At 53.1% G+C, this 57,671-nt stretch carries 54 protein-coding genes and 1 riboswitch (1 of these 55 running past the window's edge); of the genes, 29 read left to right on the top strand and 25 right to left on the bottom strand.

Annotated elements, in window-relative coordinates:
* The 3 genes in view from rfaC to rfaD are tightly spaced (at most 17 nt apart) and all read right to left on the bottom strand, a layout consistent with a single transcriptional unit that may run on beyond the window.
* Positions 1 to 654, bottom strand: partial view of a lipopolysaccharide heptosyltransferase RfaC gene (rfaC, locus tag FBY13_RS21865; RefSeq protein WP_145395130.1) — the 5' portion only. The gene continues 315 nt to the left of window position 1, outside the view; the window shows 654 of its 969 coding nt (coding positions 1-654); it begins with the start codon at positions 652 to 654; the stop codon falls past the left edge of the window.
* Entirely contained in the window at positions 642 to 1,700 is a 1,059-nt protein-coding gene (rfaF, locus tag FBY13_RS21860) for an ADP-heptose--LPS heptosyltransferase RfaF (protein ID WP_145395129.1), read from the bottom strand. Before rfaF ends, rfaC begins: the two co-directional genes overlap by 13 nt.
* Positions 1,701 to 1,717: 17 nt before the next feature.
* Positions 1,718 to 2,650, bottom strand: a complete 933-nt coding sequence (gene rfaD / locus FBY13_RS21855; RefSeq protein ID WP_063877703.1) for an ADP-glyceromanno-heptose 6-epimerase — start codon at positions 2,648 to 2,650, stop codon at positions 1,718 to 1,720.
* Positions 2,651 to 2,878: 228 nt separating this feature from the next.
* On the opposite strand from rfaD, the gene FBY13_RS21850 reads away from it, so the two are divergent.
* The gene (locus FBY13_RS21850; RefSeq protein ID WP_063877702.1) at positions 2,879 to 4,075 is read left to right on the top strand and encodes a glycine C-acetyltransferase; all 1,197 of its coding nucleotides are present in this window, start codon (positions 2,879 to 2,881) and stop codon (positions 4,073 to 4,075) included.
* A gap of 9 nt (positions 4,076 to 4,084) precedes the next feature.
* A complete protein-coding gene (tdh, locus tag FBY13_RS21845) occupies positions 4,085 to 5,113 on the top strand; it encodes an L-threonine 3-dehydrogenase (protein ID WP_063877701.1) in 1,029 nt (342 codons plus the stop codon).
* 97 nt (positions 5,114 to 5,210) lie between these two features.
* Here the strand turns inward: tdh and FBY13_RS21840 are convergent, their stop codons facing one another.
* Together FBY13_RS21840 and envC are read right to left on the bottom strand one after the other, a co-directional pair.
* Entirely contained in the window at positions 5,211 to 6,122 is a 912-nt protein-coding gene (locus tag FBY13_RS21840) for a divergent polysaccharide deacetylase family protein (RefSeq protein WP_145395128.1), read from the bottom strand.
* Complete coding sequence (envC, locus tag FBY13_RS21835; RefSeq protein WP_096011137.1) at positions 6,123 to 7,424, bottom strand: murein hydrolase activator EnvC; 1,302 nt, start codon at positions 7,422 to 7,424, stop codon at positions 6,123 to 6,125. It lies immediately after the preceding gene.
* Positions 7,425 to 7,676: 252 nt separating this feature from the next.
* On the opposite strand from envC, the gene FBY13_RS21830 reads away from it, so the two are divergent.
* The 5 genes from FBY13_RS21830 to cysE all read left to right on the top strand — a co-directional run bounded on the left by FBY13_RS21830 (position 7,677) and on the right by cysE (position 10,793).
* Entirely contained in the window at positions 7,677 to 8,108 is a 432-nt protein-coding gene (locus tag FBY13_RS21830) for a rhodanese-like domain-containing protein (RefSeq protein WP_145395127.1), read from the top strand.
* 16 nt (positions 8,109 to 8,124) lie between these two features.
* The gene (grxC, locus tag FBY13_RS21825) at positions 8,125 to 8,379 is read left to right on the top strand and encodes a glutaredoxin 3 (RefSeq protein WP_063877698.1); all 255 of its coding nucleotides are present in this window, start codon (positions 8,125 to 8,127) and stop codon (positions 8,377 to 8,379) included.
* Between the two features lie 38 nt (positions 8,380 to 8,417).
* A complete protein-coding gene (secB, locus tag FBY13_RS21820; RefSeq protein WP_063877697.1) occupies positions 8,418 to 8,888 on the top strand; it encodes a protein-export chaperone SecB in 471 nt (156 codons plus the stop codon).
* The gene (gpsA, locus tag FBY13_RS21815) at positions 8,888 to 9,904 is read left to right on the top strand and encodes an NAD(P)H-dependent glycerol-3-phosphate dehydrogenase (protein WP_186440844.1); all 1,017 of its coding nucleotides are present in this window, start codon (positions 8,888 to 8,890) and stop codon (positions 9,902 to 9,904) included. Before secB ends, gpsA begins: the two co-directional genes overlap by 1 nt.
* A 67-nt stretch (positions 9,905 to 9,971) precedes the next feature.
* Positions 9,972 to 10,793, top strand: a complete 822-nt coding sequence (cysE, locus tag FBY13_RS21810; RefSeq protein ID WP_063877695.1) for a serine O-acetyltransferase — start codon at positions 9,972 to 9,974, stop codon at positions 10,791 to 10,793.
* On the opposite strand, the gene trmL is transcribed toward cysE, so the two are convergent.
* From trmL to cpxR, 3 genes are read right to left on the bottom strand one after another with little or no spacing between them, the layout of a single operon-like run.
* Complete coding sequence (trmL, locus tag FBY13_RS21805; protein ID WP_063877694.1) at positions 10,790 to 11,263, bottom strand: tRNA (uridine(34)/cytosine(34)/5-carboxymethylaminomethyluridine(34)-2'-O)-methyltransferase TrmL; 474 nt, start codon at positions 11,261 to 11,263, stop codon at positions 10,790 to 10,792. The genes cysE and trmL overlap by 4 nt on opposite strands.
* A gap of 35 nt (positions 11,264 to 11,298) precedes the next feature.
* On the bottom strand, positions 11,299 to 12,678 hold the full coding sequence (cpxA, locus tag FBY13_RS21800; RefSeq protein WP_063877693.1) for an envelope stress sensor histidine kinase CpxA: 1,380 nt from the start codon (positions 12,676 to 12,678) through the stop codon (positions 11,299 to 11,301).
* Positions 12,675 to 13,373, bottom strand: a complete 699-nt coding sequence (cpxR, locus tag FBY13_RS21795) for an envelope stress response regulator transcription factor CpxR (RefSeq protein ID WP_063877692.1) — start codon at positions 13,371 to 13,373, stop codon at positions 12,675 to 12,677. The genes cpxA and cpxR overlap by 4 nt, the downstream gene beginning before the upstream one ends.
* Before the next feature lie 148 nt (positions 13,374 to 13,521).
* Between cpxR and cpxP the strand changes: the two genes are divergently transcribed.
* The 6 genes from cpxP to FBY13_RS21765 all read left to right on the top strand — a co-directional run bounded on the left by cpxP (position 13,522) and on the right by FBY13_RS21765 (position 18,965).
* Positions 13,522 to 14,031: a cell-envelope stress modulator CpxP gene (gene cpxP / locus FBY13_RS21790; protein ID WP_145395125.1), complete on the top strand. Its 510-nt coding sequence runs from the start codon at positions 13,522 to 13,524 to the stop codon at positions 14,029 to 14,031.
* A 439-nt stretch (positions 14,032 to 14,470) separates the two neighbouring features.
* A complete protein-coding gene (locus tag FBY13_RS21785; RefSeq protein WP_028723167.1) occupies positions 14,471 to 14,635 on the top strand; it encodes a KGG domain-containing protein in 165 nt (54 codons plus the stop codon).
* A gap of 240 nt (positions 14,636 to 14,875) precedes the next feature.
* Entirely contained in the window at positions 14,876 to 15,778 is a 903-nt protein-coding gene (fieF, locus tag FBY13_RS21780; protein ID WP_063877690.1) for a CDF family cation-efflux transporter FieF, read from the top strand.
* A 206-nt stretch (positions 15,779 to 15,984) separates the two neighbouring features.
* Positions 15,985 to 16,947 (top strand): 6-phosphofructokinase, encoded by a 963-nt coding sequence (gene pfkA / locus FBY13_RS21775; protein ID WP_006121288.1) that lies wholly within the window; start codon positions 15,985 to 15,987, stop codon positions 16,945 to 16,947.
* A gap of 146 nt (positions 16,948 to 17,093) precedes the next feature.
* Positions 17,094 to 18,083 (top strand): sulfate ABC transporter substrate-binding protein, encoded by a 990-nt coding sequence (locus FBY13_RS21770; protein ID WP_145395124.1) that lies wholly within the window; start codon positions 17,094 to 17,096, stop codon positions 18,081 to 18,083.
* A 108-nt stretch (positions 18,084 to 18,191) separates the two neighbouring features.
* Complete coding sequence (locus FBY13_RS21765; protein WP_186440843.1) at positions 18,192 to 18,965, top strand: CDP-diacylglycerol diphosphatase; 774 nt, start codon at positions 18,192 to 18,194, stop codon at positions 18,963 to 18,965.
* A 31-nt stretch (positions 18,966 to 18,996) separates the two neighbouring features.
* Here the strand turns inward: FBY13_RS21765 and tpiA are convergent, their stop codons facing one another.
* Positions 18,997 to 19,764: a triose-phosphate isomerase gene (gene tpiA / locus FBY13_RS21760; RefSeq protein WP_063877688.1), complete on the bottom strand. Its 768-nt coding sequence runs from the start codon at positions 19,762 to 19,764 to the stop codon at positions 18,997 to 18,999.
* A gap of 120 nt (positions 19,765 to 19,884) precedes the next feature.
* The gene (locus tag FBY13_RS21755; protein WP_096011100.1) at positions 19,885 to 20,475 is read right to left on the bottom strand and encodes a DUF1454 family protein; all 591 of its coding nucleotides are present in this window, start codon (positions 20,473 to 20,475) and stop codon (positions 19,885 to 19,887) included.
* A 99-nt stretch (positions 20,476 to 20,574) separates the two neighbouring features.
* On the opposite strand from FBY13_RS21755, the gene FBY13_RS21750 reads away from it, so the two are divergent.
* A complete protein-coding gene (locus FBY13_RS21750) occupies positions 20,575 to 21,009 on the top strand; it encodes a DUF805 domain-containing protein (protein WP_145395122.1) in 435 nt (144 codons plus the stop codon).
* Here the strand turns inward: FBY13_RS21750 and fpr are convergent.
* Entirely contained in the window at positions 21,000 to 21,746 is a 747-nt protein-coding gene (fpr, locus tag FBY13_RS21745; protein ID WP_145395121.1) for a ferredoxin--NADP(+) reductase, read from the bottom strand. The two genes, FBY13_RS21750 and fpr, sit on opposite strands and share 10 nt — an antisense overlap.
* A gap of 271 nt (positions 21,747 to 22,017) precedes the next feature.
* Between fpr and emrD the strand changes: the two genes are divergently transcribed.
* A complete protein-coding gene (gene emrD / locus FBY13_RS21740; protein ID WP_145395120.1) occupies positions 22,018 to 23,211 on the top strand; it encodes a multidrug efflux MFS transporter EmrD in 1,194 nt (397 codons plus the stop codon).
* On the opposite strand, the gene glpX is transcribed toward emrD, so the two are convergent.
* The 3 genes from glpX to FBY13_RS21725 form a co-directional block, all read right to left on the bottom strand.
* Positions 23,201 to 24,211 carry a class II fructose-bisphosphatase gene (glpX, locus tag FBY13_RS21735; RefSeq protein WP_145395119.1) on the bottom strand — a complete coding sequence of 337 codons (1,011 nt, stop codon included), beginning with the start codon at positions 24,209 to 24,211 and terminating at the stop codon, positions 23,201 to 23,203. The two genes, emrD and glpX, sit on opposite strands and share 11 nt — an antisense overlap.
* Before the next feature lie 94 nt (positions 24,212 to 24,305).
* Entirely contained in the window at positions 24,306 to 25,817 is a 1,512-nt protein-coding gene (gene glpK / locus FBY13_RS21730) for a glycerol kinase GlpK (protein WP_063877682.1), read from the bottom strand.
* 30 nt (positions 25,818 to 25,847) lie between these two features.
* The gene (locus tag FBY13_RS21725; protein WP_063877681.1) at positions 25,848 to 26,696 is read right to left on the bottom strand and encodes an MIP/aquaporin family protein; all 849 of its coding nucleotides are present in this window, start codon (positions 26,694 to 26,696) and stop codon (positions 25,848 to 25,850) included.
* A gap of 417 nt (positions 26,697 to 27,113) precedes the next feature.
* Between FBY13_RS21725 and zapB the strand changes: the two genes are divergently transcribed.
* Positions 27,114 to 27,353 carry a cell division protein ZapB gene (zapB, locus tag FBY13_RS21720; protein ID WP_063877679.1) on the top strand — a complete coding sequence of 80 codons (240 nt, stop codon included), beginning with the start codon at positions 27,114 to 27,116 and terminating at the stop codon, positions 27,351 to 27,353.
* 53 nt (positions 27,354 to 27,406) lie between these two features.
* On the opposite strand, the gene rraA is transcribed toward zapB, so the two are convergent.
* From rraA to priA, 6 genes are all read right to left on the bottom strand, one after another.
* On the bottom strand, positions 27,407 to 27,892 hold the full coding sequence (gene rraA, locus FBY13_RS21715; RefSeq protein ID WP_063877678.1) for a ribonuclease E activity regulator RraA: 486 nt from the start codon (positions 27,890 to 27,892) through the stop codon (positions 27,407 to 27,409).
* 161 nt (positions 27,893 to 28,053) lie between these two features.
* Positions 28,054 to 29,391, bottom strand: coding sequence for an HslU--HslV peptidase ATPase subunit (gene hslU, locus FBY13_RS21710; RefSeq protein WP_063877677.1), 1,338 nt, complete (start codon positions 29,389 to 29,391; stop codon positions 28,054 to 28,056).
* A 10-nt stretch (positions 29,392 to 29,401) separates the two neighbouring features.
* Complete coding sequence (gene hslV, locus FBY13_RS21705) at positions 29,402 to 29,932, bottom strand: ATP-dependent protease subunit HslV (RefSeq protein WP_063877676.1); 531 nt, start codon at positions 29,930 to 29,932, stop codon at positions 29,402 to 29,404.
* Positions 29,933 to 30,020: 88 nt separating this feature from the next.
* Positions 30,021 to 30,959: a cell division protein FtsN gene (gene ftsN, locus FBY13_RS21700; RefSeq protein WP_145395118.1), complete on the bottom strand. Its 939-nt coding sequence runs from the start codon at positions 30,957 to 30,959 to the stop codon at positions 30,021 to 30,023.
* Positions 30,960 to 31,115: 156 nt separating this feature from the next.
* The gene (cytR, locus tag FBY13_RS21695; RefSeq protein WP_063877674.1) at positions 31,116 to 32,150 is read right to left on the bottom strand and encodes a DNA-binding transcriptional regulator CytR; all 1,035 of its coding nucleotides are present in this window, start codon (positions 32,148 to 32,150) and stop codon (positions 31,116 to 31,118) included.
* Between the two features lie 164 nt (positions 32,151 to 32,314).
* Positions 32,315 to 34,510, bottom strand: coding sequence for a primosomal protein N' (priA, locus tag FBY13_RS21690; RefSeq protein WP_145395117.1), 2,196 nt, complete (start codon positions 34,508 to 34,510; stop codon positions 32,315 to 32,317).
* Between the two features lie 225 nt (positions 34,511 to 34,735).
* Here priA and rpmE point away from each other — a divergent pair, with 225 nt between their 5' ends.
* Positions 34,736 to 34,951 (top strand): 50S ribosomal protein L31, encoded by a 216-nt coding sequence (rpmE, locus tag FBY13_RS21685; RefSeq protein ID WP_006121308.1) that lies wholly within the window; start codon positions 34,736 to 34,738, stop codon positions 34,949 to 34,951.
* A gap of 72 nt (positions 34,952 to 35,023) precedes the next feature.
* Here rpmE and metJ read toward each other — a convergent pair whose 3' ends face one another.
* A complete protein-coding gene (metJ, locus tag FBY13_RS21680) occupies positions 35,024 to 35,341 on the bottom strand; it encodes a met regulon transcriptional regulator MetJ (RefSeq protein ID WP_013027687.1) in 318 nt (105 codons plus the stop codon).
* Between the two features lie 271 nt (positions 35,342 to 35,612).
* On the opposite strand from metJ, the gene metB reads away from it, so the two are divergent.
* From metB to metF, 3 genes are all read left to right on the top strand, one after another.
* Complete coding sequence (gene metB / locus FBY13_RS21675) at positions 35,613 to 36,773, top strand: cystathionine gamma-synthase (protein ID WP_063877671.1); 1,161 nt, start codon at positions 35,613 to 35,615, stop codon at positions 36,771 to 36,773.
* A 2-nt stretch (positions 36,774 to 36,775) separates the two neighbouring features.
* Positions 36,776 to 39,211, top strand: coding sequence for a bifunctional aspartate kinase/homoserine dehydrogenase II (locus FBY13_RS21670; protein ID WP_063877670.1), 2,436 nt, complete (start codon positions 36,776 to 36,778; stop codon positions 39,209 to 39,211).
* A gap of 207 nt (positions 39,212 to 39,418) precedes the next feature.
* Positions 39,419 to 40,315: a methylenetetrahydrofolate reductase gene (metF, locus tag FBY13_RS21665; protein WP_145395116.1), complete on the top strand. Its 897-nt coding sequence runs from the start codon at positions 39,419 to 39,421 to the stop codon at positions 40,313 to 40,315.
* A 78-nt stretch (positions 40,316 to 40,393) separates the two neighbouring features.
* Here metF and ppc read toward each other — a convergent pair whose 3' ends face one another.
* Both ppc and argE read right to left on the bottom strand, forming a co-directional pair.
* A complete protein-coding gene (ppc, locus tag FBY13_RS21660; RefSeq protein WP_145395115.1) occupies positions 40,394 to 43,042 on the bottom strand; it encodes a phosphoenolpyruvate carboxylase in 2,649 nt (882 codons plus the stop codon).
* 350 nt (positions 43,043 to 43,392) lie between these two features.
* Entirely contained in the window at positions 43,393 to 44,541 is a 1,149-nt protein-coding gene (gene argE, locus FBY13_RS21655) for an acetylornithine deacetylase (RefSeq protein WP_145395114.1), read from the bottom strand.
* 168 nt (positions 44,542 to 44,709) lie between these two features.
* Between argE and argC the strand changes: the two genes are divergently transcribed.
* From argC to oxyR, 5 genes are all read left to right on the top strand, one after another.
* Entirely contained in the window at positions 44,710 to 45,714 is a 1,005-nt protein-coding gene (gene argC / locus FBY13_RS21650) for an N-acetyl-gamma-glutamyl-phosphate reductase (RefSeq protein WP_063877665.1), read from the top strand.
* Between the two features lie 14 nt (positions 45,715 to 45,728).
* Complete coding sequence (argB, locus tag FBY13_RS21645; protein WP_063877664.1) at positions 45,729 to 46,505, top strand: acetylglutamate kinase; 777 nt, start codon at positions 45,729 to 45,731, stop codon at positions 46,503 to 46,505.
* A gap of 24 nt (positions 46,506 to 46,529) precedes the next feature.
* A complete protein-coding gene (locus FBY13_RS21640) occupies positions 46,530 to 47,747 on the top strand; it encodes an argininosuccinate synthase (protein ID WP_063877663.1) in 1,218 nt (405 codons plus the stop codon).
* Between the two features lie 89 nt (positions 47,748 to 47,836).
* Entirely contained in the window at positions 47,837 to 49,210 is a 1,374-nt protein-coding gene (gene argH, locus FBY13_RS21635; RefSeq protein WP_063877662.1) for an argininosuccinate lyase, read from the top strand.
* A gap of 363 nt (positions 49,211 to 49,573) precedes the next feature.
* Positions 49,574 to 50,491: a DNA-binding transcriptional regulator OxyR gene (gene oxyR, locus FBY13_RS21630; RefSeq protein ID WP_063877661.1), complete on the top strand. Its 918-nt coding sequence runs from the start codon at positions 49,574 to 49,576 to the stop codon at positions 50,489 to 50,491.
* Here the strand turns inward: oxyR and sthA are convergent.
* Positions 50,474 to 51,874 carry a Si-specific NAD(P)(+) transhydrogenase gene (sthA, locus tag FBY13_RS21625; protein ID WP_096011088.1) on the bottom strand — a complete coding sequence of 467 codons (1,401 nt, stop codon included), beginning with the start codon at positions 51,872 to 51,874 and terminating at the stop codon, positions 50,474 to 50,476. The genes oxyR and sthA overlap by 18 nt on opposite strands.
* Positions 51,875 to 52,067: 193 nt before the next feature.
* Here sthA and fabR point away from each other — a divergent pair, with 193 nt between their 5' ends.
* Positions 52,068 to 52,715, top strand: a complete 648-nt coding sequence (gene fabR / locus FBY13_RS21620; RefSeq protein ID WP_063877659.1) for an HTH-type transcriptional repressor FabR — start codon at positions 52,068 to 52,070, stop codon at positions 52,713 to 52,715.
* Between the two features lie 14 nt (positions 52,716 to 52,729).
* On the top strand, positions 52,730 to 53,083 hold the full coding sequence (locus FBY13_RS21615) for a YijD family membrane protein (RefSeq protein ID WP_063877658.1): 354 nt from the start codon (positions 52,730 to 52,732) through the stop codon (positions 53,081 to 53,083).
* 34 nt (positions 53,084 to 53,117) lie between these two features.
* On the opposite strand, the gene trmA is transcribed toward FBY13_RS21615, so the two are convergent.
* Positions 53,118 to 54,221, bottom strand: a complete 1,104-nt coding sequence (gene trmA, locus FBY13_RS21610; RefSeq protein ID WP_096011087.1) for a tRNA (uridine(54)-C5)-methyltransferase TrmA — start codon at positions 54,219 to 54,221, stop codon at positions 53,118 to 53,120.
* Between the two features lie 121 nt (positions 54,222 to 54,342).
* Positions 54,343 to 54,526: riboswitch (cobalamin riboswitch) on the top strand.
* A gap of 65 nt (positions 54,527 to 54,591) precedes the next feature.
* On the opposite strand from trmA, the gene btuB reads away from it, so the two are divergent.
* The gene (gene btuB / locus FBY13_RS21605; protein WP_145395113.1) at positions 54,592 to 56,478 is read left to right on the top strand and encodes a TonB-dependent vitamin B12 receptor BtuB; all 1,887 of its coding nucleotides are present in this window, start codon (positions 54,592 to 54,594) and stop codon (positions 56,476 to 56,478) included.
* Positions 56,423 to 57,274, top strand: coding sequence for a glutamate racemase (murI, locus tag FBY13_RS21600; protein WP_063877655.1), 852 nt, complete (start codon positions 56,423 to 56,425; stop codon positions 57,272 to 57,274). Before btuB ends, murI begins: the two co-directional genes overlap by 56 nt.
* Positions 57,275 to 57,671 lie beyond the last annotated feature (397 nt).

Here is a 57,671-nt window from a genome sequence, read left to right as displayed (position 1 = left end):
ACCCCACGGCAACTTCACACGTAAACCTGTTGGCTGGATGCGTTCAATTAAGTCTCGCCAATGGGCTTCAGGCCAGTGTTTATTATCACGTGTCGTAGCATGAAGAAATACCAGATAAGGGTTTTCACGCGATGCTACGTGTTTCTGGAAATGTTCGGCAATCGCATAATCGCCCTGAGTGTGCGGTTTATCGTAACCCAGACTTTTTGCAAACAGCTCACGCGTTCTTTCAACCGCATGTTGCTTTTTGCTGACATCATGTTTTTTGTCATACCACCAACTGGCAAAAGGTTCACGTGCGCTGCGATTGTCCAGGCCGTGCTTAACGCCTTTAGCCAGTCGGGTGACGAGCGCGGCACTTTTAATCAGGCCCTGAGCATCGATCACCACATCATATTCACGAGACTGCAGCTCACGTTTAAACTGAACGCGTTCTTCACGCTGTTGGCTGCCAAACCAATGTTTACGCCAGCGACGGATGGCGACGGGCAGAACTTTTTCCACTGCCGGATGCCAGGACGGGATTTGCGCAAAGTTTTCTTCTACCACCCAATCAAAGCGTATGCCGGGTAGGGCATACATGGCATCGGTCAGTGCCGGAAGCGTATGCAGCACGTCGCCCATAGAAGAGGTTTTAACAATCAGGACGTGCATGTCCCCTCCTCGGCTTCACGCAATAGCGTGCTCAGTGTTTCATGGACCTGTGCGGGCTGAATATCGATAAGACTTTGATGGTAGCCTTGCTCGGCATCCCCTTTACGTACGCGGTGATAGCCGCTAATCAAACGGATAATCCGCGCCCGATCGGAGAGTGGTGGCGTGAAGTCAGGGCTGCTGGGGCCATATAAGGCGACCAGCGGTCGATTTAACGCTGCGGCGATGTGCATCAGGCCCGAATCATTACTGACGACTGCGCGGCACAGTGCCAGAAGAATAACGGCCTGCTCAAGCTGAGTTTCGCCGGCCAGATTACGGCAGTGTGCCCGGCTATCTTCGGGCAGAGAAGAGATGATATCTTCACCGGTCGGATGATCTTTCGCCGAACCGAATAGCAAGACCTGAAAACCTTCGCTGATTAACTGCTGCGCAAGGGCTGCATAATGAAAATGTGGCCAGCGCTTCGCCGGGCCAAACTCTGCACCGGGGCAAAAACCAATCGTCGGGCGCTCAGCAGCGAGCTGAAACTGCGTGGCAGTTTCTGTTTTTTCCTGTTCGCTAACCTGCAGTTGAGGCGTTAGCAAGGGCTGGGGCAGTTGCCGGGCTGAACGGACTGGCGCGTCATAAGCTAAAGCCACATACCGCTCGACCATCAGCGGAAACGCCTCTTTATCCAGCACCCGAAGATCGTTTAACAGGCCATAACGCATTTCTCCGCGCCAGCCGATACGGCGTTTAATCCCGGCAAAAAAGGGCACCAGCGAGGATTTGAAAGAGTTGGGGAGAACATAGGCGCGATCGTAACCGCTGGCGCGCAGCGATTTGCCCAGTCGGCGGCGTTCGCCAATCCCCAATGCGCCATGACCCAGCGGCATCGCCAGCGCCTGATTGACTTCAGGCATCCGTGAAAGTAGCGGACGGCACCAGGCCGGTGCCATCACATCGATAACCGCATCAGGATGTTCGGCCTTGAGCGTACGATAGAGACTTTGCGACATCATCATATCGCCGACCCACGATGGGCCGATCACCAGAATTTTCATCGCGGGTATCCGTTCCTTTAGACGTTACGGTTTAACCAAACCATATATTCAGACACACCCTGTGCCACGGTTTTAAACGGTTTGTCATAACCCGCTGCGCGTAATTTGGACAGGTCGGCCTGTGTGTAAGCCTGGTAGCGGCCTTTCAATTTGTCAGGGAATGGAATGTATTCAATCTGGCCTTTCTGGTGAAAGTTAAGCACGGCATCGGCCACTTCCTGGAAGGATTCGGCACGGCCTGTTCCGCAGTTATAAATGCCGGAAATCCCATTCTCCCAGCACCACAAATTCACGGACACCACATCATCAACATGGATGAAATCACGTTTAAAGCTGTCGCTGCCTTCAAACAGTTTTGGATTTTCATCATTACTGATCTGCGTGTTCAGATGAAATGCCACGCTTGCCATGCTGCCTTTGTGACCTTCACGCGGGCCGTAAACGTTGAAGTAGCGAAAACCGCATACCGGCGAGGTGGCTTCAGGCAGGATCTGACGAACATAGTGGTCGAACAGCATTTTGGAGTAGCCGTAAACGTTTAGCGGCTGCTCATACTGACGCTCTTCAATAAAATTCTCGTTACGTCCGCCGTAGGTGGCGGCCGACGACGCGTAAAGGAACGGAATTTCACGCTCCAGACAGAAGTGCAGCAGATCTTTAGAGTACTGATAGTTGTTGTCCATCATGTACTTGCCATCCCACTCAGTGGTGGCTGAGCAGGCACCTTCATGGAAAACCGCTTCAATCGGACCGAGGTCTTCACCGGACATGATGTAGGTCAAAAATTCTTCTTTATCCATGTAATCAGCGATGTCCAGATCGGCAAGATTCACGAACTTGGTGCCATCTTTCAGGTTATCCACGACCAGAATGTCGTTGTGACCGCGATCGTTCAGCGTTTTAACGATATTGCTGCCGATCATTCCTGCGCCACCGGTGACGATAATCATACTGTTACCTTTGAAGTTTTGGGGTGAAACGGGACGTTTCACACGTAATGCTTACATCATAACATTTCATCCCGTCACAGACAGCCAGATGACTCTGTAAGGCGTTACTCATACCTTTTAACGACGTGAACTATGCTGCAAAATTAACATTCTGTTGGTCGATTAAGCGTAGAAAGGCGATATGTTCAGTAATATTTGCCTCATTCCTACCTTATCAGGAGCAGAATAATGCCAGTGCATTTTTACCAACATATCCGACAGCAACTCGACGCCGCCCAGCGTGAAGGTTTATTTAAAAAAGAACGCATCATTACCTCCGCGCAACAGGCGGAGATTGAGGTCGGACATAACCATCCTGTCATTAACTTTTGCGCCAATAACTATCTTGGCCTGGCTAACCATCCAGCCTTAATTCAGGCCGCTAAAGAGGGCATGGATTCACACGGCTTTGGCATGGCGTCGGTGCGCTTTATCTGCGGTACGCAGGATATGCACAAACAACTGGAAAAAAAACTGGCTGACTTTCTTGGCATGGAGGACGCCATTCTTTATTCCTCCTGTTTTGATGCCAACGGTGGGCTGTTTGAAACCTTACTGGGCGCGGAAGATGCCATCATCTCAGATGCGCTTAATCATGCGTCGATTATCGATGGTGTCCGCCTGTGCAAAGCACAGCGCTATCGTTATGCCAACAATGACATGACCCAACTGCGCGCCCGCCTTCAGGAAGCCAGGGATAACGGTGCGCAGACAGTGATGATTGCGACGGATGGTGTATTCTCAATGGACGGCGTGATCGCCAATCTGAAAGCCATTTGCGATCTGGCAGACGAATATTCAGCGCTGGTCATGGTGGATGATTCCCATGCGGTGGGTTTTGTGGGTAACGCCGGTCGTGGAACCCATGAGTATTGCGAGGTCATGGGCAGGGTAGACATTATCACCGGCACTCTGGGCAAGGCGCTGGGCGGTGCATCGGGCGGATACACCGCGGCAAAGGCAGAGGTGGTGGAATGGCTACGCCAGCGCTCACGACCTTACCTGTTCTCTAACTCCCTGGCACCGGCGATTGTGGCGGCCTCTATTCGCGTACTGGATTTATTAAGCGAAGGCGACGGTCTGCGTCAGCGCCTGTGGGACAACGCACGCTTCTTCCGTGAAAAAATGACATCGGCAGGTTTTACGCTGGCTGGTGCCGATCACGCCATCATTCCCGTCATGCTGGGAGAAGCCAGCGTCGCGCAGGAATTTGCTCAGCTGTTACAACATGAAGGTATCTATGTTACCGGGTTTTTCTATCCGGTTGTGCCAAAAGGTCAGGCGCGAATCCGAACCCAAATTTCAGCAGCACACAGCCAGCAGCAACTGGAAACGGCGGTGGCGGCTTTCACGCGTATTGGTAAACAACTTGGCGTCATCGCCTGAGGATTGACCATGAAAGCACTGGCTAAGTTGAAAAAAGAGCAGGGCATCTGGATGGTGACTGATGCGCCGGTTCCCGAGCCGGGTCATAACGATTTATTGATAAAAATTCGCAAAACCGCCATCTGCGGGACTGACGTACATATCTATAACTGGGACGACTGGTCACGTAAAACGATTCCGGTGCCTATGATTGTCGGCCATGAATATGTGGGCGAGGTCGTCGCTATTGGTCAGGAGGTCAAGGGATTTAACATTGGCGATCGGGTTTCTGGCGAAGGTCACATAACGTGCGGGCACTGTCGCAACTGCCGTGCCGGTCGTACCCATCTGTGTCGCAATACTCAAGGCGTGGGCGTTAACCGGCAAGGGTGTTTTGCTGAATATCTGGTTATTCCCGCCTTTAATGCGTTCAAAATCCCTGACAATATCTCCGACGAACTGGCGGCGATTTTTGATCCTTTCGGCAACGCGGTACATACCGCTTTATCTTTCGACCTGGTCGGAGAAGACGTGCTTATTTCCGGTGCCGGCCCTATCGGTATTATGGCCGCGGCCGTGTGCCGGCATGTCGGTGCGCGTAATGTCGTGATTACGGACATCAATGATTATCGCCTTGAGCTGGCCCGTAAAATGGGTGTAACCCGTGCAGTCAATGTCGCAAAACAAGATCTGCGTGAGGTCATGCAGTCACTGGATATGAAAGAAGGCTTCGACGTGGGATTAGAAATGTCAGGCGCACCACCTGCTTTTCGAACCCTGCTTGAGGTGATGAATCACGGCGGTCGGCTCGCCTTGCTGGGCATTCCTCCCGGAGAAATGGCCATTGACTGGAACCAGGTGATATTCAAAGGGCTGTTTATCAAAGGGATATACGGACGAGAGATGTTTGAAACCTGGTATAAAATGGCTGCACTGATTCAGTCAGGGTTAGATCTTACACCAATCATTACCCATCGTTATGCTATCGATGATTTCCAGCAGGGGTTCGACGAAATGCGCTCGGGGCAGTCGGGAAAGGTGATTTTGAACTGGGCATAATTGAGCCCGCGAGTGCTCATCAAACACAGGGTGAGATGACGTAAGTTTGCGTAGTGTAAATATGCTGCACCCGGTTTAATGCCGGGTGCAGCATATTTCAGAAGAGTTCATCGAGCCGGTGATAAAGCGGACTTTCTGTGATGCTTTCTCCAATCACGCCCAGCGCGCGCGTAGCCGGTACGGGCGCCAGCGGCTGCTTCACTTTACATTCACCCGGCGGCTGGAAACCCTGCGATGGCTTGCTGCGTGGCGGAGTGTTAGTCGGCGAGGTGTTGCCGTTGCGCATCGGCTCATTCAGTAACTGACCCGGTGTCACCAGGGTGATATCCGCCGGCAAGGAGGGCAACATTTGTTGCAGCACACGCACGGTATTAGGATGCGGATGACCGATCGCAATAGCGTAGCCATCCCGCTGGGCTAGCCTGACTGCCCGGCTAAATTGCTGACGAATAGAATTGATGTCCTGACTGTCATCCAGGAATACGCGGCGCTTGAGTACTCTGACGTGCGTTCCCTGCGCGGCCTGCAGTGACTGGCTGTTACCAATCGTCATGCTGTCGAGGAAATACAGGTTGTACTGATTAAGCACCTGCATGACTTTTTGCATACCGGGCAGGCTGGAAGTCATTTTGCTGCCCATATGGTTATTCAGCCCCACCGCATAGGGGACATTATTCACCGCACTCCGAATGATGCGCTCAATTTCCGCGCTGCTCATTTCGGGCGTTAAGGTGTTTTTTTCCAGCGGTTGCTTACTTAACGGTGCCATAGGCAGGTGAATCAGCACTTCACGCCCGCCGTTATGCGCTTTGGTCGCCATCTGGCGGGCATAAGGCGCATCGGGAAGCACGGCAATAGAAATCGCCCGCGGCATTTGCAGTACTTTATTCTCTTCCGTTGGCCGGTAGCCGAAATCATCAATAACGATGGCGAGCTTAGCAGCTTGGGCCGCGCAACTGAGCAGCAAGCCGCACAACAACGCGGTGATCTTATGACGATGATGTAGCACTTATTTCCCTAACCACGGAATGGGGTTGACCGCCTTGCCCTGACGTCGGATTTCAAAGTAGAGCGAAGGCGTTCCGCGACCACCGCTGGTGCCGACCAGCGCAACAGGCTGGCCTGCTTTCACTTGGGCACCCACGCTGACCAGCGCACTTTGGTTATAACCATACAGGCTCATATCCCCTTTACCATGCTCGATGACCACGACCAGGCCATAACCTTGCAACCAGTCGGCCATCAACACACGACCATCGGCAATGGCTTTGACTTCTGTGCCCTCTGGGGCGGCAATGACCAGGCCTTTCCAGCGTAATTCACCCTGCAGCTCCTCGCCAAAGCGATGCTCGACGCGGCCCCGTACTGGCCAGATATCCTGACCGTTGGGGCGGCCCAGTCCACCTGTTCGCGCCATCAGTTCGCGCTCGCTTTGTGTTGGCTGATAGCTGGAGCCTTTGGCTTTAGCCTGCACCTGACGCTGACGCACTTTTTCTGCCTCGCGTGCTTCACGGGCAGCGCGCTCACGGGCTTCACGTTCGGCACGGGCAATTTTATCTTGCAGACGGCTTTCGTTCTGACGCATCTCAACCAGGTCAGCCTGATCTTTCTGCAGCGCACTTTCCAGAGAGGTCAGGGTTTTTTTACGGGCTGCGCTGGCTTGCTGGAGTTTGTCTTGTTGTTCTTGCTGCTGTGTTAACAGCGATTTCTGTTGCTGCTGCTTTTGTTCCAGTGACGCGCGCTGTTGGGCTAATTCCTGACGGGTGGTTTGCAGGGCGGTGATATTTTCCTGGCGTGCGGTATTCAGATAACCAAAGTAAGCCAGAATACGTTCGCTGCGCTGGCTCTCTTCGCCCCCTAACAGGAGTTGCAGGCCTTTATGCTGACCCTGGCGGAAAGCCGCGTCCAACTGTTCTGCAAGCAGCTTTTCCTGTTGAGCCTGCTGTTTCTCAAGGCGGGAAACCGAGGCGGTGACCTGCGTGATTTCACCATTCAGGGCCGACAGGCTGTTACGGGTTTCCCGCAACTGTCGACTTGCCTGAGCAATGATTTTTTCCTGACTCTGCAACTGATTGAGCAACTGACTACGCTGAACTTTTTGCGCTTTTACGCTTTTTTCTTTTTCTGCAATTTCTTGCTGAATAGATTTCAGTTGCGCTTTATTGTCATCCGCAGCCACGCCGGGCGCAGGGAAAAGCAACAGGCCCGCATAAAGCAGGCTAAAAGACAGGGCGGACAAGCGGGTGAACAACGGCAGGATGCGACCGTTGTAACGAGTCCATGTTGGTAGAACGGTTATCTTTCCCTTCATAGGTCGATGATTATTCCACGATGAACAGTTGCTTACCAGCATTGCCGACCGGCTTTTGCTTTCCCAGAGTGATCCATTTTCATCAGGACAAGGCACCAGCGTCACGTCATTTTTGCCATTCCGCTCATTTTTTTGGAAAATGACGCACAAATCTTCACTCTGTCCGCTTAGCGTCTGTACATGCGAAGTGGCGCAGGTATACTCAGAAGCCTTGTTTTAGCTTATTAGCCCGGTCTGGAGTCGTTACCCCTCATGCAAGAAATTATGCAGTTTGCAAGCAATCACCCCGTCCTGAGTCTGGCATGGGTCGTATTACTTATATTGGTGATTGTGACCACCGTTAAAGGAATGTTCTCTAAAGTAAAAACGATCAGTCGAGGTGAAGCAACCCGACTTATTAACAAAGAGGACGCGGTGGTAGTAGACGTGCGTTCGCGTGACGATTACCGCAAGGGTCATATTTCGGGCGCGATTAATGTGGCTGCCGCAGATATCAAGAAAGGCAGCCTGGGTGAGTTGGAAAAGCACAAAGCACAGCCCATAATTGTGGTATGTGCAACCGGACAAAGCGCAGCCGAACCTGCTGCAAATCTGAGTGCGGCCGGATTCAACCAGGTGTCCGTTCTGAAAGACGGTATCAGCGGTTGGAGCGGCGAAAATCTGCCGCTGGTTCGCGGTAAATAATCATCCTGAGGTCCCTATGGCAAACGTTGAGATTTACATTAAAGCAACCTGTCCTTATTGCCACCGGGCAAAAGCGCTACTGAGTCAAAAAGGCGTGGCGTTCCAGGAGATTCCCATCGATGGGGACATGGCAAAACGCGAAGAGATGATTAAGCGCAGTGGCCGGACTACCGTCCCGCAGATTTTTATCGACGGTCAGCATATTGGTGGCTGCGACGATCTGATGGCGCTGAACGATCGTGAAGGTTTAGATCCGTTACTTCAGGCGTAGTTTTACGCCAGACATTTTAACTTACAGGACTTAGTCACATGTCAGAACATAACACTAACGAAATGCAATTCCAGATTCAGCGCGTTTACACGAAAGATATTTCTTTTGAAGCGCCGAACGCGCCACAAGTGTTTCAGAAAGAGTGGGAACCAGACGTTAAGCTGGATCTGGATACTGCTTCTTCGCAGCTGGCTGATGAAGTGTATGAAGTGGTGCTGCGTGTGACCGTAACCGCGACCGTTGGCGAAGAGACCGCTTTCCTGTGTGAAGTTCAGCAGGCCGGTATTTTCACCATCGGCGGCATTGACGGTACTCAGATGGCGCATTGCCTGGGCGCTTACTGTCCGAATATCCTGTTCCCGTATGCCCGTGAATGTATCACCAGCCTTGTTTCCCGTGGAACGTTCCCGCAACTCAACCTTGCGCCAGTGAACTTTGATGCGCTGTTCATGAACTATCTGCAGCAGCAGCAAGGCGAAGAAGGTGCTGCGCAACATCAGGATGCCTGATGAGCACTCACGCTTCGATTAGCGTCATCGGTGCCGGTTCATACGGCACCGCTTTGGCGATTACACTGGCCCGCAATGGCCATCCGGTGTTGTTGTGGGGCCACAATCCCGCTCATATGGCACAACTGCAGTCCGACCGCTGCAATCTTGCTTTCCTGCCTGATGTTCCTTTTCCCGATAATCTGACTGTTGAACCCGATCTGGCGAGTGTCATCGCTGCCAGCCGCGATCTGCTGGTTGTCGTGCCCAGCCACGTTTTTGGCGATGTGCTGATGCAGATCAAACCCGGTTTGCGCGATGACTCACGCATTGTCTGGGCGACGAAAGGGCTGGAAAAAGAAACCGGTCGTCTGCTGCAGGATGTTGCACGGGAAATCCTGGGTGAGGCGATTCCACTGGCGGTGATCTCCGGCCCAACGTTTGCGAAAGAGTTGGCTGCGGGTTTACCGACGGCGATTGCTCTGGCGGCCACCGATTCACAATTTGCGGATGATTTGCAGGCGCGACTGCACTGCGGCAAAAGCTTTCGCGTATACAGTAATCCCGATTTTATTGGGGTTCAGCTGGGCGGCGCAGTGAAAAACGTGATTGCGATTGGTGCCGGGATGTCAGATGGCATCGGTTTTGGCGCAAACGCCCGAACAGCCTTAATCACCCGCGGACTGGCTGAGATGAGTCGTCTTGGCGCGGCGCTGGGTGCCGATCCGACGACGTTTATGGGCATGGCCGGTCTGGGTGACCTGGTGCTAACCTGTACCGATAATCAGTCGCGCAACCGCCGTTTTGGCATGATGCTCGGACAGGGCGAAGATGTTGATGGTGCGCAGCGCATTATCGGACAAGTTGTAGAAGGTTACAGAAACACCAAAGAAGTCAAAGCACTGGCCGCACGCGTCGGGGTCGAAATGCCGATTACCGAACAGATTTATCAGGTGCTCTATTGCGGAAAACCGGCACGAGATGCAGCATTAAGCCTGCTGGGGCGTTCAAGGAAGGACGAAAACAGTACAAACTAAAGCAGGGAGCCAGGCATCATCACCTGTAGCGCCGGTTAAGGCGCTTTTTTTATCGGGAGAAAACAGCATGTCGTCTGATGAGTTAGAACTGGTCTGGAATAATATCAAGGCAGAAGCACGAGCGCTGGCAGACTGCGAGCCGATGCTGGCCAGCTTTTACCACGCGACATTGCTCAAGCACGAGAATCTTGGCAGTGCCCTGAGCTATATGCTGGCGAATAAACTGGCTAATCCAATTATGCCTGCTATCGCTATTCGTGAAGTGGTCGAAGAAGCATACCGTGAAGATCCCTCAATGATTGCCTCTGCGGCCTGTGATATTCAGGCGGTACGTCTGCGCGATCCCGCGGTTGATAAATATTCCACGCCACTGCTTTATCTGAAAGGATTTCATGCTCTTCAGGCACATCGCATTGGACACTGGCTGTGGAATGAAGGTCGACGCGCCTTAGCGGTATATCTGCAGAACGAAGTGTCTGTCTCGTTTGCCGTGGATATTCATCCGGCTGCAAAAATCGGTCACGGGATCATGCTGGATCATGCGACCGGCATTGTGATCGGTGAGACAGCCGTTGTGGAAAACGATGTCTCAATTTTGCAGTCAGTCACGCTTGGCGGCACCGGTAAAACCAGCGGAGACCGCCATCCGAAAATTCGTGAAGGCGTGATGATTGGTGCTGGTGCAAAAATCCTGGGCAATATCGAGGTAGGGCGCGGTGCCAAAATTGGGGCCGGTTCTGTCGTATTGCAATCTATTCCACCGCACACGACTGCTGCCGGTGTCCCTGCCCGCATCGTCGGTAAGCCCGGCAGTGAAAAGCCGTCAATGGATATGGATCAACACTTTAACGGCAATGGTGCCGGCTTCCAGTTTGGTGATGGTATTTAGGATTTGATCAGTGCGCCAGCATAGTCGAGTTGGCGCCACGCTTCGTACACCACAACCGATACCGCATTAGACAGGTTCATGCTGCGGCTTTCCGCCATCATGGGAATGCGTATTTTTTGCTCTGCAGGCAATGCCTGCAACACCTCTGCAGGTAACCCACGGCTTTCCGGGCCAAACAGCAAATAATCACCTCGCTGATAGCTGACCGCACTGTGTGCCGGTGTGCCTTTCGTGGTTAGCGCAAACAGGCGCCCAGGCTGCTCTGTTGCGAGAAAAGCCGGATAATCAGCATGAAATTTGATGGCGGTAAATTCGTGGTAATCCAGCCCCGCACGGCGAAGACGTTTATCGTCCCAGGCAAAGCCAAGCGGCTCAATCAGGTGGAGCTGGAAACCGGTATTCGCACACAGGCGAATAATATTGCCTGTGTTAGGTGGGATTTCTGGTTCAAATAATACGATGTTAAGCATAAGGCCCCCGATAACGAGGGCCGAAGCATAGCAAATTATTGCCTTGCAGAGGAGTAGAGTGGGAGCCAGATAGTAAGACGCAAGCCACCGAGTGGGCTGTCATCCGCTTTGACCCATCCACGATGTTGCTGTATGGCCGTTTCCACAATCGCCAGCCCCAGACCTGTGCCGCCGGATTCCCTGTCCCGGGCTTCATCCGTTCGGTAGAAAGGGCGGAATATCTGCTCGCGATCTTCCGGGCTCACGCCAGGACCATCGTCATCAACGTGCACCGTAATGCCCGAAATATCGACTGAAAAACTGACGCTGATATGCGTATGTGAGTAGCGTAAAGCATTACGCACAATGTTCTCCAGGGCGCTTTCGAGCGCATGCGGATTACCGTAAAGCGGCCAAGGGCCAGGAGGATAAGGAATCTCCAGGGTTTTGCCCATTTGCTCCGCTTCAAACCTGGCATCTTCCAGCACGTCGTTCCAGAGTTGATTCGCCTTCATGGCTTCGCTCACCAGCGCATTCTTGTGCTGCGTTCTCGACAGCACAAGCAGGTCATTAATCATGCCATCCAGTCGCTGAGCTTCCATCTCAATGCGCTCCAGCTCTTTGCCTTCGCCATGACGGCGACGCAGCAGAGCCGTAGCCAGCTGTAATCGCGTCAGTGGCGTACGCAATTCGTGGCTGATATCGGACAGTAAGCGTTGCTGACCGTTCATCATACGTTCCAGCGCACTGACCATCTGGTTGAAGCTGGAGCCCGCGGCCAGAAACTCCTGCGGGCCAGATTCCAGTTCTGGATGCTGGCGCAGGTTGCCGCTGGCGACTTCATCCGCCGCGTATTTGAGTTTTCGCGCTGGCCGCGCCAGGCTCCATGCCAGCCAGAGCAAAAGCGGTGAGCTAATCAGCATGGTAACGATAAGCAACAGCAGAGGCCGGTCAAACAGCAGGTTAATAAAGTCCAGTTGAGAGCTGCTGGCGGGACGGATCAGATAGAGCTGATAATTATCTTCCCCATCGCGTACAGCGAAAGGCCCGACCATCTCGACCCGACCATACTTTTTCTTCTGCGGATGGTCGGCATTATCTGATTGACCGATAAAGTTACGGATAACCTGCATTTCATTATGCTGCGCGCCAATGACCCGGCCTTCGCTGGTGACTAACAGCAAGCGCTGACCGGGCGGTGCCCATTTCTCAATAGCCCGAAATAAGCGCCGCCACCACATCAAATCATTCGGGGGATCGCGCGATAGCTCTGCTTCAACGTGCTGCTCTATCATCGTCCCCTGACGCTGCTCGCTTTCCAGTAGCGCCGTCATCTGACGTGAGTCGAGCTTTGGAACCATGAGCACCAGCATCAATACCAGCGCCAGCGTCAGCCAGAAGATAGCAAAGATGCGGGTAGTCAAACTTCCTATCATGATGCAGAAACCATCAGATAGCCGCGGCCACGTAAGGTTTTAAACCACGGATGGCCGTCACGGCGTTCGGGAAGCTTACGACGCAGGTTGGAGATGTGCATATCAATGGCGCGGTCAAAAGGCGTAAGGCGCTTACCCAGAACTTCCTGGCTAAGGTGCTCGCGAGAGACAACCTGACCCAAATGCTGTGCCAAAAGATAAAGCAGGGTGAATTCCGTGCCGGTGAGATCCAGCGTTTCACTGTCGAAACTGGCTTCCTGACGACCCGGATTCAGGCGCAGACAGTCAACTTCGAGCGTCGGTGAACTGTTGTCATGTTGCTGCTGTTGTTCACTCCAGTTCGAGCGGCGCAGGATAGCGCGGATACGCGCGACCAGCTCACGATCGTTGAAGGGTTTTGGCAGATAGTCATCAGCACCCAGTTCAAGGCCCAGCACGCGGTCCAGCTCGCTTCCACGTGCGGTGAGCATAATGACGGGCGTCTGGTATTGCTGGCGTAATTCTTTCAGGGTGTCGATACCGTTTTTCTTCGGCATCATGACGTCCAGTAAAAGCAAATCAATTGAGTTATCGAGCAGGTTCAACGCTTGCTCACCATCACTGGCGACCACGACTTCAAACCCTTCCATTTCTAACAGCTCTTTCAAAAGCGAAGTTAATTCGCGGTCATCATCTACCAACAGGATTTTATTCATTTTTGTAGCCCTCCGCAGGCAAAATAGCGTGTTCCTATGATACCAATCCATCGCTTTACGTACTTTTACACCCCCTGACGGATGTTTGCAGCTGTCGCCGTACACTGACTATCGTTGAATCGCAAAACAGAACGAACTGGAGTAAACGATGCGCAAATTAACCGCCGTCGTTATTGCCTCAGCGATGGTTCTCTGTAACGCCAGCGCAAGAGCAGCAGAGTCGATGGCGCTTGATGAGGTGCATCACGGCGGATTTACGACAGGCAGTATGACGCAAAATTCGCAAAGTCACATGTTCGACGGCATTGAGTTGACGGAACATCAAAGACAGCAGATGCGTGACCTTATGCAGCAAGCCCGACATGAGCGTCCTGCAACGAACATTGATGATATCGCAGCCATGCACGATCTGGTGACTGCAGATAAATTTAACGAAGCGGCCATCCGCAATAAAGCCGAAGCCATTGCCAGAGTTCAGGTCGAACAGCAGGTTGAGATGGCGCGGGTCCGCAATCAGATGTATCACCTGTTAACGCCTGAGCAGCAAGCCGCGTTACAGAAGAATTACGAGCAGCGTTTAAACACATTACGCAAGCTCTCGAATCTGCAGCCAGCATCATCGCTGCAACCCGTGAGTCGTACCAGTAGTAACCAGTAGTAACCAGTAGTAAATAGTATCCCTGTTTTCCTTGCCATAGACACATCCCTGTCTTCCCCCTCATGATGAGGGGGTTTTTTTTATCTGTTATTTATCATTTACGATAAACTTACAATTCCTGCCCCGAACCGGGTAAATATGAAATGCCTTTGGTTTTCTTCCTGTTTTTTATTCATTCCGCTTTTTGCTGCTTTCCCTCATTGCGCATATTTCATTTCTCTTTATGGTTTTCAACTTGCTGATATTTATGTGTTATTTTCGAATTCGATTTAATTTCACTTATATTTCAATTAGCTGGAAATATCCCGTTCCGCTTGCACGTTAATTGCCCCCACCTACACTTAAATTGTCTCAGCATGGACGCCGATGTACTTACGAAATTAACGGAGAGCAGCAACCACATCATGTAGTCCGAATTAATCTATTAACGGAGTAAATTATGGCAGAGCATCGTGGTGGTTCAGGTAATTTCGCAGACAACCCGCAAAAAGCGTCTGAAGCCGGTAAGAAAGGCGGTAAGAGCAGCGGCAATGGCGGCGGCGGTAATTTCAAAAATAACCCCGAAAAAGCCTCCGAAGCGGGCAAGAAAGGCGGCAAAAAGTAACAGCTGCTAAGCACTGAACCAAATCTGCACGTTGATTTGGCGCCTGTCCAGACAGGCAATTCGCCCCGTCTTACATCAGGATGGGGCGAAGTACCAGGCTAATTCCCTTCCGAAATACACCTTCCTCATGACTCTCCATGGCAGTTGAACAGTCAGGCGCGACGCTGCCTATGGTGTTAAACTTATCCCTTCTCTCATTCTGCTTTACGTTCTCAGTAATGATGTCCATGGAGTGATGGCATGCAGGCTTCGTACGGAAAGTTAATACAATCTGCGGCAGTTGCGGCGACGCTGCTTGCTTCCATCCTGTTGATCGTGAAGATTTTTGCCTGGTGGTACACCGGATCGGTGAGTTTGCTGGCAGCGCTGGTGGATTCATTGGTTGATATCGCCGCTTCTCTTACTAACCTGCTGGTGGTGCGTTATTCCTTACAGCCTGCCGATGCGGACCATACGTTTGGTCATGGTAAAGCCGAATCACTGGCGGCACTGGCACAAAGCATGTTTATTTCGGGTTCAGCACTCTTCCTCTTTCTCACCGGTATTCAGCATCTCGCGTCCCCCAATGAACTGCGCTCGCCCGGCATCGGGATCATTGTGACCCTGGTGGCTCTGGTTTCGACGTTATTTCTGGTCACCTTTCAACGCTGGGTCGTGCGAAAAACCCGCAGCCAGGCCATTCGGGCAGATATGCTGCACTATCAGTCCGATGTGTTTATGAACGGCGCTATTCTGGTGGCGCTGATATTAAGCAGCTACGGTTTCACGCGTGCCGATGCGCTGTTTGCGCTCGGCATTGGTGTCTATATTCTTTTTAGTGCATTGCGTATGGGTTATGAGGCGGTACAGTCGTTACTCGACAGAGCCTTACCCGACGAAGAGCGGCAACAAATCATTTCGATTTCATCCAACTGGCCGGGCGTGCAGGGGATACACGATGTGCGAACGCGTCAGTCTGGCCCGACAAAGTTCATCCAGCTTCACGTTGAGCTCGAAGATCAACTACCGCTCGTCCAGGCACATCGTATCGCCGATCAGGTAGAGAAAGCGCTGCGAAAAGCTTTTCCCGGTTCGGACGTCATTATTCATCAGGATCCCTGTTCTGTGGTACCGTTTGAAAAGCAGGATTCTTTTAACTTTTAACTTACATGAATTAAGTTAACAAAATGGAAACGGCATATCGTTAACATTACTGCAAAAAATTAGTGAAAAGTTGTCTGACCTGAATCAATTCAGCCGCAGGCCTTTGATATACTATCTGCCATCATATGTCGCGCTCATCACAATCGTGTTTATCAGCGTTGAACAGGCCGGATTAACCCTTAGCTTTGAACAATCCAGAGGTTGTCATGATCAAAAAAATTGGTGTACTGACCAGCGGCGGTGACGCCCCAGGCATGAACGCAGCCATTCGCGGCGTAGTTCGGTCCGCATTAAGTGAAGGGCTGGAAGTTTTTGGTATCTATGACGGCTATCAGGGTTTGTACGAAGATCGCATGATCAATCTCGACCGTTACAGCGTGTCCGATATGATTAATCGCGGCGGCACTTTTCTGGGTTCAGCGCGCTTTCCTGAGTTTCGTAATGATGATGTTCGCCAGGTGGCCATTGAAAACCTGAAAAAACGCGGTATTGATGCGCTCGTCGTTATTGGCGGAGATGGCTCCTATATGGGGGCGAAGCGACTAACCGAGATGGGGTTCCCCTGTATTGGCCTGCCAGGCACTATCGATAATGATGTTGCCGGTACTGATTACACCATTGGCTATTTTACGGCACTGGAGACGGTGGTTGAAGCCATTGACCGCCTGCGCGATACCTCTTCGTCACACCAGCGTATCTCCATCGTCGAAGTGATGGGCCGTTATTGTGGTGATTTGACCCTGGCTGCCGCCATTGCCGGCGGGTGCGAATTTATCGTGTTGCCAGAAATTCCATACACCCGCGAAGAGCTGGTGGCAGAAATTAAAGCCGGTATTGCGAAAGGCAAAAAGCATGCGATTGTTGCCATCACTGAGCACATTTGTGACATCGACGATCTGGCGCGCTTTATTGAGACTGAAACCAAACGCGAAACGCGCGCCACGGTTCTGGGCCACATTCAACGTGGCGGCGCGCCTTGTGCCTATGACCGCATTCTGGCGTCCCGTATGGGTGCCTATTCCATTGAACTGCTCATGCAGGGCTACGGTGGCCGTTGCGTGGGTATCCAGAACGACAAGATGGTTCATCACGATATCATCGATGCGATTGAGAACATGAAGCGTCCGTTCAAACGTGACTGGATGGATACGGCGAAACAGCTTTACTGATTTTCTCAGCCTTAACGGGCATGCTTAACGGTATGCCCTTGCTCCTTTCCTATATTCCCCAAAGTTATAACCGCTTATTTTTAATTCTTTTAGCTCTGAAAAAGTTTATGTCACGCTTGTCCCATAATGAACTGGGAGAGTGCGTAATGAATAAATGGGCCATTGGTATTAGCTTGTTACTGGCATCAGGCAGTGTTCTGGCGAAGGATATCCAGCTGTTAAACGTTTCTTACGATCCCACCCGTGAACTGTATGAGCAATACAACAAGGCCTTCACTGCGCACTACAAACAGGAAACGGGCGATGACGTGGTGGTCCGCCAGTCGCATGGTGGTTCAGGCAAACAGGCGACATCCGTCATAAACGGCATTCGTGCTGACGTTGTGACGCTGGCGCTGCAGTCTGATATCGATGCCATTGCTGAACGTGGTCGTATTGATAAGAACTGGATTAAGCGTCTGCCGGATAATTCGGCACCCTATACTTCCACGATTGTGTTCCTGGTTCGTAAAGGCAATCCCAAAGGGATTCATGACTGGAACGATCTGATTAAACCCGGTGTTTCCGTCATCACGCCTAATCCCAAAACTTCAGGTGGTGCTCGCTGGAATTACCTGGCAGCCTGGGGCTGGGCGCTGGATCACAACAACGGCGATCAGGCAAAAGCACTGAGCTATGTGAAAGCCCTGTTTAAAAATGTCGAAGTACAGGACTCCGGCGCGCGCGGCGCGACCAACACCTTTGTTGAGCGCGGCATCGGTGATGTTCTCATCGCCTGGGAAAATGAGGCGTACCTGGCCGTGAATAAGCTGGGCAAAGACAAATTTGAGATCGTGACCCCAAGCGAGTCTATTCTGGCAGAGCCAACGGTTTCCGTGGTGGATAAAGTGGTTGATGAAAAGGGAACTCGCCCCGTGGCTGAGGCCTATCTGAAGTACCTCTACTCGACCGAGGGACAGACGATTGCCGCCGAAAACTACTATCGTCCGCGCAATGCTGAGGTTGCGAAGAAGTTCGCCAGTACCTTTGCCCCTGTAAAACTGTTTACCGTGGACGACAAATTTGGGGGTTGGGCTAAAGCACAAAAAACCCACTTTGCGGACGGCGGCACCTATGACCAGGTCATGAAGCCGTAACGATTGACTGACACAATCTAAGCCAGCGGAAACGCTGGTTTTTTTATGCGTGACATTCCGGCGCTGTCAGGCGAGGATGCTGACTGATTCAGTATGGAGAGGGTAACTATGCAGGCAAATCGTCGGGCCTTCATCATCATTGCGTTTCTGCTGGTGCTTGTCGTGGCAGGAATGGGGATAGCTTCCCTTCATGTTAAAGGCAATGCCGATGCACTTTGGCAGATCGTCAGCGAAAAGTGTGTACCCAATCAGCAGAATAACGGGCAACCCGCGCCTTGCCAGCGAGTCGATCTGCAGCAGCGTTATACACTGCTCAAAGACCGTAACGGCCCCTTGCAATACCTGTTAATTCCCGTTGATAAGATAACCGGCATCGAAAGCCCGCGGTTGCTCAGCACAGCCACGCCCAATTTTTTCAGCTTTGCCTGGCAGGACAGAGGCGTAGTGGCACAAAAATTCGGTTCGCCCATTAAAGACACGGTGCTGTCGCTGGCGATCAATTCCGAATACGGGCGTACCCAAAACCAGCTGCATATTCATATTTCCTGCTTACGGCCCGATGTCCGTCAGCAACTGGATGCACTGGCACCGACTCTCAATGCGCAGTGGAAGGATGTTACCTTTCTGAACCATCACTATATTGTGCGGGTGCTCAGTCAGGCGGAACTGGATCAACAGAGTGTCTTTATCCGGTTAGCGTCTGAAGTCCCGGATGCTAAGAATGCAATGGGGAAATACGGCATGGCACTGACCGGCTTATCAGATGGTCGTCTGGTGCTGATGGCGGTAGAGCGCAACTGGCTTTTGCTGAATAAGGGATCGGCAGAGGAGGTGCAGGATCACGACTGCGCCCTGCTACAACCCATAAAAAAAGCGGCCTGATGAGGCCGCTTATGCTGTGTTCAATCGCCGGTTAGCGTTGTTTAGCCGCCGCAGCGGCTTTAACGATCACGGCAAACGCATCGGCTTTCAGTGATGCGCCACCAACCAGTGCACCGTCGATGTCCGGCTGAGTAAACAGCTCGGCAGCATTTTTGTCGTTAACTGAACCACCGTACTGAATAATCACTTGCTCAGCGATTGCAGCATCTTTTTTGGCAATATGGTCACGAATAAATTTGTGAACCGCCTGCGCCTGAGCAGGAGTGGCTGACTTCCCGGTACCGATCGCCCATACCGGCTCGTAAGCGATGACCGCGTCTTTAAACGCTTCAGCGCCTTGAGTGGTCAGCACGGCATCAAGCTGGCGTGCACAGACTTCTTCCGTTTTGCCCGCTTCGTTTTCTGCTTCGGTTTCACCGATGCAAAGAACCGGCACCAGGCCCGTCGCTTTCAACACGGCATATTTTTTCGCAATGAACTCGTCACTCTCTTTATGATAAGTGCGACGTTCTGAGTGACCAATGATGATGTATTTCGCGCCGATATCTTTCAGCATTTCAGCGGACACTTCGCCGGTGAATGCGCCAGAGAGGTTCACATCAACGTTTTGAGCACCCAGTGCGATGTGGCTACCGGAGATGGCATGTTTCGCCTGATCAAGATAGAGCGCGGGCGGGGCGATAGCAACGCCACAACCCTCAACGCCCGACAGTTCTTTACGCAGACCGTCGATCAGTTCGGCTGTCATATGCTTGCTGCCATTCAACTTCCAGTTACCCATAACCAGTGGATGTCGCATTCTATCCTCCGCATAACGCGATACATGAAATGGCGCTGCCCCGGGGCAACGTTGTCTGCCAGACAGTATAGAGATCAAATAACGTCGTGGCTTTGCTTTTCGTCATTTTTGCCCCGACCATCAGGGCGCGGCGAGCGCAAGTTTTACCGGCTCAATGGCAAAGGTTAATCCTTTATCCCCGTTGTCGGAAACCACAAAACGCAGTGCACCTTCAACGTGCTCGTAGTATCGTGAGCCTTTGCCCGATTTAAGCAGCGTTTCCAGCTTTTTACGTCCCTCTTCTGGCGTGAGTCCCGGCACAAAAAAACGTAACAGAGCGGTCATATAATCCATGGCTTTGGCCTGGGACGCACTCTGATCAGGGCCCGGTACCGGGAGCCAGGTGATCTGCAGCGTTTTAATTTTACCCGTGCCAGGCTCAAGCGCCGTGGAAGAGTAAAGCGTTTCGTTAATCTTAGTGGCTGCCCGCGTCAGATCGGTTTTTTCATCGCGGGAATCAATGGCGCGGTACTCCAGCAGCGGCAGTTGTGGATTCGCCAGATTATATTTTTCACGAAACTGGCCGATAGTCATATCCAGCGTGGGCGCACCCGTTAACAGGTAGGGCGCGGTAGGCATATGTTCTGCCTTGTCGAGGGGTGGCGGATCGGCAGCAAAAACCGGAACCGTTAGCGCAAGACTCAGCAACAGTACGCCTGGCAAATTCTTCATGTTGTCGGCCCTGACCAATAAACTCGATATCAAATTAGAACGGTTTTTACCTTCAAGGTCAAAAGCGTGCAGCGTAAAATTTTGTCTGGAGGAACGTGCATGATATTACAGCAATGGTTTTTCTCTTTTCGGGGCCGCATCGGGCGCCGGGATTTCTGGCTCTGGCAGGCGATCTGGTTACTGTTAACCAGCGTGCTGTTTTTTCTGGCCGGTAACGATCTGGTGGATACACAAATGGCCGCGTTTGGCATCGTGTGTTTATTGTGGCCCGCCAGCGCCATCCTGGTTAAGCGCCTGCACGATCGCGATCGCCGGGGTTATTGGGCGCTGTTACTGATTGCCGCCTGGCTGCTGATGGCGGGCAACTGGAGCATGACCGGCGATATCCTGCAGTGGGTGATCGGGCGCGTCCTGCCTTTTATCATTCTGGCAGGATTCATTCTGGACCTGGGCGTGTTTCGTGGCACCGCCGGCGATAACCGCTTTGGTGCCACGCCGGTGCCTTTACGTCTGAAACGTGCGACTTACCAGTAGTTCTCACTGGTGATATGACCGGGCTTGCGCTTGAGGTGCTTGCGCATGCCACGTGTCTCTTTCAACAACTGCTGCGTGTCACGTACCATCTGCGGGTTGCCGCAGACCATCACGTGGCTGGTTTCTGCCTCTATAGGTAAACCGGCCACCCGCTCCAGCTCGCCACTTTCGATTAATGCCGGCACACGACCGGTCAATGAGCCCATACTTTCTTCACGGCTGACGACCGTAATCACCTGCAGCTTGCCGTTGTAGATTTGCTGAAGTTGCTGCATGAGGGGCAAAAAGCTGAGGTCGGCTGCGTAACGCGCGGCATGCACTAACACGATGTTATCGAAGCGATCCAGACCGTCGCCCTGCTGCAAAATCGACAGATAAGGGCCGACGGCCGTACCGGTTGCCAGCATCCATAAGGTCTGACAGTCCGGCACTTCATCCAGGATAAAAAAGCCCGCAGCATCTTTAGTAATCATGACCTGCTCGCCGGGACGCAGCGCCTGAAGATGGGGGCTTAGCTTACCGTCAGGCACGGTGACTAAGTAGAACTCAAGCAGGTCGTCATTCGGTGCATTGACGTAAGAGTAGGCACGTTGCACGCGTTCGCCCTCGATCTCCAGCGCCAGCTTTGCATACTGGCCAGCGCTAAACGGAGCAATGGGTGCCTTAATCCGCAGGCTAAACAGCGCGTCGGTCCAGTTTTTCACTTCCTTTACTTGAGCATTGATCCACTCGGCCATGGTTACTCCTTCAGCGTTGAATCGTCAGGCGAATAAGCATCTTCTCTACTGCACTGGCAGATTACCAGTCTGTCAGGCTGCAAAGGCTCTAATCGACAAACTGTATTGTTAAGTTTACAACCTGGTAGCCATTATTGACGTGAATTGAACACTCACTTTTCATTAATGACTCGCTTTGTCATGAAATCCTGATATTTTCCTGCCACAACCCGTTTCAGCCGTTATTTGTGCTGCTTAAACGTTCATGTTCATACAGACCTTTTGTTCAATCATGATGAAAAAAATAGAAAATCGTCCGTTGCTGGTCATGCTCATTGCGCTGGTTGCAGTAGGGCAAATGGCGCAGACCATCTATGTGCCCGCCATGGCGGCGATGGCGGATGCGCTGCAGGTGCGTAATGGCATGATGCAGCATGTGATGGCGGCGTATTTAATCACCTATGGCGGATCGCAGCTGATCTACGGACCGCTGTCTGACAGCGTTGGACGTCGCCCGGTGATCCTGGCAGGAATGGCGATCTTTATGATCGGCTCGATCACCGCCATGATGGCCTCGTCGCTGGATATGCTGGTGCTCGGCAGTGCGATTCAGGGCGCGGGCACCGGCGTGGCTGGCGTGATGGCGCGTACTATGCCGCGCGACCTCTATAACGGTCATGCCTTACGTCAGGCGAACAGCTGGCTCAACATGGGCGTGCTCGCCAGCCCCTTAGTCGCACCGGTTATTGGCGCGCTGCTAACGCAGCTGTTTGGCTGGCATGCCTGTTTCGCTTTTCTGCTGGTGCTGTGTCTGATCGTGACGATTGCTATGGCGCGCTGGCTACCGGAAACGCGCCCCGTCACTACCGAAGTCACCCCGTTCTTTACGCGCTATATCCGGTTGTTACGCGATGCGAATTTCGTTCGCTATCTGCTGCTGTTGGTTGGCGCGCTGTCGGGCATTGCCGTATTTGAGGCCAGCTGTGGTGTACTCCTCGGTGGCGTGCTTGGCCTGAACAGTTTCACCGTGAGTATTTTGTTTATCTTGCCTATCCCGGCCGCCTTCTTTGGTGCCTGGTTCGCCGGGCGCGAGCAGCGTTCCTGGCACAGCCTGATGTGGTTTGGGGTAAACAGTTGCCTGCTGGCAGCGGTGCTCATGTGGATACCGGCCTGGTTTGGCATCATGACTATCTGGACGCTGTTGGTACCGGCATCGCTGTTCTTCTTTGGTGCGGGTATGTTGTTTCCCCTGGCGACATCCGGCGCAATGGAACCTTATGCCTGGCTGGCAGGAAGCGCGGGCGCATTGATTGGTGGTCTGCAGAACCTGGGTTCCGGGCTGGTGGCTTCGCTGTCGGCGCTCATGCCACAGCGCGATCAGTTCAGCCTTGGCATGCTGATGTTTATTACTGCCCTGGTGATGTTGCTATGCTGGCTCCCGCTTTCACGGCAGCCAGCCGGCGAAAATCATGCGGTTACAGGATAAAGGGATGCAGTGCGGGATCTTTGCGGTCAAGATAATGCACTGACTGGATGCGGCGAATCGTGCGCGATTTGCCGCGAATTAACAGGGTTTCGCTGGTGGCCATATTGCCCTGACGGGTAATGCCTTTCAGCAGGTCGCCGCTGGTGATGCCGGTGGCGGCAAAGATCACGTTATCGTTACGCGCCATCGCCTGGAGTGGCAGCACCTTGCCGGCTTCAATCCCCATGCCAGCACAACGCTTCAGCTCATATTCCCCAATCCGCCGGTTCTCTTCGCTGTCACCTTTTACATCATGCCGGGCCAGTAATCTGCCCTGCATATCCCCATCCAGCGCACGAATCACCGCAGCGGACACCACGCCTTCAGGCGCACCGCCAATGCCGTACATCACGTCAACTTCACTGTTGGGCATACAGGTAAGAGTGGAGGCCGCCACGTCCCCATCCGGGAAAGCGAATATCCGTACGCCCAGCTGCTTAAGCTGTTGGATAACGGCGTCATGGCGCGGCTTTGCCAGAATGGACACGGTGAGCTGTGACAACGGTTTATTCATGGCGATGGCAATATTGCGCAGGTTGATCTCAAGCGGCAGATCCAGATTGATATGACCGCGCGCCGCCGGGCCGACGATAAGCTTCTCCATATACATGTCAGGCGCATGAAGAAAACTGCCTCTGTCACCGACAGCCATAACGGCAAGTGCATTCGCCTGTCCCATGGCCGTCATACGGGTGCCTTCAATAGGATCAACGGCAATATCCACCGCATCGCCCTGGCCGGTACCGACTTTTTCGCCGATGTAGAGCATCGGGGCTTCATCAATTTCCCCTTCGCCAATCACAATCTGGCCGTCGATCTGGATGGTATTTAAAACATGGCGCATGGCGTGGACGGCTGCACCGTCGGCTTCATTCTTGTCGCCGCGCCCTAACCATTTATAACCAGCCAGTGCAGCAGCTTCGGTTACGCGGGAAAATTCAATGGCAAGTTCTCGTTTCATTGCATGTACCTGACAAAAAACAGGCTGGCAGTTTAGCGGAGGGAGGAGGCGGGGAAAAGACCCGCGACGGTGGACGTCGCGGGCGTAGTGCGTATTACTCTTGTTCTTCCCACGCTTGCGCGCGAGCAACCGCTTTCTTCCAGCCAGCATAACGGAAGTTACGCTCTGTGGTTTCCAGTGTTGGACGGAATTCGCGCTCAATAACGGCTTTGGCGCGGACTTCTTCCAGATCCTGCCAGAAGCCCACGGCCAGACCCGCCAGATACGCGGCACCCAGTGCAGTCACTTCACGCACTTCAGGGCGCTCAACGCGTGTACCAAGAATGTCTGACTGGAACTGCATCAGGAAGTTGTTGGCAACCGCACCACCGTCCACACGCAGTGCCTGCAGGCGCGTGTTGGCATCATTCTGCATGGCTTCCAGGACGTCACGCGTTTGGTAAGCAATGGACTCCAGCGTTGCACGGATGATGTGGTTAGCATTGGCACCACGAGTCAGGCCGAACAGCGCGCCACGTGCATAGGGGTCCCAGTAAGGTGCGCCCAGGCCGGTGAAGGCGGGAACCATATACACACCGTTAGAATCTTTCACTTTCATTGCAAAGTATTCAGAGTCAGCGGAATCGCTGATCAGCTTCATCTCATCGCGAAGCCACTGAATGGACGCGCCACCGATAAAGACCGCGCCTTCCAGTGCGTAGTTGACTTCGCCACGCGGACCGCAGGCGATAGTCGTCAGCAGGCCATGCGTTGAGGTAACCGCTTCGGTACCGGTATTCATCAGCATAAAGCAGCCGGTGCCGTAGGTGTTTTTCGCCATACCCGGCTGGACACACAACTGGCCGTAAAGCGCCGCCTGCTGGTCGCCTGCAATACCCGCGATAGGAATACGCGTACCGCCTTTACCACCAATGTTCGTCTGCCCGTAAACCTCAGACGAGGATTTCACTTCTGGCAGCATCTCACGCGGAATATCAAGGATCTCCAGCATGCGCTCATCCCACTCAAGCTTATGGATGTTGAACAGCATGGTACGTGAGGCGTTGGTGTAATCGGTGATATGGACGCGGCCCTGGGTCATCTTCCACACCAGCCAGGTGTCAACCGTACCAAACAGCAGCTCGCCACGTTTTGCACGATCACGCGCGCCTTCAACGTTATCCAGAATCCACTTAACTTTGGTGCCGGAGAAGTAAGGGTTAATCACCAGACCGGTGGTTTTCTGAATATACTCTTCCAGACCTTCTTTCTTCAGCTTATTACAGTAGTCAGCAGTACGCGGGTCCTGCCAGACGATGGCGTTGTAGACCGGCTTACCGGTTTCTTTATCCCAGACAATGGCGGTTTCACGTTGGTTCGTAATACCAATGGCCGCAATTTCATCAGAACGAATATCGGCATGGGCAAGGACTTCAACCAGTGTAGAACTCTGTGATGCCCAGATATCCATTGGGTCGTGCTCTACCCAGCCCGCTTTCGGATAGATTTGGGTAAATTCGCGTTGCGATACCGCCACAATGTTCGCGTCATGATCCAGCACAACAGCACGTGAACTGGTAGTGCCCTGATCGAGAGCGACGATGTATTTTTTATCGGTGGTAGTCATAAATTCATTCCTGATGATAAAAAGTGGAACTTACGCTTTACGTTCATGCGCGGACGCAATCGGTTTGTCACTGGTTGGTGTGGCGATCACCGCACCCGGTAAATGGCGGCCAATCAGGGCGCGATAACCAAAGGCACCCAGGCAAGCACCGACCAGTGGGCCAAAAATTGGCACAAGGAAATAAGGAATCTGATGACCGCCAGTGAAGGCAATGGTTCCCCAGCCAGCCAGCCACTCAAATACTTTCGGACCGAAGTCACGTGCCGGGTTAAGGGCAAAGCCGGTCAGGGGACCCATAGAGCCGCCAATAACGGCAACCAGAAGGCCAATCAACAGCGGTGCCATCGGGCCACGCGGTACGCCATTGCCATCATCGGTCAGGGCCATAATCACGGACATCAAGACAGCAGTGATCACCATCTCTACCAGGAAGGCCTGACCTACGCCAATCTGTGGATTAGGGTAGGTAGAAAAAATGCCCGCCAGGCTCAGGCTTTCAACTGAACCTCGTACCATGTTATGACTTTGTTCGAAATTGATAAACAAGCTGTAGTAAAGTCCGTAAACCAGCGCCGCGCCACAGAAGGCACCTGCAACCTGAGACAGGATATAAGGCAATACCTTACGACCTTCGAAATTCGCGAAAAGGCAGAGTGCGACAGTAACGGCGGGGTTGAGATGGGCACCTGACACACCTGCGCTGAGATAAACCGCCATAGAAACGGCCAGCCCCCAGATGATACAGATTTCCCATTGGCCAAACGTGGCACCAGCCAGCTTAAGCGCGGCAACGCAACCCGCGCCAAAAAACAGGATCAAACCGGTACCCAGAAATTCGGCAATACACTGACCTTTGAGTGTGGTTGTAGTCTGACTCATGATAGTTGTTCCTGAAGCGAGGTTAAATTTTATCAGTTTTTGTTCTCATTCCTTGAGGCGCCCATCTTTAATGTAGGGCTGATGTTAATTTATCGTTAACGAGCATAAACGAGAAATAGCGAAATCGATTTTTGTGTGGTCTGTCAAAAAAATGCGCGTTTTCGCGTGTTTTGGTTTTCCTTAAGCGCCATTCAGGCCGTTTTCAGCAGCGTTATTCCGGCTTCGCTAAGCAAACGTACGGAAAAGGAACATTTTAGGGATAGGCTGAAAAATGTTACTGACGGCGGTCTGCAGGCCCGCGTTGCTGGACTTGCGTGATGAGGCTACATACAATCGGGACAACGTTGCTGGTAAACGCCTTTTGTGCGAAAGCTGGCATCATCAACGCCTTGCAGGATTTTAGGAGAGGTCAGAAAGATGTCATTTGAAGTGTTTGAGAAACTGGAAGCAAAAGTACAGCAGGCGATTGATACTATCACCTTGCTGCAGATGGAAATTGAAGAGCTGAAAGAGCAGAACAACAACCTGCGTAACGACGCGCAGAATGCTGCTGGCAACCATGAAGCACTGGTGCGCGAAAATCAGCATCTGAAAGAGGAGCAGCATGTCTGGCAAGAACGCCTGCGTGCGCTGTTGGGAAAAATGGAAGAGGTATAAGCCTCAACTAATGCGAAAAACGGGTGCTAAGCACCCGTTTTCGTTTGCCGACATTATTCTATGTCGAGCGGATCTTCCGATAAAATCATACCGGTATTATCGGCATAGAGATGGTCGCCTGAGAAGAAGGTGACGCCACCAAAATTGACGCGCACATCGCTTTCGCCAATGCCTTCACCTGCAGCGCCTGCCGGAATAGCGGCGATAGCCTGAATGCCAATCTCCAGCTCTTCCAGCTCGTCCACCTGACGCACTGAACCGTAAACCACGATGCCTTCCCACTCGTTTTGCGTCGCCAGCCGGGCAAGTTGTGCGTCCACTAAGGCGCGGCGTACCGAACCACCGCCATCAATCAGCAACACGCGGCCCCGACCGTTTTCTTCCAACAGATCGTAAAGCAGACCGTTGTCTTCAAAACATTTCACTGTGGTTATCTGACCGCCGAATGAGGTCCGCCCACCGAAATTTGAAAAAAGCGGTTCAACAACATTCACGTCTTCGTGGTAGATGTCGCAGAGTTCAGAAGTATCGTATTTCATAAGGGTTTCGTCTGTTTGCCACAGGAGCGCTAAGTATATCGCTTTATGTCAATTGTTGGCAAAATCATCAGCTTTAAAAGACCTGTATTGCATCAAGCGCATGCAGAAAAAAGCCCAACCAAACGGGCTGGGCCTTGATACAACACATGGACAGGCGAGCGTTACAGAATAAAGCGGCTCAAATCTTCATCTGCCACCAGTTCATCCAGATGCTTTCCGACGTACTCTGCGTCGATGGTGACGGATTCGCCGCTACGATCGCTGGCGTCATAGGAGACGTCTTCCATCAAGCGTTCCAGCACGGTATGTAAACGACGTGCACCGATATTCTCGGTGGTTTCGTTTACCTGCCATGCCGCTTCGGCGATACGGCGGATACCGTCATCCGTGAAATGGATACTCACGCCTTCGGTATTCATCAGTGCTTTGTACTGTACCGTAACCGAGGCATTAGGTTCGGTCAGGATGCGTTCGAAATCATTAACCGTCAACGCCTGGAGTTCAACACGGATCGGTAAACGGCCTTGCAGCTCAGGAATCAAATCTGACGGGCTGGCAACCTGGAACGCACCCGACGCGATAAACAGGATATGGTCAGTTTTGACCATGCCGTGCTTGGTCGATACGGTACAGCCTTCCACTAGTGGCAAAAGATCGCGCTGTACACCTTCACGAGATACATCCGGGCCGCCCGCGTTTTGTCCGCCGCGCTTACAGATCTTGTCTATCTCATCAATGAAGACGATGCCGTGCTGTTCAACCGCGTCGATAGCATCCTGTTTCAGCTCTTCCGGGTTCACCAGCTTGGCGGCTTCTTCTTCGATCAGCAGCTTCAAGGCTTCTTTGATTTTCAGCTTCCGCGGCTTCTGTTTCTGACCGCCCAGATTCTGGAACATCGACTGCAACTGGCTGGTCATTTCTTCCATTCCCGGCGGTGCCATGATTTCAACGCCAGGACCGGTTGCAGCTAAGTCGATCTCGATTTCTTTGTCGTCGAGTTGGCCTTCACGCAGTTTTTTACGGAAAGCCTGACGAGCAGAAGAGGGCTCGCTGGCTTGTTCGGCTTGTCCCCAGTTGTTTTTAGCCGGTGGAATCAGCACATCAAGGATGCGTTCTTCCGCCATTTCTTCTGCACGGTATTTGTTCTTTTCGATAGCCTGGCTGCGCACCATTTTGATGGCGGAGTCAGTCAGGTCACGAATAATGGAATCAACTTCTTTACCCACGTAACCCACTTCAGTGAATTTCGTGGCCTCAACCTTGATAAACGGCGCGTTGGCCAGCTTCGCCAGACGACGGGCGATTTCGGTTTTACCGACACCGGTCGGGCCGATCATCAGAATATTTTTGGGTGTCACTTCGTGACGCAGCTCTTCGTCCAGCTGCATACGGCGCCAGCGGTTACGCAGGGCAATAGCCACGGCGCGCTTGGCGCTGTCCTGGCCAATAATAAAGCGGTTCAGCTCGCTGACGATTTCGCGTGGAGTCATCTCAGACATGTTTAGATCCTTACGACTTGGACGTTAATTCTTCAAAATTAACGTTGTGGTTGGTGTAGATGCAAATATCGCCAGCGATATTCAGCGATTTCTCAACGATGTCGCGTGCGCCTAAGTCAGAGTTTTCTAACAGCGCACGCGCAGCTGCCTGGGCGAAGGGACCGCCAGAACCGATAGCAATAAGGTCGTTTTCAGGCTGAATGACGTCACCGTTACCACTGATAATCAGTGATGCCGATTCGTCCGCCACTGCCAGCAGGGCTTCCAGACGGCGCAACATTCTGTCGGTGCGCCAGTCTTTGGCCAGCTCAACGGCGGCTTTCACCAAATGGCCCTGATGCATTTCAAGTTTGCGTTCGAAGAGTTCAAACAGGGTAAAGGCATCTGCGGTGCCGCCAGCAAAGCCGGCAATGACTTTATCGTTGTAAAGACGACGCACTTTTTTGACGTTGCCTTTCATTACGGTATTACCGAGCGTAGCCTGGCCATCACCGCCAATCACTACCTGGCCGTTGCGTCGAACACTTACTATTGTTGTCACGGGCAGACCCCTTTTACTGTCGGAAAAAAGCTCCGCGCCCAAGGCGCGGAGGATCATGCAGACAGATATGGGGTAGGTTTGACGGGTTTCAACCCCCAACGGCGAGCGGAATGCAGCCGGAATGTCCTGAAGCGCGCAGACGTTTTAGCGTGCTGTCTGCACTGGCGCGGTCTTTGAAGGGCCCTACCACGACACGATTCCATCCGCCGCCGGACGTCAGACGGCTTTCAAAACCTTCAAACGCCAGCGCAGCGCGCACCGATTCCGCCTGTTCTGTTCCCTTGAAAGAGCCACACTGCACCATCCAGCGCTGCGTAGCCGCTTTTTCAGCCGGTTTCGCTTTCGCGGTTTCCTGCGTTTTAGGCTGAGCGGCAGGTTCACGCGTGACAGGAGCAGGTTGTGTCTGTTGCACGTTCTGCGTGGGCTGTTGCTGACGCTGAGTATGCTGTTCCTGCAACGGCTGCTGACGCTGCTGCTGTACCTGCTGCTGGCGTTGTTGTTGCTGTTGTTGTACCTGCTGCTGGCGTTGCTGCTGCTGTTGAAGTTGCTGTTGTCGCTGGAGTTGCAGCGTTTGCTGACGTTGTGCAGGCGTCTGCTCGTTCCACGGCACTTCATTCAGTTGGGTGGGTTGCTGGCGCATATCCGCCTGCATTTGTTCAAGCAGCTGGCGTTGCTCATCGGTGAGCTGTGTATGTGACTGCACTTCGCCACCGGAGGTCGGTTCACTTGGCGTCGGTACAGTGACCTGGCGGTTTTCCAGCTCTTTTATGTACTTCCAGCGCTCTTCAGGCTTTGGCGGTAAGCCATTCCCGTTGGCTTTATGATCCGTAATAACCGGCACATCTTCTTTTTTATGATGCGCCAGGAACCATAAACCACCGGCAAAGGTCACTAATACAGCAACCGCCAGTACAATCATTATTTTAGAGGTGCCTGAACCGCTTTTTGTTTTTTTGCCACGGCTGGGGCTTTTTTTGCGACGCGTCCCTGTTGAACGCCCGCGGCCTACATAATCTTTTTGTGCCACTCTCGTCCTGATACCCTTGAAAATATGATGCCACGTAGGCGAATCCGTTGTTACTGCACGCCCGGCAAGGAGCCCGCCATGTTACTTAAGGGCTGGAACTTTGACCAGCAATGATAGCCTTAAGAATCCCCTGAAAATAGCGGAACATTTTACTTATCACTCATCCTTTTTTGCCAATGTTGTGCTACCACGGACCACCAGTTCAGCATCCAGCAATGTCGAACCATTGTGAACGCCATGACCCTGTAATTCATTCAGTAACAGCCGTACGGCTTCACGACCAATTTCAAAACACGGTTGTTTCACCGTGGTGAGCGGTGGCTCGCAGTAGCGCGACAGTTCAATATCATCAAAACCTACTACCGACAGGTCTTCGGGCACGCGCAGGCCCATGCGTTTTGCCTGACTGATAGCGCCGATGGCCATGATATCGCTATGACAAAACAGGGCGCGCGGCGGTTGCGGTAAAGCCAGCAGCTGATTCATGGCGGCAACACCCGATTCAAAGGTGAAGTCGCCTCGGACGATATAAGTCGGTTCCACGCTGATCCCACTACGGCGTAACGCCTGTACATAGCCCTGCAGGCGATACTGACAGAGCGCAACGTCTTCCGGGCCGGTCAGACAGGCAATACGTTTATGACCAAGCTGTAGCAGATGATTGACTGCTACAAACGAGGCCGTCAGGTTGTCGATATTGACTGTTGGCAATGACATTTCGGGCGCAAATTCAATCGCCATCACCATCGGCGGGAGATTGCGCTGTTCATCAGGACTTACATCGAAAGGTAACTGCGCGCCGAGCAGCACAATGCCGTCGATCTGACGAGTCAGCATCAGGTTTAAAAACGTCCATTCCTGCGGTTTTTGATGAGCACAGTCGCCGATAAGCACCAGATAGCCGGCCTTCGACGCGGCTATCTCGACGCCCCGAATAATTTCACTAAAAAAGGGATCGCAGATGTTGGGGACGATCAGCAGAATAGTTTGTGTGTCGTTGCGTCGGGCATTGCGGGTTACACTCTGAGCGGTGTAACCGACGGCAGCGACGGCCTGTTCGACTTTCTGACGCGTCGCCGAAGAGACTTTTTCCGGATTCATTAGCGCACGCGACACGGTGGCGGTCGAGACGCCGGCTTTTTCTGCGACGTCTTTCATCGTGGCGGCGGCCGACGGTTGATTCTGATCCAACACATGCTCCTGATGCGTAATCGCGCATTCAACGTTCGTATCGTCTGATGTGAAAACAAGCCTGGCACTATTGTTATCGATTGGGCGGCAGGGCCGTTACTTAATTTGCATAAAAATTGTGACTTATGCGACGTATTTCGATCCCTCTCACAACCTCACCGGACTCAGCTTTCGGTCGGATCAACATCCAGCGTCCACTTTACCTTGCGCGATGCAGGTAACGTACTTATCAGCGGTAACGAACTGCTCAACAGCTGTTGCAGGCGTTTCCGGGACGGATGTTGTACCAGTAACTGCCAACGCCAGCGGCCACTTCGCTTAGGTTGCAGCGCAGGCAGCGGCCCCATGAACCACATTGACGCGTCTTTAAGCGGGCTGGATTCCAGCATATTGCGTAGCTGTTGCAGAAATTCTGCAGCCTGATGATTATCTAAATCTTCTGCACGGAACAGGGCATGATGCGTCCACGGTGGTAAAAATACCGACTGACGTTCCAGCAGGGTTTGTTGTGCGAAAGCGAAGTAACCCTTGTGAAGCAGGGTTTGCAGAAGCGGGTGCTCAGGATGGTGAGTTTGCAGCAAGACCTCGCCCTGCTTACCGGCTCGCCCTGCGCGGCCGGCAACCTGAGTATAGAGCTGAGCGAAGCGTTCCGCGGCCCGGAAGTCAGCGGAAAACAGTGCACCATCCACGTCCAGAAGCGACACCAGGGTGACATCAGGAAAATGATGCCCTTTTGCCAGCATCTGCGTCCCCACGAGAATACGCGCGCCACCGCGATGCACATCGGCCAGGTGCTGTTCGAGCGCACCTTTACGGCTGGTGGTATCACGATCGATACGCGAAACCGGCACGCCGGGGAATAATGTTCCCAATTGTTGCTCAAGCTGTTCTGTCCCGACGCCCACGGGGAGTAAATGGGTGGAACCACATTGTGGGCACTGATTGGGCAACGGCCGCTGGCTGTCGCAATGGTGGCAGCGCAGTTGGCGATGATGCTGATGCAGGGTGTAATAGCGATCGCAGCGTTGGCACTCAGCAATCCAGCCGCAATCGTGGCAGAGCAGCGCTGGTGAAAAACCACGGCGGTTAAGAAACAGCAAGACCTGGTTATCTGCTTTCAGGTGTTGACGCATTTTAGCGATCAAGGCAGGCGCGAGGCCGCCGACCAGTTGTGCGCCTTTCAAATCGATAAGCTGCTGCAGAGCGGGTTTGGCATTACCGGCGCGTTTCATCAGGTCAAGCTGACGGTATTTCCCGTTACGAACGTTATGCAGCGTTTCCAGCGCCGGTGTGGCGGAACCCATGATAATAGGAATATTTTCTTCATGGGCGCGGAACACGGCCAGATCGCGTGCCTGATAGCGCCAGCCTTCCTGCTGTTTGTAAGAGCTGTCGTGCTCTTCATCAATAATGATCACGCCCGGACGTGCCATCGGTGTAAACAGGGCTGAACGTGTGCCAATGATGATGGCATTTTCGCCCCTGCGCGCCCGCAACCATACAGAAAGGCGCTCGCTGTCATTCAGGGCGGAATGCAGCACATCCACCGGGGCATCAAAACGCTCGCGGAAACGGGCAATCGTTTGTGGCGTCAACCCAATCTCCGGTACCAGCACCAACGCCTGCCTGCCTCTGGCCAGCACGTTTTCCAGTACGCTGAGATACACTTCGGTCTTACCTGAACCGGTAATCCCTGCCAGCAGCCAGGCCGCATAGTGTTCATCTTCACTTCGCATCGCGCCGACCGCCGTCGCCTGATCGGTGTTCAGCCGAAGACGTTCACCTTTAACGGCAAAGCTGCTGCGCCAGTCATGCATCTGTGGCTGATGCTCATGCAGTTCACACAATCCTTTGGCGCGCAGTGCCTGCATGGCAGCATCGGTAAGGTCATGCTCACTCACTTCGTGGCGATAAAGCGGCTGCTGTCTGAGCGTTGCAAGCCCTTGCTGTTGTTTAGGCGCCCGCTTAAGGCTTTCCGGCGCGGTGGCGCGGCCCTGCTCGGTAATTTCCCAGCGCCATAAAGGATTATCCTGAGCGGGTTTACCTTGCCTCAGCAGCACCGGTATGGCATGGCTCAGTACCTCGCCGAGAGGCGAATGATAGTAGTTCGCGGCCCAGTGAAGAATCCGCCACAGTGAGGGCGGAAATAGCGATTCGCTGTCCAGTACGGCAATGACCTGCTTGAGCTGTGCTGCCGGCAGGTCGCTTTTGTCAGGTAACGCGACCACAATGCCGGTCATTTTTCGGTTGCCAAAAGGCACGATCACCCGACCACCGATGACTGGCTGCACGCCGTCAGGAGGCAGATAGTCAAACAGGCGAGGAAGGGGAACGGGCAGGGCAACCTGAACAACGGGCATAGCAATCTCTTTCCGGTTCATCTAGCAGGGCGGTTAGTGTACACGCTGGCACGCGCGGGGTGTATCTCAGGTGACATTTGCAGCATCAAACATTAGCCTGTATAATATGCCGCCTTCGGTAAGAAAGACCTTGCCGGAGTACACCATTAATGTTCAATCGCGTGTGGTGCTGCGCAGGTTCAAATCCTGGCGCGGAGAGCGACACGGCCTTATATGAGGTTTCCCATGAAACAAGGTATTCACCCAAAATACGAAGCAGTTACCATCAACTGTACTTGCGGCAACGTGATTCACACTCGCTCTACGCTGACTCACGAACTGAACCTGGACGTTTGTGGTAAGTGCCACCCGTTCTACACCGGTAAGCAGCGTGAAGTTGCCACTGGTGGCCGCGTTGACCGCTTCAACAAGCGTTTCAGCGTGCCAGGCACCAAAAAATAAGAAACGGCATTCGAACATCTGTTCGGCGGCAAGAAAAACCCAGCTCAGGCTGGGTTTTTTTATGTCTGAAAATCAGTATTCCCAGGTATCCGGGTCGATGCCCATGTCGCGCATGATTTTTTTCGCAGCTTCCGGTATTTCATCGTTACGTTCTTTACGAAGATCGACATCATTGGGTAACGGTTGCCCGGTAAAAGCATGCAAGAAGGCTTCGCACAGGAGTTCACTGTTCGTTGCGTGACGCAGGTTATTGACCTGACGACGTGTGCGTTCGTCAGTCAGAATTTTCAGCACGCTTAACGGAATTGACACCGTAATTTTTTTAACCTGTTCGCTCTTTTTGCCGTGCTCAGCGTACGGGCTGATATATTCGCCGTTCCATTCAGCCATGGGATACCTTAATCAATAAATGTTAAAAGTTACGAAATCAGCCGATTATGCCTGATTTTCTTCTACCTGACCCCTTCTCTGGCGGGTTTCTTCGTTCAACTTCTACGACAAATGTGGTTGAACGCCAGGTATGGGCGCATAATTTTAGCGGTTATTGCGACGATGCTCAATCTATACGCAAAGACATTTGGATGTCCAGATGTATTGACGTCTAAAAGCAAGGTGATATCCTGTCGTCAGATTATTTCACATTTCAGGAACAGTTAGCCCTATGACGCGTAAACAGGCAACCATCGCAGTGCGCAGCGGTTTGAATGACGACGAGCAATACGGCTGCGTTGTCCCGCCCATCCACCTTTCCAGCACCTATAACTTTCATGACTTCAATGAACCTCGTGCCCATGATTATTCCCGGCGCGGTAACCCAACGCGCGATGTGGTGCAACGCGCGCTGGCAGAACTGGAAGGCGGAGCGGGGGCGGTACTCACCAATACCGGCATGTCGGCCATTCATCTGGTCACCACGGTGTTCCTGAAGCCAGGCGATCTGCTGGTTGCGCCACACGATTGCTATGGTGGCAGCTATCGTCTGTTCGACAGTCTGAGCAAACGCGGTGCCTACCGGGTGAAATTTGTCGATCAAGGCGATAAAGCCGCACTGCAGGCGGCGCTGGACGAGAAACCTAAACTGGTGCTGATTGAAAGTCCCAGCAATCCTTTGTTGCGCGTCGTTGATATTGCCTCGATTTGCGAAGCTGCGCAGGCTGCGGGTGCCGTCAGCGTCGTGGATAACACCTTTATGAGCCCGGCCCTGCAAAATCCGCTGGCACTGGGTGCCGATCTGGTGATTCACTCCTGCACTAAATACTTAAATGGTCATTCCGATGTGGTGGCCGGTGCCGTGATTGCCAAAGATCCGCAGGTGGCGACCGATTTAGCCTGGTGGGCAAATAACATTGGCGTCACCGGTTCCGCCTTTGACAGCTATCTGCTGTTGCGCGGAATGCGCACCCTGGGGCCGCGTATGGCAGCCGCGCAGCGTAATGCGTTAGCCATTGTTGATTATCTCAAGCAACAGCCACTGGTGAAAAAGTTGTATCATCCGTCACTGCCGGAAAACGCGGGCCATGAATTCGCTGCGCGTCAGCAGCGCGGATTCGGTGCCATGCTCAGCTTTGAGCTGAAGGGTGACGAAGCCCGCTTGCGCCGTTTTCTTAAAGCACTTGAGTTGTTTACGCTGGCGGAATCGCTGGGTGGCGTTGAGAGCTTAATTTCACATACTGCGACCATGACGCATGCAGGCATGTCTGCAGAGGCCCGTGCCGCAGCAGGTATCTCTGAAACCTTGCTCCGTATTTCAGTAGGTATTGAAGACCACGACGATTTAATTGCCGATTTGGATAATGCATTCCGGATCGCAGCCGAGGATTGATCATGACGATTTCAGCAGGCGCAGGAACGCCAAACAACAGACAGCTCCACAAGTTTGGTGGCAGCAGCCTTGCAGATGCACGCTGCTATCAGCGTGTTGCCAGCATCATGGCGGATTACAGCCAGCCTGGCGATATGATGGTGGTATCGGCCGCAGGGTCGACGACCAATCAGCTGATTAGCTGGCTGAAACTGAGCCAAAGTGACCGCCTGTCCGCACATCAGGTGCAGCAGACATTACGTCGCTATCAGAGTGAGCTAATCAGTGCACTGTTGCCTGCTGAAATAGCCGAGCCGTTAATTACCGCCTTTATTCGCGATCTCGAAAAACTGGCCGCGCTACTGGATGGTGACATCACAGAAGCGGTTTATGCGGAAGTGGTTGGGCATGGTGAAATCTGGTCGGCACGTTTAATGTCAGCGGTGCTGAACCAGCAGGATCTCCATGCCTGCTGGCTGGACGCGCGCGATTTTCTGCGGGCGGAACGTGCCGCGCAGCCTCAGGTGGACGAAGGTAAATCCTGGCCATTGTTACAAACGCTGCTGGCCCAGCATCCGCATAAACGCATTGTGGTGACCGGTTTTATCAGCGGCAACGATGCCGGTGAAACGGTCCTGCTGGGGCGCAACGGGTCTGACTATTCAGCCACTCAAATTGGTGCGCTGGCGGGCGTGGGACGTGTCACTATCTGGAGTGATGTGGCGGGCGTTTACAGCGCCGATCCACGCAAAGTCTCTGATGCCTGTCTGCTGCCGCTGCTGCGTCTGGATGAGGCCAGTGAGCTGGCGCGCCTTGCCGCGCCAGTGCTGCACACCCGCACCTTACAACCGGTTTCGGGCAGTGATATTGATTTGCAACTGCGCTGTAGCTATCAGCCTGAGCAAGGCTCAACCCGCATCGAGCGCGTCCTTGCGTCCGGCACGGGTGCCCGCATTGTCACCAGTCACGACGATGTGTGCCTGGTTGAGATCCAGCTTCCCGGGCAGCACGATTTTGCTCTCTTCAAAAAAGAGATCGATCAACTCCTGACGCGCGCGCAGATGCGACCGCTGGCGATGGGCATCCATCCTGACCGTCAATTGCTGCAACTTTGCTACACCTCTGAAGTGGTAAACAGTGCCTTTGCCCTGTTGCAGGATGCAGGCTTGCCCGGACATTTGCAGTTACGCGAGGGTTTAGCGTTGGTCGCCCTGGTCGGAGCTGGCGTTACCCGCAATCCGTTGCACACGCACCGTTTCTGGCAGCAGTTGAAAGATCAGCCAGTGGAATTCATCAGCCAGTCGCCGGAGCACATCAGCGTGGTTGCGGTGCTGCGCGTTGGCCCCACTCAGCATCTCATTCAGGGGCTACACAGCTCGCTGTTTCGTGCGGAAAAACGCATTGGCCTGATGCTGTTCGGCAAGGGCAATATCGGTTCACGCTGGCTGGAGTTGTTTGCCCGTGAGCAGGAAACGTTGTCGGCACGCACCGGTTTTGAGTTTGTGCTGGCAGGTGTCGTGGACAGTCAACGCAGCCTGCTGAGCTATGACGGTCTGGATGCCAGCCGTGCACTGGCCTTCTTTGACGATGAAGCCGAAGCGCGCGATGAAGAATCGCTGTTTCTGTGGATGCGGGCCCATCCGTACGATGACCTGGTGGTACTGGATGTGACGGCCAGTCAGCCGCTGGCACTGCAGTACCTGGATTTTGCCAGCCATGGGTTTCATGTGATCAGCGCGAATAAGGTGGCGGGCGCATCGGATACGCAAACCTGGCGTGAGATTCGGGATGCCTTTGAAAAAACCGGTCGTCACTGGTTGTATAACGCCACCGTGGGAGCCGGGCTGCCGATAAACCATACGGTGCGCGATTTGCGTGAAAGCGGCGACACCATTCTGTCGATTAGCGGCATTTTCTCCGGCACCCTGTCCTGGCTGTTTTTACAGTTTGATGGCACTGTACCGTTCACCGAGCTGGTGGATCAGGCGTGGCAGCAGGGATTAACAGAGCCGGACCCGCGCGTCGATCTGTCGGGTCAGGACGTGATGCGTAAACTGGTTATTCTGGCCCGTGAGGCCGGGTATAACATCGAGCCGGATCAGGTGCGCGTCGAATCGCTGGTCCCACAGAATTGCGAAGGTGAATCAGTCGATCACTTTTTCGAGAATGCGGATGAGCTGAACGAACAGATGCTGCAACGGTTTGAAGCCGCGCAGGAAATGGGGCTGGTTCTGCGTTACGTGGCGCGGTTTGATGCCAACGGCAAAGCACGGGTGGGCGTCGAAGCGGTGCGCCTGGAGCATCCGCTGGCTGCATTACTGCCCTGCGATAATGTGTTTGCCATCGACAGCCGCTGGTACCGCGATAACCCGTTGGTGATTCGCGGGCCTGGTGCGGGCCGTGATGTCACTGCCGGCGCTATCCAGTCTGATATTAATCGCCTCGCACACCTGCTCTGACCCCACTTTTCTTCAGGCGCTTCGGCGCCTGTCCTGCAATGAATCCTCCTACATGAAGCCTTTTCACGTTGCGTGAAGATTTGTCACCTGCAGTGATGATTTATATGTTGACGCTAATGCGGGAATCGTTCATTTTGAATGTCTGGACGTCTAAACGTATAGATGTGTTCGGGTGAATAGTTAACCGATGTGGTCGGAGGTAGCAGGATGAGTTTCTTTCATGCCAATCAGCGCGAGGCACTCAATCAGAGCCTGGCAGAGCTAAATGGTCGGATTAATGTCTCTTTTGAGTTTTTTCCGCCACGTACCAGCGAAATGGAAGAAACGCTGTGGAACTCCATCCATCGCCTGAGCAGCCTGAAACCCAAATTTGTCTCCGTGACCTATGGTGCGAACTCGGGTGAGCGCGACCGCACGCACAGCATTATCAAAGGCATTAAAGATCGTACCGGCCTGGAAGCGGCACCGCATCTGACCTGTGTTGATGCCAGCCGCGATGAGCTACATGATATTGCTCAGGATTACTGGAACAACGGCATTCGCCATATTGTCGCGCTGCGTGGTGATCTGCCTCCGGGCAGCGGCAAGCCGGACATGTATGGCTCCGATCTGGTGTCTCTGCTCAAAGACGTGGGGGAGTTTGATATATCCGTTGCAGCCTACCCGGAAGTCCATCCGGAAGCGAAGAGTGCACAGGCCGACCTGATCAACCTGAAACGCAAAATCGATGCTGGCGCCAACCGTGCCATCACCCAGTTCTTTTTTGATGTTGAAAGCTACCTGCGTTTTCGTGACCGCTGTGTTTCCACTGGTATTGATGTCGAGATTGTGCCGGGCATTCTGCCCGTCTCTAACTTCAAACAATTGCAGCGCTTCGCCACCATGACTAACGTGCGTGTGCCGGGCTGGATGAATGCGATGTTTGAAGGGCTGGATGACGATCCTGAAACGCGCAAAATGGTGGGGGCGAATATCGCCATGGACATGGTGAAAATTCTGTCACGCGAAGGCGTAAAAGATTTCCATTTCTATACTCTCAACCGGGCAGAAATGAGCTATGCCATATGTCATACGTTAGGTGTGCGTCCTACACTGGCCGCATAGGGCGGATGAACGGGGCAGTTAAACGTTGCGTATTGATGATATAAGGCAGGGCGGTCTTCACCGCCCTGCCTATTGTGCTTAACCCGTATTACGCATACCCGCCGCGACGCCGGCAATGGTCACCATTAACGCCTGCTCGACGCGTGCATCGGGCTCATCGCCGCGCCCTTCCTGCGCACGTGAACGGTGTAGCAGCTCAGCCTGCAGCACGTTGAGGGGATCGGTATACACGTTGCGCAGGGCAATGGATTCGGCAATCCACGGCTGATCCGCCATCAGGTGGGAATCGTTAGCGATGGTGAGTACCGCTTTAATATCCGCATCTAACTGTTCACGTAGCTGTTTACCCAGCGGCCACAGCGATTTATCCACCAGGCGCTGATCGTAATATTCCGCCAGCCACAGGTCGGCTTTGGAGAACACCATTTCCAGCATACCGAGACGGGTGGAGAAAAACGGCCAGTCGCGGCACATCGCTTCCAGCTGATCCTGATGACCTGCCAGCATTGCCTGCTGCAGTGCAGCACCCGCACCCAGCCATGCCGGGAGCATCAGACGGTTTTGTGTCCAGGCGAAGATCCACGGGATGGCGCGCAGAGATTCCACACCGCCGGTAGGGCGGCGTTTGGCCGGGCGTGAACCCAGGGGCAGCTTGCCCAGTTCCTGCTCTGGCGTCGCTGAACGGAAGTAGGGCACGAAGTCGGGATTTTCGCGCACATAGCCCCGGTACATGGCACAGGAATCGGCGGAAAGCTGATTCATAATGCTACGCCACTCCGGTTTAGGTTCCGGTGGTGGCATCAGGTTAGCTTCCAGTATCGCACCGGTATAGAGCGACAGGCTGGCGATGGTCACTTCCGGCAGGCCGTACTTAAAGCGAATCATTTCGCCCTGCTCGGTAACGCGCAGGCCGCCTTTCAGGCTGCCTGGCGGTTGAGACAGCAGCGCAGCATGTGCCGGCGCGCCACCGCGACCAATAGTGCCGCCACGTCCGTGGAACAGCGTCAGGGAAACCCCGGCTTTCTCACAGGTTTTAATCAGCGCGTCCTGCGCCTGGTACTGTGCCCAACTGGCGGCCATCACCCCGGCATCTTTTGCTGAGTCTGAATAGCCAATCATGACCATCTGTTTGCCCTGGATAAAACCGCGATACCAGTCAATGTTAAGCAGCTTGCTCATCACGTCATTGGCATTATTCAGGTCATCAAGCGTTTCGAACAGCGGGGCGACCGGCATCGCAAAAGGAATGCCGGCTTCTTTCAGTAACAGATGCACTGCCAGCACGTCTGACGGCGTTTTGGCCATCGAAATCACATAGGCAGCGATAGAACCCTGCGGTGCTTCGGCGACGACTTTGCAGGTTTCCAGCACTTCGCGGGTTTCATCACTGGGTTCCCAGCTACGCGGCAGCAACGGGCGTTTAGAGTTCAGCTCACGGATAAGAAATGCCTGCTTGTCGGCTTCTGACCAGCTTTCATAATCTCCCAGCCCCAGATAGCGGGTAATTTCCGCAATCGCTTCGGTATGACGGGTGCTTTCCTGACGAACGTCCATACGGACCAGCGGCACACCAAAGCATTTCACCCGGCGCAGCGTATCCAGCAGCTGACCGTTGGCAATGATGCTCATGCCACACTGCTGCAGGGACTGATAGATCGCGTACAGTGGCTCCCAAAGCTGAGCGTTAGAAACCAGTAAGTCAGCAGGGCGCGGTAAACGTTCACCTTTGAGGCGACGCTCAAGGTAAGCCTGTGTGGTCATCAACTGGCTACGCAGACGCTTTAAAATCACCCGATAAGGTTCCAGTGCTTCGGGATCGCCACTGAGATCGGCCACTTCCTGACTGCATTCGGACATCGACAGTTCTGAAATTAAGACACCAATGTCACGCAGGAACAGGTCAGTGGCTTTCCAGCGGCTGAGCTGCATCACATGGCGGGTAATGGATGCGGTAACATTTGGGTTGCCGTCACGGTCACCGCCCATCCAGGAGGTGAACTGCACTGGCACGAAATCCACCGGCAGCTTAATGCCAAATGTCTCTTCGACCTGCTCATTCAGCTCACGTAAAAACGCAGGTACGCCTTCCCACAGGCTGTTTTCAACCACGGCAAAGCCCCATTTGGCTTCATCCACGGGCGTTGGGCGATATTTACGGATCTCATCCGTATGCCAGGCCTGAGCAACCAACTGGCGCAGGCGGCGCATAATCTGGTTACGTTCGTAATCAGAAATATCGCTGTGGTCGAGTTGTTCAAGACAGCTGTTTACCTCACCCAGTTTATGAATCAGCGTACGACGGGTGATTTCGGTGGGATGGGCGGTCAGCACCAACTCCAGTGACAGGGATTCAATCGCAGCGTGAATGGCACTTTCACTGAGATTGTTTTGTTTGAGTGTTTCAAAGGTCTTTTTCAACAGTTCGGGATGGTTCGCGCCGTCGCCGCTGCGGGAAATGGTTTGATACTGCTCCGCCACGTTAGTGAGGTTAAGGAACTGACTGAATGCACGTGCCACGGGCAATAACTCGTCGTTTGACAGGTTTTGCAGTGTGTTCAGCAACTCCTTACGATGAGTGTCATTGCCTGCACGGGATGATTTAGAGAGCTTACGGATGGTTTCCACCTGGTCCAGGATATTCTCTCCCAGCGCATCCTTGATCGTATCCCCGAGCAGTTTGCCGAGCATACTGACATTACTTCGCATTGCGGAATATTGTTCGTTCATGTGACCCTGACACCCTTATCGTCTTGATAAACCTCTATACCCGGCCTTTTCAGGCAGCACAAAAGCCAGCAACGTTGTCCTCTCGGCTCTGACCGAGGTTCTTCAGTTGCTGCCTGTCGCAAGCTGAATAAAGTGGGATGATTGCCCTGCGGGTATAACATCGTCTTTTATCTAGCCACGTAATCTTCCGTTCGTCAATTGACTTAAAGTGAAGGAAACGTGCAGCTAACTGCCGGAAATTCATGGAATTTGATGGGGGAGAAGTGGGATAAGTTATTCTTATTATTAAATCCCGCAGAATGGCGGGGCATTTTGCTGTTAATTCAGTGAAATGCCCCGATTGATGACAATTAGTGACAGAAATGCTGCACAACCTGGCTTATCAGTGCGCGTGTTGGCTTAATAAATGCGGTATCGATAAATTCATCTGGCTGATGGGCCTGATTGATCGAACCCGGGCCCAGCACCAGCGTCGGACAGAGTTGCTGAATAAAAGGCGCTTCGGTGCAGTAATTGACCACTTCCGTCTGGATACCCAGCAGTGTTTCGACGACCTTGACCAGTTTATGGTCAGTAGGGCACTCGTAGCCGGGGATCGGTGGATGCAGCTCTTCAATGGTAATCCGTCCCGGCCAGCGTTCGCTAACGGGAGCCAGTGCCTCATTTAACAGGCCGTCGAGATCGCTCAGGGTCAGTCCCGGTAGCGGTCGTATATCCATATGCAACTCGCAGCAGGCACAAATACGGTTTGCCGCATCGCCGCCGTGAATATGACCAAAGTTCATGGTTGGGTAGGGGATCGCAAAGCCATCGTGGTGATAACGTGATTTGAGCGTATTACGCAACTGCATAAGTTCGGTGATCGACTCATGCATCAGCTCAATGGCATTGACGCCGCGTCCGGGATCGCTCGAATGGCCTGATTGCCCCTGAATACGAATCGCATTGGAAATGTGGCCTTTGTGCGCCCGTACCGGTTTCAGTGAGGTCGGCTCGCCAATGATGGCGCAGTCGGGACGAAGCTGTGTGGATTCTGCAAAGTATTTTGCGCCCGCCATCGTCGTTTCTTCATCTGCGGTCGCCAAAATATAGAGCGGCTTACTCAGGGTTGTCACATCCACATCACGGAGTGTGTCCAGAATAAACGCAAAGAAGCCTTTCATATCGGCGGTGCCCAGACCGTACAGCTTATTGTCGTGCTCGGTCAGGGTAAAAGGATCGCGGGTCCAGCGACCATCATCAAACGGAACCGTATCGGTATGTCCGGCAAGCAGCAGGCCGCCCGCACCGCTTCCCGTACGGGCCAGCATATTAAATTTATGACGCGTTCCCGGTACGGGCTGCACGTCCACAGTAAAACCCAGGTCGCGGAACCAGCCCGCCAGTAAATTGATTAAAGTTTCATTGCTCTGATCGAGCGCGGCATCGGTTGCGCTGATTGACGGCGTTGCGATCAACTGGCGGTATAGTTCGATAAAAGGCGGTAATTTTGTCTTCACTGTTGACGGTCCTTGAGTTAGGATGTATCAATATTCATGCATTAATAGTGAATAAAAATACATTAACGTCGTGTGCATGTGAACCTTAAATCGCTGCAAACGACATCGTGGGCAACGGGGCAAGGCCGCGACCCGGAACGTGTGACTGTAATAAAGGTATACAGCCTGATGTTGAATACGCTGATCGTTGGTGCCAGTGGTTATGCTGGCGTAGAGCTTGCCACCTTCCTTAATCGCCATCCACATATCAACATAACCGCTTTGGCGGTGTCTGCGCAAAGTCCCGATGCGGGTAAGCGCCTGTCTGATCTTCATCCACAGCTGAAAGGCGTGGTGGATTTGCCACTGCAGCCGTTGAGCAATGCCGCCGAATGGGCAGACAAAGTGGATGTGGTGTTTCTGGCGACCGCCCACGAAGTCAGTCACGATCTGGCCCCTGAATTTCTCAAAGCTGGCTGTGTGGTGTTCGATCTGTCAGGCGCGTTTCGCGTCAACGATGGCGATTTTTACACGCAGTTTTATGGCTTCACTCACCAGCATGGTGACTGGCTGGATAAAGCCGTTTACGGCCTTGCAGAGTTCCAGCAGGAAAAAATCAAAGAAGCCCAACTGGTGGCCGTGCCGGGCTGCTACCCAACCGCCTCCCAGCTGGCGCTGAAGCCCGTGTTAGATGCGGGTTTGCTGAATGACGCGCAGTGGCCGGTGATTAACGCCACCAGCGGCGTGAGTGGTGCGGGACGTAAAGCCAACATCGGCACAAGCTTCTGCGAAGTCAGCCTGCAACCTTACGGTATTTTTAATCATCGTCATTATCCTGAAATTGTGGCGCACCTGGGCACACCGGTGATTTTCACGCCGCATTTGGGCAGTTTCCCGCGTGGGATTCTGGCGACGGTCACCTGCCGTTTGAAGGCTGGTGTAAGCCGTGATGATGTGGCTGAAGCTTTTCACAATGCCTACCACGATAAGCCGCTGGTACGCGTTTACGAACAGGGCGTGCCGGCACTGAAGGCAGTGGTCGGACTGCCGTACTGCGATATCGGTTTTGCCGTTCAGGGCGAACATCTGATTGTCGTGGCTGCAGAAGATAACCTGCTCAAAGGGGCGGCCTCCCAGGCGGTGCAGTGCCTTAATATTCGTTTCGGTTTCCCTGAAACGCAGTCACTGATTTAACGGACGAGTAAACCATGACCAATCCATTGATTATCAAGCTGGGCGGCGTGCTGTTAGACAGCGAAGAAGCGCTGGCCCGTTTATTTGACGCGCTGCTGGCCTATCGCTCAGCGCATCAGCGCCCACTGATCGTCGTTCATGGCGGCGGCTGCCTGGTCGATGAACTGATGAAAAAACTGGCGCTGCCAGTGCAAAAAAAGAACGGCTTACGCGTGACGCCTGCCGACCAGATTGACATCATTACCGGTGCGCTGGCGGGTACGGCAAACAAAACCCTGCTGGCATGGGCAAAAAAATATGGCATTCATGCGGTTGGCCTTTGCCTGGGTGATGCGGGCCTGGTGAATGTGACGCAACTGGATGAAGCGCTGGGCCATGTCGGTCATGCCACACCGGGTAATCCTGCGTTGGTCAACACGCTGCTGGCTGCGGGATATATGCCTGTTGTCAGCTCAATCGGCATCACCGATGACGGCCAGTTAATGAACGTCAATGCCGATCAGGCCGCAACGGCGCTGGCATCAACGCTGGGTGCTGATTTAGTCTTGTTATCGGATGTCAGTGGCATTCTTGACGGTAAAGGCCAGCGCATTGAAGAGATGACCGCTGACAAAGCAGAGCAGTTGATTGCGCAGGGCATCATTACCGATGGCATGATTGTGAAAGTGAACGCCGCGCTGGATGCTGCGCGCACGCTGGGCCGCCCGGTCGATATCGCCAGTTGGCGTCATGCCGAGCAACTGCCTGACCTTTTCAACGGTGTGTCCATTGGCACCCGGATTCTCGCTTAACGACTCAGATTCAAGGATTACGAAATGCAAACGCAAAACATCAAAAAAATCGTTCTGGCTTACTCTGGTGGTCTGGATACTTCCGCCATTATTCCATGGCTGAAAGAAAACTATGGCGGCTGTGAAGTGGTCGCGTTTGTGGCTGATATCGGTCAGGAACGTAGCGATCTGGAAGGCGTTGAGAAGAAAGCGCTGCAGTCGGGTGCATCAGAATGTCACGTTGTTGATCTGCGTGAAGAGTTTATCAGCGAGTACGTTTATCCGGTGCTGCAGACCGGTGCGCTGTATGAAGGAACTTACCTGCTGGGCACCTCAATGGCGCGTCCTATCATCGCTAAAGCGCAGGTTGAGCTGGCGCTGAAAGTAGGTGCGGACGCCCTGTGCCACGGTGCGACCGGTAAAGGCAATGACCAGGTCCGTTTTGAAACCACCTATACTGCACTGGCCCCCCAGTTGAAAGTCGTTGCGCCATGGCGTGAGTGGAACCTGCGTTCACGTGAAGCGCTGCTGGATTATCTGAAAGAACGCAATATCCCTACCACCGCCTCGCTGGAAAAAATCTACAGCCGTGATGAAAACGCCTGGCATATTTCTACCGAAGGTGGCGTGCTGGAAAGCCCGTCTAATGCACCAAACAAAGATTGCTGGGTCTGGACCGTTGATCCACTGGAAGCCCCCGATCAGCCAGAAGACGTGACCGTGACCGTTGAAAAAGGCCGCGTAGTCGCGGTGAACGGCGAGAAACTGAGTCCGTTCCAGTGCCTGGAAAAACTGAACGTGCTGGGCGCTAAACACGGTGTGGGCCGTATCGATATCGTTGAGAACCGTCTGGTGGGCATTAAATCACGCGGCTGTTACGAAACCCCGGGCGGCACCATTATGGTTAACGCGCTGCGTGCGGTTGAACAGCTGGTTCTGGATCGTGACAGCTTTAAATGGCGTGAGCAATTGGGCCATGAAATGTCGTATGTGGTTTACGATGGTCGCTGGTTTGCTCCGCTGCGTAAGTCTATTCAGGCGGCGGCAGAGTCGTTGGCAGAAGAGGTGAACGGCGAAGTGGTACTGCAACTCTACAAAGGCCAGGCTACCGCGACCCAGAAACGTTCAGCCAACAGCCTGTATTCTGAAGAGTTCGCGACCTTCGGCGAAGATGAAGTGTACGATCATCGTCATGCAGGCGGCTTTATCCGTCTGTTCTCGCTCTCTTCACGCATCCGCGCCCTGAACGAGCAGAAGAAGTAATAAGCAGGCGAGGATCGCCTCGCCTCTCGGTATGACATCAGGGGCGGCTATTATGCCGCCCCTGGTTTAACGACTTGAAGGAGATTCACATGGCACTTTGGGGTGGACGCTTTACCCAGGCAGCAGATCAACGTTTCAAACAGTTCAACGACTCGCTGCGCTTTGATTATCGCCTGGCTGAGCAGGACATCATTGGCTCTGTGGCCTGGTCCAAAGCGCTGGTGACCGTCAACGTACTGACTCGTGATGAGCAGCAGCAGTTGGAAGCAGCGCTCAACGCGTTACTGGAAGAAGTACGTGCTAATCCTGAGCAAATTCTGCAAAGCGATGCCGAAGATATTCACAGCTGGGTTGAAGGCCAGTTGATCGATAAAGTCGGCGCGTTAGGCAAAAAACTGCATACCGGTCGGAGTCGTAATGACCAGGTGGCGACTGACCTGAAACTGTGGTGTAAAGAGCAGGTTGCCGCGTTATTGGGCGCTACGCGTGAACTGCAGCAGGCGCTGGTGGCCACCGCGGAAGTGAACCAGGATGCGGTGATGCCGGGCTATACGCATCTGCAGCGTGCGCAGCCGGTGACCTTTGCTCACTGGTGCCTCGCCTATGTTGAAATGCTGGCGCGCGATGAAAGCCGTTTGCAGGATACGCTAAAGCGTCTTGACGTCAGTCCGCTGGGTTGTGGCGCGCTGGCCGGAACCGCTTATGATATTGACCGTGAGCAGTTAGCTGGCTGGTTAGGCTTTGCCTCTGCCACGCGTAACAGCCTGGATACGGTGTCTGATCGCGACCATGTTCTGGAGCTGCTCTCTGATGCGTCAATCGGTATGGTGCATCTGTCGCGCTTTGCGGAAGACATGATTTTCTTCAATACGGGCGAAGCTGGCTTTATCGAACTCGCGGATAAAGTCACCTCAGGTTCATCCCTGATGCCACAGAAGAAAAATCCCGATGCGCTGGAGCTGATCCGCGGCAAGTGTGGTCGTGTTCAGGGCGCATTAACCGGCATGATGATGACGCTGAAAGGTCTGCCGCTTGCCTACAACAAAGACATGCAGGAAGACAAAGAAGGGCTCTTTGATGCGCTTGATACCTGGCTGGACTGCCTGCATATGTCGGTACTGGTCCTTGATGGCCTGCAGGTAAAACGTCCACGCTGCAAGGAAGCGGCAGAGCAGGGCTATGCCAACTCAACCGAACTGGCTGATTACCTGGTTGCCAAAGGCGTGCCTTTCCGTGAAGCGCACCATATTGTGGGTGAAACGGTCGTTGAGGCAATTAAGCAGGGCGTAGCACTGGAAGCACTGACGCTGGCGCAGTTGAAGCAGTTCAGCACTGCGATTGAAGACGATGTTTATCCTGTTCTGGCCCTGAAATCCTGTCTGGATAAGCGTAATGCGCAGGGTGGCGTTTCGCCCGAACAGGTTGCCCGTGCTATTGCAGAAGCCAAAACGCGTTTAGCGTAAACGGCAGGCAAAAAAAGAGCGGGCATCAAATGCCCGCCAACCTCTAGCTTCAAAAACTACTTTTATTTTAGGCACATCATCAGAACAGCGGCGCTCCCGGCCGATGCTCAGATTCGTTACGTTCACCCTCTGCCTGTTATATGAAAGCCGGATAAGGCTTTCTGTCTTTTTGCGTTTTGCAGAAGGTTTCACGCGCGTTGAAAACAGGGATAAGCACTGCCTTCAACGTTCAGAAATACATTTCCCTGGGTGGCCATGATTCTGAATTTGATGCGGGCATTATTCCCATCCGCTCTTGATAGGGCCAATCGTTGGTTGCTATTCTATCTATCGCCACGAGCTATCGTGGAATGGAGGGTAATAATGAATATCCGTGATCTTGAATATCTGGTTTCGCTTGCTGAACATCGTCATTTCCGACGTGCTGCGGATGCCTGCCATGTCAGTCAGCCCACGTTGAGCGGACAGATCCGTAAATTAGAAGACGAATTAGGTGTCATGCTGCTGGAACGCACCAGCCGCAAAGTGCTGTTTACTCAGGCTGGCCTGTTGCTGGTCGACCAGGCACGTACCGTTCTGCGTGAAGTCAAAGTGCTGAAAGAGATGGCCAGTCAGCAAGGTGAAGCGATGTCAGGGCCACTGCATATTGGGCTTATCCCCACGACCGGTCCTTATTTGCTCCCGCAAATCATTCCTATGCTGCATCAGACCTTTCCAAAGCTGGAAATGTATCTGCATGAAGCGCAAACGCAGCAGCTGCTGGCTCAACTCGACAGCGGTAAACTGGATTGCGCGATTCTGGCGCTGGTCAAAGAGAGCGAAGCCTTTATTGAAGTTCCGCTGTTTGATGAGCCGATGAAGCTGGCGGTCTATGAGGATCATCCATGGCGTGATCGTGACCGCGTACCGATGTCCGATCTGGCCGGCGAAAAACTGCTGATGCTGGAAGACGGTCACTGCCTGCGCGATCAGGCGATGGGCTTTTGCTTTGAAGCGGGCGCGGACGAAGATACGCATTTCCGTGCCACCAGTCTGGAAACATTGCGCAATATGGTCGCGGCGGGAAGTGGGATTACGCTACTGCCAGCATTAGCCGTGCCCCAGCAGCGCATTCGCGACGGTGTCTGTTACCTGCCGTGTTACAAGCCAGTACCACAACGTACTATCGCGCTGGTGTACCGTCCCGGTTCACCCCTGCGCAGTCGTTATGAACAACTGGCAGAGGCAATCCGAACGCACATGCAAGGCTATTTCGACACGACGTTAAAACAGGCGGTTTAAGCCGTTTAATGCAGCAACGCGGTAGGCTTCGGCCATAGTCGGATAGTTAAAGGTGGTATTCACAAAGTACTCAATTGTGTTGCCACCATTTTTTTGTTCCATAATCGCCTGGCCGATGTGAATGATCTCCGCCGCACGTTCCCCAAAGCAGTGAATCCCTAAGATTTCTTTGGTGTCGCGATGGAACAGAATCTTCAGGCTGCCCACATTCATCCCGACGATTTGCGCACGCGCCAGATGCTTGAACTGTGCACGACCGACTTCGTAGGGGACTTTCATCGCGGTCAACTGCTGCTCGGTTTTACCTACAGAGCTGATTTCCGGAATGGTATAAATACCGGTCGGGATGTCTTCTATCAGATGCGCCGAGGCTTCACCTTTCATGATCGCCTGCGCGGCAATACGGCCCTGATCGTAAGCGGCTGACGCCAGGCTTGGATAACCAATCACATCGCCCACTGCATAGATGTGCGGCTGTGCTGTCTGGTACATGCTGTTCACTTTCAGCAGGCCACGTCCGTCCGCTTCCAGACCGACATTGTCCAGCGACAGTGAGTCGGTATTACCGGTACGACCGTTCGCGTAAAGCAGGCAATCCGCTTTCACTTTCTTGCCCGATTTAAGGTGCATGATCACACCGTCATCAACGCCTTCAATCTTCTCAAACTCTTCGTTGTGACGAATCACCACACCGCTGTTCCAGAAGTGATAAGACAGCGAATCGGACATCTCCTGATCAAGAAACGCCAACAAACGGTCACGGGTGTTAATCAGATCAACTTTGACATTGAGCCCACGGAAAATTGACGCATATTCGCAGCCAATCACGCCAGCGCCATAAATAATGACGTGGCCGGGTTCATGATGCAGGTTGAGAATCGAATCGGAGTCGTAAATGCGTGGATGCGTAAAGTCGACGTCATGGGGATGATAAGGGCGTGAACCGCAGGCAATAATAAATTTCTCGGCGGTCAGTTTTTCGCGTGTCCCGTCGTGATGTTCCACCTCAACAGTATTGGCATCAACAAAGTGGGCATCGCCCTGAAAAAGTTCACAGCGGTTGCGCTCATAAAAGCCCTGACGCATCGCCGTTTGCTGGCTGATCACGCTTTCTGTGTGATTGAGGATATCGGCAAAGGATGAGCGAAGCAGTCGGGTATGGTCGCTGTAAAGGGGATTCTGGTTGAATTCGATGATGCGGCTAACGGCGTGACGGAGGGCTTTTGAGGGGATGGTTCCCCAGTGAGTACAGCCGCCGCCAATGTTGTGATAGCGTTCGATAACCGCGATGCGTGCGCCTTGCTTGACCAGTCCCATCGCCGCACCTTCGCCGCCCGGTCCTGAGCCAATCACTATGACATCGTAATCGTAAGACTTTTGCATACCGATACGTCCTATTATTTATACATTTTTACAACGAGATTCTAACATCTCGCCGCGCACTTCTAAATTCTAACAGCGATTTTCATCACGTTTTGCCTTTCAGTGGTGTTTAACAAGCCGTCACAAAGTTTGCCCGACTGTACGCTGAATATTTTGTTATAGTGCTGTTTCAGAACCTCACAAGGCAGACAGAATGGGCGTCAGAGCGCAACAAAAAGAACGTACACGGCGTACACTCATCGAAGCCGCTTTCAGCCAGCTCAGCGCCGAACGCAGTTTTGCCAGCCTGAGTTTACGTGAGGTCGCCCGTGAAGCCGGTATCGCACCCACCTCTTTTTATCGGCATTTTAAAGATGTTGATGAGCTGGGTCTGACGATGGTCGACGAAAGTGGGCTGATGTTGCGCCAGCTGATGCGCCAGGCGCGCCAGCGTATCGCCAAAGGCGGCAGCATCATTAAAACCTCCATCGCGACGTTCATGGAGTTCATTGAGAATAACCCTAACGCGTTTCGTTTGCTGCTGCGTGAGCGTTCCGGAACCTCTGCTGCCTTTCGCGCGGCCGTGGCACGTGAAATTCAACATTTTATTGCTGAACTGGCTGATTATCTTGAGGTCGAAAATCGCATGCCGCGCAGTTTTACCGAAGCGCAGGCTGAAGCGATGGTCACTATCGTTTTCAGCGCGGGTGCCGAAGCGGTGGACATCGATATTGAACAGCGACGTAAGCTGGAAGATCGTTTGGTACTGCAGTTACGTATGATCGCCAAAGGCGCTTATTACTGGTATCGCCGGGAGCAAGAACGTCTGGCGGTAACCCTGGATAAACCTGAAGAGTTATGAATAAGGACCCCGACATGACCCACCCAAGCTCCCGTGATAAAGGCACGATGTTGCTGGCTTTTATTACCGGCCTTGCTATGAACGGCTCGTTCTCCGTGCTGTTTAGTGCTTTTGTCCCTTTTTCTATTTTCCCACTGATTGCGCTGGGGCTGTCGGCCTGGTGCCTGCATCAGCGCTATCTGAACAAAAGCATGCCGGATGGCGTACCAGGCCTGGCAGCCGCTTTTTTCCTGCTGGGCATTCTGGTGTATAGCGCGCTGGTCAGGGCTGAATACCCGGAAATCGGCTCTAATTTTATCCCGACCATCCTGATGGTCGGGCTGGTGTTCTGGATTGCCCTGCGTTACAAGCGCAACCGCAATCGGTAATAACGAAAACGGGAACCATCAGGTTCCCGTTTTTTTACGCTTTACGCGTCAGCAGCACGCCGCATTCCATATGATGGGTGTACGGGAACTGGTCGAACAGCGCCAGCCGTGTCACATCATGGGTTTGCGCCAGCACCAGCAGATTGTCACACAGGGTTTGCGGATTGCAGGAAATGTAGAGGATGGCGGGGTAAGCCTGCACCATCTTAACGGTTTCGTCATCCAGCCCACTGCGCGGCGGATCGACAAAGATCGTCTCGCAGTCATAGCTGTTCAGGTCGATCCCTTCCAGCCGGTTGAAGCTGCGCACCCCGTTCATCGCCTGCGTAAACTCTTCGGCCGCCATTCGAATAATCTGGACGTTATCAATCTGGTTCGCCGCAATATTATATTGTGCGGAAGCCACAGAAGGTTTGGCGATTTCCGTTGCCAGGACGCGACGAAAATTTCTGGCCAGCGCCAGCGAGAAGTTGCCATTCCCACAGTAGAGCTCCAGTAAATCCCCACGAGAACCCGTGGTGACGTCCAGTGCCCATTCCAGCATTTGAATGTTCATGGCGGCGTTGGGTTGAGTAAAGCTGTTTTCTACCTGACGATAAATCATCTCTTTACCGGCCACCGGCAAACGCTCATCCACATAATCCCGATCGAGACAGATTTTGGTCTTGGTCGCGCGGCCAATCAGCTGGACATCTATACCTTCAGCCCGTAATTGATCGCGTAACGTGCTGGCGGCCTGCTGCCACTCATCATCCAGCTTGCGATGGTAGAGCAGGGAAATCACGATTTGATCACTCATCGTGGACAGATAGTCGATCTGAAACAGCTTGTGGCGCAGCAGACGGTTATCCCGAATGGCCGCCATCATTTTTGGCATCACCAGGTTGATCAATTCACTGGCAGCAGGAAACTGATCGACGCGTATGCGCTGCTTAGTCTCCTGATCGAAGATAATGTGGTAGAGGTCATCGCCATCGTGCCAGATACGGAATTCTGCACGCATGCGGTAGTGACTGACGGGTGAACGAAACACCTCCACGGCGGGCGCAGCGTACGGCGTCATCATCGTTTCTAACCGACTGACTTTTTCCGCCAGCTGCGCGTCATACTGTTCAACAGGGAGATGTTCGGGTGTCATGTTTAATCCTGGTTAAGAGCTTACTTGCCGGGCGATTGTAGGCATTCACCTGCCGATGTCCAGTCTTGTGCGCTGGCACAAAGATACGATGTGTGGAGGTCTGGACTTGCCCATGCGCTCTTCGTAGACTGCTGGCACCGGCCTCAGCCTTGAGTTAATAGGGAATCCAGTGTGAATCTGGAGCTGACGCGCAGCGGTAAGGAATGTCAGGGTGATTGCAATTGCAGACACTGTCCTGCGGGATGGGAAGTCATCACCTGCTATGGTTCCCAGCCCGAAGACCTGCCGGTGTGACGTCGCCACTCGTACAGTCATCGCGTGCTATCGATTGTATGCCTGCGGCATCCTTTTTCTTTTGGATGCGATAAAAATGAGTAAAACAAAAGCCTCGCTGTTTGCCTTCAGCGCAACGGCGATTTCCCTCTGGGCGCAAAACGGTGTTGCGCAGGGAAGTGATGATACGCAAATCGTGACCGCCAACCGTTTTCAACAACCGGTTTCGTCGGTGCTGGCGTCTACCTCAGTGGTGACACGGGATGAGATTGAACTGTGGCAAGCGAAAAACCTTGTCGAGGTCCTTCGTCGCCTGCCGGGCGTTGATATCGCGCAAAGTGGCGGTATTGGGCAGAGCGCTTCAATGTATGTGCGCGGCTCTGAAGCCCGCCAGACATTGATTCTGGTTGATGGCGTCCCTTTTGCTAAGCCTGGTATTACAGGGGTGGCAGACTTCAATCAGATTCCGGTCTCCATTATCCAGCGCGTGGAGTTTATTCGTGGGCCACGATCGTCAGTATACGGTGCGGATGCCATTGGCGGTGTGGTTAACGTCATTACCCAAAATCCAGAGAATCATAATGAACTTTCAGCAGGGATGGGTTCGAAGGGATACCAGGAGTACAGCGGAAGCGTAAACCAGAATGTGACCGATCAAACTCGTCTTACCGTCGCAGGGTCTTACCAGGCGACAAATGGCTATAATATTCAGCCAGATTCGACATCGCCAACTGATCGCGATCGTGATGGCTGGCGCAACAACGCTTTCTGGGCAGGTGTTGAGCACACGTTTAATGACCTGTTTTCCGGCTTCTTTCGGGGTTATGGTTACGCTGCGAATGTTGACTACGATGCCGGTTTTCCAGGCGGAACGGATGAGCAGCAAATTTATAACCATTCCTTCGATACCGGCTTGCGCTTCAATAAAGGTGATTATTCATCACAGCTGGTGGCCAGTGACCAAAAGTACAAAATTTATAACTATGTCGGCGCTGACGGACGTTACGCAGATTCTAATACGCTGGATGATATGGAGCAGCGTAACCTGCAGTGGGGGAACGCTTTCGCGATAGGTTATGGCACCGTAAGTGCCGGCCTGGACTGGCAGCGTCAAACGTTGAGTTCGGTCGGGCAGCTTTTTTCTGGTCAACCCAGAGATACGGACAGCTATAAGCAAGATAACACCGGCGCTTATCTGACGACGCAGCAGCAGTTGGGCACGGTTACCCTTGAAGGCGCTTTACGGGGAGACGATAACCAGGATTATGGTCGTCATGGTACCTGGCAAACGGCGGCGGGATGGGAATTTGTGCCAGGCTACAAGGCTTCGCTCTCCTACGGTACAGGCTTCCAGGCACCCACTCTGGGTCAGCTGTATGGCCAAAAACATTTTGGCATTAGCGCTAATCCCGATCTTCAGCCAGAGAAGTCAAAGCAGTGGGAAGCCGCGCTTGAAGGGTTAAGCGGACCGGTTAACTGGCGCGTTGCGGCTTATCGTAATAGCGTCACGGACTTGATTGACTATGCTTCAGATCCGGTGACATTCCAGGGCGGCTATTTCAATCAAAAAGCGGTCACGCTAAAAGGTATCGAAGCAACGGCTGACTTCGATACTGGCTTCCTGCACCATCAAATAACCTTAGGCTACCTTGATGCCCGGCGGGATGCCGATGATGAAGTCCTGGCTCGCCGTGCTCGCCAACAGATGAAATATCAGTTAGGCATCACGGTTTATGAAGCTGATATTGATGTCATTTACCAGTATTTTGGCAAGCGTTATGACAATAACACCAGCCAGTACGCAAGCGAGCAACGTCGTTTACCGAGTTACAGCACAGTTGATCTCGCGGTATCGTATCCGGTCACATCACATCTGACCGTTCGTGGTAGAATCGCCAACCTGTTCGATAAAGATTACGAGACAGCGTATGGCTATCAGACTCCAGGAAGAGAGTATTACCTCAACGGAAGCTACAGCTTCTGACCTGCGTCCTACTGTGCTGGTGTTTGACTCCGGCGTAGGGGGGCTTTCTGTCTATGATGAGGTTCGGCAGTTACTGCCGAACCTGCATTATCTTTATGCATTCGATAATGCCGGTTTTCCTTATGGAGAAAAAACCGAGACCTTTATTGTCGAACGTGTGGTCGCGATTGTTGATGCCATTACTCGCCGCCATCCCATTTCCCTGGTCATTATCGCCTGTAATACCGCCAGCACCGTAACCTTGCCCGCATTACGTGAACGCTTTGCCTTCCCGGTCGTTGGTGTTGTTCCGGCTATTAAACCTGCAGCACGTCTTACGCGTAATGGTGTGGTGGGGCTGCTTGCAACCCGCGCGACGGTTCGGCGCTCGTACACGCATGAACTGGTGTCGCAGTTTGCCAGCACCTGCAAGATTGAAATGCTGGGTTCAGCCGAACTGGTTGAACTTGCCGAGGCGAAGCTCCATGGTAATGATGTGTCGCTGGATGAAGTCAGGCGCATCGTGCAACCCTGGTTACGCATGGCCGAGCCGCCGGACACGGTGGTATTAGGATGCACGCACTTTCCTTTACTGCGCGATGAGCTGCAGCACATCCTGCCGGAAGGCACGCGTTTAATTGATTCCGGGGCGGCCATTGCCAGACGTACGGCCTGGTTACTGGAAAATGAAGCACCTGAAGTCCGATCGTCACAGCAAAACGTGGCGTTTTGTACCGAGCTGGATGGTGAGGCCGTACAATTATCACCGGTTTTGCAGCGTTATGGCTTCCCATTGCTTGAAAAACTGGCGCTTTAGCGGCTTTTCGCTGAAAAAAACAGCACTCGGAAAATTAATTGAAATTAGCCCTTGTCAGCCGAAAAGAACTCCCTATAATGCGCCTCCACTGACACGGCACAACGGAATACGAAGCGCCGGGTTAAGTAGGGTTCAGAACGATTCGAACCGGTCAGTTAAGCAAAAATAAGTGCTTGACTGATAAAGCGGAAAGCGTAATATATGCAGCCCGCGCCACAGAGAAGTGTGGCACTGCTCTTTAACAATTTATCAGACAATCTGTGTGGGCACTCGCAGGATTGATATCAGCGTCTCCGGACGTAAAAAAATATCAAGTCTCACGAGTGAACACATAATGAAATTCATTATGACGTTTTACAGATGAGCACCGCTGAACTGGTTTCAGCAAATCAAACTT

Source organism: Pantoea sp. SJZ147, assembly GCF_007828605.1.
Lineage (GTDB): Bacteria > Pseudomonadota > Gammaproteobacteria > Enterobacterales > Enterobacteriaceae > Pantoea > Pantoea allii.
Note: the sequence above shows the minus strand (reverse complement) of the source record. Positions and strands in the feature narration are given on the sequence as shown.

Bases quoted from the DNA above. Each gene is read 5' to 3' on its own strand.
- cysE (WP_063877695.1), top strand. From the start codon at position 9,972: ATGTCGTCTGATGAGTTAGAACTGGTCTGGAATAATATCAAGGCAGAA.
- rraA (WP_063877678.1), bottom strand. From the start codon at position 27,892: ATGAAATACGATACTTCTGAACTCTGCGACATCTACCACGAAGACGTG.
- argB (WP_063877664.1), top strand. From the start codon at position 45,729: ATGACCAATCCATTGATTATCAAGCTGGGCGGCGTGCTGTTAGACAGC.
- btuB (WP_145395113.1), top strand. From the start codon at position 54,592: ATGAGTAAAACAAAAGCCTCGCTGTTTGCCTTCAGCGCAACGGCGATT.
- metF (WP_145395116.1), top strand. From the start codon at position 39,419: ATGAGTTTCTTTCATGCCAATCAGCGCGAGGCACTCAATCAGAGCCTG.
- emrD (WP_145395120.1), top strand. From the start codon at position 22,018: ATGATGAAAAAAATAGAAAATCGTCCGTTGCTGGTCATGCTCATTGCG.
- fpr (WP_145395121.1), bottom strand. From the start codon at position 21,746: ATGGCCGAGTGGATCAATGCTCAAGTAAAGGAAGTGAAAAACTGGACC.
- argH (WP_063877662.1), top strand. From the start codon at position 47,837: ATGGCACTTTGGGGTGGACGCTTTACCCAGGCAGCAGATCAACGTTTC.
- rfaD (WP_063877703.1), bottom strand. From the start codon at position 2,650: ATGATTATCGTCACCGGTGGCGCAGGAATGATCGGCAGCAATATCGTT.
- FBY13_RS21770 (WP_145395124.1), top strand. From the start codon at position 17,094: ATGAATAAATGGGCCATTGGTATTAGCTTGTTACTGGCATCAGGCAGT.
- priA (WP_145395117.1), bottom strand. From the start codon at position 34,510: ATGCCCGTTGTTCAGGTTGCCCTGCCCGTTCCCCTTCCTCGCCTGTTT.
- tdh (WP_063877701.1), top strand. From the start codon at position 4,085: ATGAAAGCACTGGCTAAGTTGAAAAAAGAGCAGGGCATCTGGATGGTG.
- glpK (WP_063877682.1), bottom strand. From the start codon at position 25,817: ATGACTACCACCGATAAAAAATACATCGTCGCTCTCGATCAGGGCACT.
- ppc (WP_145395115.1), bottom strand. From the start codon at position 43,042: ATGAACGAACAATATTCCGCAATGCGAAGTAATGTCAGTATGCTCGGC.
- glpX (WP_145395119.1), bottom strand. From the start codon at position 24,211: ATGAAACGAGAACTTGCCATTGAATTTTCCCGCGTAACCGAAGCTGCT.
- zapB (WP_063877679.1), top strand. From the start codon at position 27,114: ATGTCATTTGAAGTGTTTGAGAAACTGGAAGCAAAAGTACAGCAGGCG.
- gpsA (WP_186440844.1), top strand. From the start codon at position 8,888: ATGAGCACTCACGCTTCGATTAGCGTCATCGGTGCCGGTTCATACGGC.
- secB (WP_063877697.1), top strand. From the start codon at position 8,418: ATGTCAGAACATAACACTAACGAAATGCAATTCCAGATTCAGCGCGTT.
- fabR (WP_063877659.1), top strand. From the start codon at position 52,068: ATGGGCGTCAGAGCGCAACAAAAAGAACGTACACGGCGTACACTCATC.
- metJ (WP_013027687.1), bottom strand. From the start codon at position 35,341: ATGGCTGAATGGAACGGCGAATATATCAGCCCGTACGCTGAGCACGGC.
- pfkA (WP_006121288.1), top strand. From the start codon at position 15,985: ATGATCAAAAAAATTGGTGTACTGACCAGCGGCGGTGACGCCCCAGGC.
- sthA (WP_096011088.1), bottom strand. From the start codon at position 51,874: ATGCAAAAGTCTTACGATTACGATGTCATAGTGATTGGCTCAGGACCG.
- trmA (WP_096011087.1), bottom strand. From the start codon at position 54,221: ATGACACCCGAACATCTCCCTGTTGAACAGTATGACGCGCAGCTGGCG.
- argC (WP_063877665.1), top strand. From the start codon at position 44,710: ATGTTGAATACGCTGATCGTTGGTGCCAGTGGTTATGCTGGCGTAGAG.
- trmL (WP_063877694.1), bottom strand. From the start codon at position 11,263: ATGCTTAACATCGTATTATTTGAACCAGAAATCCCACCTAACACAGGC.
- oxyR (WP_063877661.1), top strand. From the start codon at position 49,574: ATGAATATCCGTGATCTTGAATATCTGGTTTCGCTTGCTGAACATCGT.
- cpxA (WP_063877693.1), bottom strand. From the start codon at position 12,678: ATGATAGGAAGTTTGACTACCCGCATCTTTGCTATCTTCTGGCTGACG.
- cpxR (WP_063877692.1), bottom strand. From the start codon at position 13,373: ATGAATAAAATCCTGTTGGTAGATGATGACCGCGAATTAACTTCGCTT.
- FBY13_RS21615 (WP_063877658.1), top strand. From the start codon at position 52,730: ATGACCCACCCAAGCTCCCGTGATAAAGGCACGATGTTGCTGGCTTTT.
- FBY13_RS21750 (WP_145395122.1), top strand. From the start codon at position 20,575: ATGATATTACAGCAATGGTTTTTCTCTTTTCGGGGCCGCATCGGGCGC.
- FBY13_RS21850 (WP_063877702.1), top strand. From the start codon at position 2,879: ATGCCAGTGCATTTTTACCAACATATCCGACAGCAACTCGACGCCGCC.
- tpiA (WP_063877688.1), bottom strand. From the start codon at position 19,764: ATGCGACATCCACTGGTTATGGGTAACTGGAAGTTGAATGGCAGCAAG.
- FBY13_RS21755 (WP_096011100.1), bottom strand. From the start codon at position 20,475: ATGAAGAATTTGCCAGGCGTACTGTTGCTGAGTCTTGCGCTAACGGTT.
- rpmE (WP_006121308.1), top strand. From the start codon at position 34,736: ATGAAACAAGGTATTCACCCAAAATACGAAGCAGTTACCATCAACTGT.
- FBY13_RS21670 (WP_063877670.1), top strand. From the start codon at position 36,776: ATGACGATTTCAGCAGGCGCAGGAACGCCAAACAACAGACAGCTCCAC.
- FBY13_RS21640 (WP_063877663.1), top strand. From the start codon at position 46,530: ATGCAAACGCAAAACATCAAAAAAATCGTTCTGGCTTACTCTGGTGGT.
- rfaF (WP_145395129.1), bottom strand. From the start codon at position 1,700: ATGAAAATTCTGGTGATCGGCCCATCGTGGGTCGGCGATATGATGATG.
- murI (WP_063877655.1), top strand. From the start codon at position 56,423: ATGGCTATCAGACTCCAGGAAGAGAGTATTACCTCAACGGAAGCTACA.
- FBY13_RS21785 (WP_028723167.1), top strand. From the start codon at position 14,471: ATGGCAGAGCATCGTGGTGGTTCAGGTAATTTCGCAGACAACCCGCAA.
- FBY13_RS21830 (WP_145395127.1), top strand. From the start codon at position 7,677: ATGCAAGAAATTATGCAGTTTGCAAGCAATCACCCCGTCCTGAGTCTG.
- grxC (WP_063877698.1), top strand. From the start codon at position 8,125: ATGGCAAACGTTGAGATTTACATTAAAGCAACCTGTCCTTATTGCCAC.
- metB (WP_063877671.1), top strand. From the start codon at position 35,613: ATGACGCGTAAACAGGCAACCATCGCAGTGCGCAGCGGTTTGAATGAC.
- cpxP (WP_145395125.1), top strand. From the start codon at position 13,522: ATGCGCAAATTAACCGCCGTCGTTATTGCCTCAGCGATGGTTCTCTGT.
- FBY13_RS21765 (WP_186440843.1), top strand. From the start codon at position 18,192: ATGCAGGCAAATCGTCGGGCCTTCATCATCATTGCGTTTCTGCTGGTG.
- envC (WP_096011137.1), bottom strand. From the start codon at position 7,424: ATGAAGGGAAAGATAACCGTTCTACCAACATGGACTCGTTACAACGGT.
- hslU (WP_063877677.1), bottom strand. From the start codon at position 29,391: ATGTCTGAGATGACTCCACGCGAAATCGTCAGCGAGCTGAACCGCTTT.
- fieF (WP_063877690.1), top strand. From the start codon at position 14,876: ATGCAGGCTTCGTACGGAAAGTTAATACAATCTGCGGCAGTTGCGGCG.
- FBY13_RS21725 (WP_063877681.1), bottom strand. From the start codon at position 26,696: ATGAGTCAGACTACAACCACACTCAAAGGTCAGTGTATTGCCGAATTT.